Origin of the sequence: Pectobacterium wasabiae CFBP 3304, from assembly GCF_001742185.1 — a bacterium.
GTDB classification, from domain to species: domain Bacteria; phylum Pseudomonadota; class Gammaproteobacteria; order Enterobacterales; family Enterobacteriaceae; genus Pectobacterium; species Pectobacterium wasabiae.
Genome location: NZ_CP015750.1, coordinates 1,208,380 through 1,266,050 on the forward strand (window position 1 = coordinate 1,208,380; position 57,671 = coordinate 1,266,050).

Consider the following 57,671-nt stretch of genomic DNA (forward strand, 5'->3'; position numbering starts at 1 on the left):
TTATTGCTTTCCACCCATACTTATGGGTATCCGAAAGAGAATCAGCGCTTGTGGCAGGCCGTACAACAGCAAACCGGTTTCGACCCCGCCAGAACCCTGTTTGTGGATGACAGCGAACCGATTCTGGATGCCGCGAAAACCTTCGGCATCCATTACTGTCTGGGCGTGCGTAATCCAGATTCTGACCAGCAGGAGAAGGCGTTCCAGCAACATCCGTCAATGAACGACTATCTTGCGCTGCTACCGGCTCTGCGTCACTCCGTTAACGCAGGATAAATCAGGTGGCCTGAGGGGGAAACATGGTGATGAGGTTCCCGCAGGGATGCCTCGCGCCGTGGTCGCCACCAGTAACGCGATCCTTAAACGATCGGCATTAGGGTAATCAGGGGAATTTATGGCAAAAGCTACCGAGCAGGCTGACGACGCCGTTCGTCTGGACAAATGGCTCTGGGCTGCACGTTTCTATAAAACCCGAGCAATAGCCCGCGAAATGATCGACGGCGGCAAAGTGCACTATAACGGGCAACGCGGCAAACCGAGCAAACAGGTCGAGCTGAATGCCGAGATTAAACTGCGTCAGGGGAATGATGAACGCACCGTAATTATCTTAGCCGTCAGCGGCCAGCGCAGAAGCGCGACAGAAGCGCAGGCGCTGTATCAGGAAACGGCAGCAAGCGTTGAGAAACGAGAAAAGGTGGCACAGGCGCGGAAAATGAATGCGCTGACGATGCCACACCCCGATCGCCGCCCTGACAAAAAAGAGCGACGCGATCTGATTAAATTTAAATACAGCGATCAGGACTAACGCGCTGCGCTTCTGAGAAGACTCGGCAATCGCCGCACTCCTAGCCGCCGCACAATTCATCGCCGTACCAAGACGAGAAAAATATCATGGCTCACGACCAACTACACCGTTATCTGTTTGAAAATTACGCCGTTCGTGGCGAGTTGGTGACAGTTAACAAGACGTATCAACGTGTTTTAACCAACCACGACTACCCATCTGCGGTGCAAACATTGCTGGGTGAAATGCTGGTTGCCACCAGCCTGCTGACAGCAACGCTAAAATTCAGCGGTGATATTACCGTTCAGCTTCAGGGTGATGGCCCGCTGAAGCTGGCAGTGATTAACGGTAACCACCAGCAGCAGATGCGCGGCGTTGCCCGTCTGCAAGGCGATATCGCACCAGAGAGCACGCTGAAAGAGATGGTCGGCAATGGCTATCTGGTCATTACGATTACGCCGACCGACGGCGAACGTTATCAAGGTGTTGTTGGGTTAGAAGGTGAAACCGTTGCTGAATGTCTGGAAAGCTATTTCCAGCAGTCCGAACAGTTGCCGACACGGCTGTTTATCCGTACCGGACAGCACGAAGGCAATCCGGTCGCCGCTGGCATGCTGCTACAGGTACTGCCCGCGCAGGATACCGACCGCAATGATTTTGATCATCTGGCCCAGCTCACCACGACAGTCAAAGCCGAGGAGCTGTTTACCCTACCTGCCCACGAGGTGCTGTATCGCCTTTACCATCAGGAAGAGGTTACCGTGTATGAACCACAGGATGTCGAATTCCAGTGTCACTGTTCGCGCGATCGTTGCGCAGATGCATTAATGACGCTGTCCGATCAGGAAATTAATGAGATGATCGAGCAGGACGGTGAAATCGATATGCACTGTGATTATTGTGGCACGCACTACCTGTTTAATTCACTGGACATCCGCGCGATTCGGCACGATACATCAGGAAATCTGTTGCATTAGTCTTTTTAACGGGTACGACAGTACCCGTTTTATTTTGCTTATTCTCCCGCCTGCAAACCACCGTGGTTATTTTTCAAACACCATGAATAAGCAAAGTTATTAATGAATTTATTTAATTTTATGATTGCTATCGCGGTTAAAATAAGCTCACTCCCTACAATGTTTAGTAGTACGACTATAACTTGAGGAGTAGCAACATGCAGATCAACGGTATTACCCCGCAAGCCCTGGCTGCTTATGGAATCCATGATGTCCGCGATATTGTCTACAATCCCAGCTACGAACTGCTTTTTAAAGAAGAACGCTCCCCTACCCTACAAGGTTATGAACGCGGCATCGAAACCCAACTGGGTGCAGTAGCCGTTGATACCGGCATCTTTACCGGCCGTTCCCCGAAAGACAAATACATCGTGCGCGATGACATTACCCGCGACACCGTGTGGTGGTCCGATCAAGGCAAAGGTAAGAACGATAACCACCCTCTGAGCCAGGAAACCTGGACGCACCTAAAAGAACTCGTCACCACGCAGTTATCCGGCAAGCGGTTGTTCATCGTCGATGCTTTCTGCGGTGCTAATCCAGACAGCCGCCTCAGCGTGCGCTTTGTGACCGAAGTGGCCTGGCAGGCGCATTTCGTCAAAAACATGTTTATCCGCCCGAGCGATGAAGAGCTGGAAGGTTTTGAACCGGATTTCATCGTGATGAACGGTGCAAAATGCACCAACCCAAACTGGCAGGAACAGGGGCTGAACTCTGAAAACTTCGTCGCGTTCAACCTGACGGAGCGCATCCAACTGATTGGCGGCACCTGGTACGGTGGCGAAATGAAGAAAGGGATGTTCTCCATCATGAACTACCTGCTGCCGCTGAAAGGCATCGCCTCGATGCACTGCTCGGCAAACGTCGGTGAAAAAGGCGATGTGGCGGTCTTCTTCGGCCTGTCCGGTACGGGTAAAACCACGCTGTCCACCGATCCGAAACGCCAACTGATTGGTGATGACGAGCACGGCTGGGACGACGACGGCGTCTTCAACTTTGAAGGCGGCTGCTATGCCAAAACCATTAAGCTATCCAAAGAAGCGGAGCCAGATATCTACGGTGCCATCAAACGCGATGCACTGCTGGAAAACGTTACGGTGCTGGCAGACGGCACCGTGGACTTCAACGACGGTTCCAAAACCGAGAACACTCGCGTCTCTTACCCGATCTACCACATTCATAATATCGTTAAACCCGTTTCTAAAGCGGGCCACGCGACCAAAGTGATCTTCCTGACGGCGGATGCCTTCGGCGTGCTGCCACCGGTTTCTCGCCTAACGTCCGATCAAACGCAGTATCATTTCCTGTCTGGCTTTACGGCTAAACTGGCGGGAACCGAGCGCGGCGTGACGGAGCCGACACCGACCTTCTCCGCCTGCTTCGGTGCAGCCTTCCTGATGCTGCACCCAACGCAGTACGCCGAAGTGCTGGTGAAACGTATGAAGGCAGCAGGCGCGCAGGCCTATCTGGTGAATACCGGTTGGAACGGCAGCGGCAAGCGTATTTCAATCAAGGATACGAGAGGGATTATTGACGCCATTCTAAACGGCAGCATTGATGATGCAGAAATGCAGACGCTGCCGGTCTTCGATTTGGCCATCCCGACCTCACTGCCCGGCGTCAATCCTGACATTCTCGATCCGCGTGATACCTACGCGAGCGTCGAAGCGTGGCAGGAAAAAGCGGACGATCTGGCACAGCGCTTTATCACCAACTTCGATAAATACACCGATGCACCAGCAGGTGCCGCGCTGGTCAAAGCAGGACCGAAGCGGTAACTACAGATAAGAAAACCATTACGAAAAAGGCGCGGAATCCGCGCCTTCAGATCGTTGACAACCTATTTGCCAAATGGAAACGGGAGTAACGGAATAGAAGAGTAAAGCGTTTGCGCCAGGGATGGCGCAAGCCGAGCGTACATGGACGTATTCACAGCGTCTTTACGATCTATCCGTTACTACCGCTCGACGGTCTTTGTCGTAATCTAAGAAAGGCGCGGAATCCGCGCCTTTCTTATTCATGCCAGTGCTGCCCAAAATGCTTATGACTCTTTCGTGACACTTGCATCTGCTACCGCGACGTCTGATAGCAGCGGCAGATACGCGCGGACACAGAGCCCACCGCGTTCACTTGTACCAACATCCAGCACGCCATTATGTGCATCGATAATACGCTGCACAATCGCCAAGCCCAGCCCTGTTCCGCTGGTGGTTCGCGCGCTGTCACCGCGCACAAACGGCTGGAACAAATGCTGTAATTGATCGGTCGCGATACCTTCCCCGTCATCTTCTACCTGAAACCAGACGCGCTGTAGCTCACGCCCGGTACTGACTTTGATCCAGCCGTTACCATAACGCGCCGCATTCACCACCAGATTCATCGCCGCACGCTTTATCGAGAGCGAACTGATGCGCACCAGCAGCTCACCGGTAGCAAATTCACTGTCAATCTGACGTTCATAACCGCTTTCCGACGCCACCACTTCACCCATAATCGCGTTCAGGTCAGCCACTTCCGTCTGCATTTCCTGACCGGTGCGCAGGTAGTCGAGGAACTGCTCAATAATCGCATTACACTCTTCAATGTCCTTATTGATCGACTCCGCCAGATAGTCATCTTCCTTGCCCATCATTTCGGTCGCCAGACGAATACGCGTCAACGGTGTACGCAGATCGTGGCTGACACCCGCCATCAGCAACGTGCGATCGTCGGCCAGCAGCTTCACGCCAGAGGCCATTTGGTTAAAGGCACGCGTCACAGAACGGACTTCAGACGCGCCGTACTCACGCAGCGGCGGCGGAATAATGCCTTTACCGACCTGCAAAGCGGCATGTTCCAGCTCAACCAACGGTCGGTTTTGCACCCGAATAAATAGCCATGCACCGCCAATCACCAGCAGCATAATCGCCAGCGTATAGCGGAAGAGCGGCGAGAAATCGCCCTGATGAATTTCAGTGAGGGGAACGCGCACCCAGATGTCTGGTGACAGCCAAGTTTTCAGCCACACCACCGGCGTGTTCTTGCTGACTTCAACCCGCACATCCGTCGGGCCGCCCAGTTGCTGCGCCATCTGGTCACTCAGAAACTTATAGTGCTGAGCCCAACGCAGGCCGCTTTCCTCCGCCGCGGCATTGGTGTATAGCGATATACCCAATTCACGGTAAATCTCACGCCGGAACGCAGGTGGCACCTCAAGCGTGGAGCCATCTTCGAGTTGCAGACTGTCCGTCATCAGCATTCTCACTTCGTATGCCAGCACTTTATTGAACTGCTGCAAACTCGGCAAAATGGCAAAGTTGAGCACCACCAGATAGGTGGTGACCAAACTGACAAACAATAACGTGACAATCAGTAGCAACGTCCGTGCAAATGAGCTGCGCGGAGAAAAGCGCCATTGCATCATGCCTTACTGCCGTCCGGGACAAACACGTAGCCCAGACCCCACACGGTTTGGATATAGCGTGGGTGCGCCGGATCCTCTTCCACCATACGGCGCAGACGAGAAATTTGTACGTCGATGGAGCGCTCCATTGCACTGTATTCACGACCACGCGCCAAGTTCATCAGCTTATCGCGAGACAGCGGTTCACGCGGGTGGCTCACCAACGCTTTAAGCACGGCAAATTCACCGCTGGTTAACGGCATCGGTTCATCATCGCGGAACATTTCACGCGTACCCAGATTCAGCTTGAACTTGCCAAACGCGATAATCGCTTCTTCCTGCGACGGCGCGCCCGGTAGTTCATTTGCCTGACGGCGCAGCACCGCACGGATGCGAGCCAGTAGTTCACGCGGGTTGAAAGGTTTAGGAATATAGTCGTCCGCGCCAATTTCCAGCCCGACGATACGGTCCACTTCTTCCCCCTTCGCCGTCACCATAATGATCGGCATAGGGTTGCTCTGGCTGCGTAAACGACGGCAGATGGACAGCCCATCTTCGCCCGGCAGCATGAGATCCAGCACCATAAGGTGAAAGGATTCTCGGGTCAGTAAACGGTCCATCTGTTCAGCATTGGCTACGCTACGTACCTGAAAACCCTGTTCGGTCAAATAACGTTCTAACAGCGCTCGCAAACGCATGTCGTCATCTACAACCAGAATTTTATAGTTTTCTTGCATTCTCTTTCTCCAAAGGCGTAATAGCGCCGACGCTGCTATTGTTCAGAAACACACGAATTACTGACAGTCGTTTCTGGTATACATTCTAGGCAAAATTGTTACAAAGCATATTAAAATTCGTGTAATCAATCATTTCCTGTGCTGTCAGTCATAAAATCATCGGTGATTTACGCAGGTCGTGGTTAGCAAAGATTGTGGTTTACCAAGATTATAGTAACGCCGCCGCCAATAAAAAGGCACCGTGGCGGCAAATGTCCTCCATCAGACATTCCACGTTTGATATATCGACATTTTCAGAGGGACGCAGGAACGGCACGGGCATAAGGACAATGCGGTGGGTCATACGGTCAAACATTCGCCCGACATAACGGACACGCGCAGCTCCGGCGTAACGCCGAAGCTGCCTCTCATTTACGGCGTAAGGCTGACGAAATAGCCCGGCTGGTAGCCCACCGGTAAAAACTGCTGATGAAGCTGACGGAAGGTGTCATCCGCATTGAGATCGCGGAATAAGTCTGGGTGAAACCACTCAGCCAGTTGCTGAATCGCGATGAAATCATACGGGCCGTTGTAAAACTGATGCCAGATGGCATGGAACGCACGCTTCTGTTTGGCAATGCTGTTGGTATACGCCGGACGCCCCAAAAACCATTCAAGCCGCTTGCGCCCTTCGGTTATATCCTGTCCCGGCCCTAAGCCAATCCAGCGCCCGCCGGGTACGAAGGCTTCAAAGTTGCCGCTGGTGATCACCACGACTTCCGGGTTTTCCACAATCACCTGCTCAGGATGCATCTGCATGAAGGTATTCGGCGCGTTTTTCGCTGCCACGTTGTCGCCACCCGCCAACTGCACGAACTTACCGAAGTTATCCCGGCCAAACGTCAGGCAGCACTCATCGGTATAGCCCCCCAGTCGCTCAATGAACACGCGCGGAGAACGCGGGTGCTTAGCCGTCAGCACGTCGGAAACGCGTTTTAGCTGCGCCTCACGGAACGTGAGAAACGCTTCGGCACGCGCTTCCTGATGAAACAGCTTGCCGAACAGGCGCAGGGTCGGCGCGGTGTTTTCCAGCGGGTGATAGCGGAAATCGACATACACAATCGGAATGCCAACACTATCCAATATCCGGTCATAGCCCGCATCGACAATCGCCCGCTGCGCCTCAATGTTCATAATGATGACGTCCGGCTTCAACGACACGGCCTGCTCCACGTCAAACGTGCCTTTCTCCGTGCCATCAAACGTCGGGATCGTCGCCAGTTGAGGAAAACGATCGCGATACTGGTGCCACGTTGCAGGATCGGATTGAATCAGATCGCGCCGCCAGGCAACTATTCTTTTCGCCGGATCTTCTCTGTCGAGCATGGCAACCAGATAAAGCTGACGCCCTTCCCCCAGCATCACGCGCTGCACCGGCGTGTTGACTCTCACCTCACGCCCTAACACATCCTTAATGATGGTCGACGTTTGCGCTGCCAGCCCTGCCAGCGGTGACAGGAGTACCATCAACAGCGCACCCAAAAATAACGGACGGCAACGCTGCCGCTTCCAGCTAGTAAACATTTTCGATATTTCCCTTCGTCGAGAGAGAGTCATGTTTTTCCGCTTGTCTCCGCAAGCGTCGTAGCAGCACCAGAGCAACCAGAAAGGTCACCAGATACGCAGCACCAACGCAGAAGAATAGCGAACGTAATCCGGGGGAGTAGAGAACTAATCCGCCCAAAGAAATGCCAAGAATCGAGGCAAACTGGCTGACGCTTTGCGCCACGCCGAGTATGAACCCCTGTTGCCCAGCCCCTGCCGCACGGGAAATCAGCGCCATTAGAACCGGCGTGGTTGCCCCCAGCAGTACGCCCCATAGGAAGTAAAGCGGGATGAAAATCGCAATATTCAGCATCGTCGCAGCCGTCAATGTCACGATGGCGCAGGCCAGCATGACCACGCACAGGCGGCTCAGCGTCTGTTGCAGCGAGAGGTTTTCAAAATAGCGCGCCCACAATGACGCAGAGACAATCACGCCGGTCGCTTGTAAGCCATAGCATAGACCGATAACCCACTTATCCACCTGAAAGAAGCCGTCCATGTAGAGGGAAAACGGCGTTTGCGGGATCATACGGCTGGTCAGCAACAGGCCGGAAATCAGCAGTAGAGCGGGAATCGGTGACCGTACCCAGAGCCGTTTGCGGGGAACGTCTTTTACCTGCGCGTCCTTGGTCGGAACAGTAGAAGTCACGGGGACAACATGCGGCAGAAATAGTGCTACGGTGATGCCACATAGCGCACACAGGATCGCGGCGCTCAGGTTGATCCAGAAGAAGTTCAGGTAATCGAGGATCAGCCCGCCGACAATCGCCCCCAGCAGCGATCCCACGTTGGTAGAGACCTGAAGCCAGGCAAACAGCCGCGTGCGCTGTAACGGGCTGACCACGGCGACACCATACGCCTGCGCGGGTGCAATATAACCCGCACAGGCCCCCTGAATAAAACGCAGTGCGACTATCATCCAGATATCATTGGCCCACGCCAGCCCAAGCTGAGTCAACGCCAGCCCGAACAACGCGCGGATCATCATGGCTTTGTTGCCCAGCCGATCGCCCATCCGTCCCCAGAAAGCACTGGTCAGCATAATGCCCAGCATCGGCCCGATGTACACGGCAATCCCCGCGATACTCAGTTCCGCGCCGGACGACATACTTTCCAGATGTAGCGGCCAAAACGGCCCGCTCATCTCCATCGCCCCCATCGCCACCAGTTGTACGACAAACATAAAGTGGATGATGAACGCGGCCTGCCCGCTTAAGCGCATGCGTCAATTCCTTCTGGTTCCACAGCATCACCCAACCTCATTACAATAGCGGCCATTACGTCAACCCATCCCATCATCCCAACCAACGCGGCGAAGAATAGTCGGGACAATCCTGTGTAACAGCCGGGAAAACACTGCGACAAAGCCAGACAGGTTGCTCATGGCCATCTCCTTAACGAGGGGCTTCTTATAACCCGCTTCCTTAGAAATCAACCGCTACGGAGAGCATCAGCGTCCGCGGCGTTCCTTGCGATACTGTGCTGAACGACGTCACGCCAGACCAGTAATTGCGGTCAAAGGCGTTAAGGACATCGGCACGGAACGTCGTCGGTGCGTTATAGATGCGCGTCTTGTAACGTGCGCCGAAATCAACGGTGGTCCAGGAAGGAATAGACTGGGTATTGATGGTGTTGACGTTCTGCTTTCCGTTATGCGTAACGTTGGCGTTCAATGTCAGATCGCGCAGGAACGGCAGATCATATTCCACCCCGGCGTTAGCCTGAAAACGCGACGTGCCCGGTGCACGTTTGCCTTGCGCACCCGGCGTCACGCTTTTGGTCAGCTCAGCATCCAGCAGCATCACGCCGCCCGTCAGACGCAGATCCTCCAGCGGTGAACCAACCACATCCAGCTCGATACCCCGATTGCGCTGCTCGTTAGCTTCAACAAACGTACCGTTAACCAGCGCACCGCTCGGCTTGGTGATCTGGAAGACGCTCAGCGTGGAGATTGTCCCCAGCGCATCCACTTTTACCCCGGCCTCGTACTGTTTGCTCTTATACGGCGTGAGTACCTGCCCTGCATTACTCGCCGTCGTGGGTGCCACATCCCCTTTACTCAGCCCTTCAATGTAGTTGGCGTAGAGCGAGACGTGCTGCCAGGGTTTAACAATCACCCCGAGCATCGGGGTGATTGCGCTCTTGTCATAAGAAGAGCGCGCCCCGCCATCCGGTGCCGAGAAATTATCCGAGTTGATCTGCTGATAACGTAAACCGCCCGTGACTTGCAGTACGTCGTTCCAGAAGCCGAGCGTATCCGCCAGCGCGATGCCCGACAACGCGGTAGAGGAGCGTTTGTATATGCTCGACGGCGCGGCGATATCCTGTGCTGGCACATAAACGGGATTATAAATATTTGAATCAATCGCAGTTCCCGCCCTGCTGGCGCTGGCCTGACGATCGCGATAGTAGCTGGTCTGTGCCGACAGTTTGTGCGTCACCGAGCCTGTTTCCACATCCGCACGAACGCCGGTCGCGAAATTGTAACGACTGGTGGTAAAGCGATAATTTCCCACGCCAGAACGGATATCGCCATTATTATTCGTGACCTGCGGCACCTGCTCCGACAACCGGCTCACGTGCGCGCTGGAACCGCCCAAATCGGTAAACCAGGTGACGTTATCCGCCAAATCGTATTCGGTATGCAGCAGCACCGACTGATCTTTGGAATGCCAGAATCCCCACGGCTGGGAGATATTGTTATTACCGTCCGGCGCGTCAGGTACGGTCACACCCTGCGCGAACGAATAAGGACGAGACGGCGCACGAGTTTTCAGGTGCTGGGTAATAAGATCCAGCGTGGCGCGGAAGCGTTCTGACGAGAAATCCAGCCCGAGTGCGCCAACCTGTGTGCGCTTGTCGCTGCCGTCCCACACCGTGTCGCCGTAGCCATAGTTACCGTTAAAGCGCACGCCGAGCAGATTGTTATTGTCCAACGCATAAACGCGGGAAATATCCGCATGCTGCGTCAACTGAGAATCAGACTGCCAACTGGTGGTAAGGCGGGTTAGATTGCCTACGGTGGTCGGGCGTTTGGTGACGGCATTAATCACGCCACCCACGCTACTGTTCGGGGACAGCCCATACAGCAGCGCCGACGGCCCTTTCAGCACCTCAACCCGTTCAATGTAGTCGGTCATCAACTGATAGTTGGGCGCGACACCATACACGCCGTTCATGGCGATATCACTCAAATTGCCTTCGTTGAGTGGGAAACCACGAATGTAGTAGGAATCCAGCAGACCGCCCTGCGAACTACTCACCCGCACCGAGGCATCATGCGACACCACCTGCCCTAGCGTCTGCGCCTGTTTGTTTTCAATAAACGACGACGTCATGTTGCTGACGTTAAACGGCGTATCCATGACGTCCTTTTTGCCCAGTAGCCCGGTGCTGGACGCACGCGCCGACATGCCGCCCGCCACTAGCCCCTGCGCAGCCTCAGCATCTTTGGCTTCCACCACGATAGTGGAATTATCCCGTTCTGCTGTTGCAGCCTGCACGGGTATCGAGACTCCGCCTAGCACGACCGCTGCGACAGCGACGGCCAACGTAGAGGGAATAGGAAAACGGGTTTTCCCGGTAGACGACGTGAAGTTCTTCCTGGCGTTCATCAACAAAGTTATCCATCTCAAAATGAGGAATGAAAAAGATGCTCCGGTTTTTCAGCCGATGAGGCAGGAGCATCGCCATACATCACGATCCGATGCGGGTTTATTCCCCTCCCGTGAGGAAGGGATTGCTCAGACCGTGTTGAATCCGGTAGTCGCGGTATTTCTGGATGTGCATGCGTAGCAGCGAACCAATCGCCTTAACGCATTTTTATTTGAATAATCAGAGAGAAAATTATCTGAAAACTGATGTATGCCCCTGCGTTTAACAACGCCTACCTTGATATTCGCAACCATTCCTCATACCGATAAAACAAGTAATCATTGATTGCAGTAATGTATAAAAAGGTGTTATTTGGGCTCGAGTTAACACACCCCGAAACGTAATAAAAATGTCGTGATAGATAGATTGAAAAATAATGAACGGAAAGTTATCATATCATTAACATAAATGTAAATAGGTATCATTGCTATTCGTATTTAATTGATTGCATTTCAATAAAACTATTTTTAATCAAAAAGTTAATAGAATGAGAGCGGCGTAAAACACGCTAAAACCTATCTCCTCGTACCCGGTAATACCCCCATCGCTTTCAGCATGCCGTTAACTACGGCGCCGATACCGTGATATTTGATGCAGAAGAGACTGTTAATCCAGATGAGAAAAATCAGGCCAGAGAAAACATTATTCAGCGGTATGAAAATGACACTGCCGTCTCTGAAATAAATTGTAAAAAACCTATACATTTAAATAAATTTGGTGCGATAGCGTTTAATACAGATATCGATCGTCTGAATAGGCTTAATAAAAGAGTGGGATTAAAAAGCGCCGAAACATCCAAGAATAAAGCAGTCAAATGAGAAACGTGAATATTATTGCGATGATTAAAACAGCGCGGGGTCGATGCCGTGCAGCAGGCCAGACAGCGGCTACAGGCGCAAAATATAGATGATTAGACCTGCCCATTTTTCACATCAGCGCTGCATCTGCCCGGTGTGAACCGGGCGACGCTCATTACTTAACATAATCAATCGAATTGACGAACCACTCACGCGGGCCGTCCGGCGTATTGACGATGAACTCCTCATCAACCGCTTTTTTCAGCATCGCGCGCGCCATCGGGGAGTCGATCGAAATATAGTCTTTACTGTCGCCATAGATCTCATCCGGGCCGACAATCCGCAAGCGCTTCACATCCCCTTGCTCATTTTCGATCTCTACCCAAGCGCCAAAAAATACGCAGCCATCCTGCTGCGGTGAGTAATCGACGATTTTCAATTCCGTCAGACATTTTCTCAGATAGCGCACACGGCGATCGATCTGGCGTAACAAACGCTTATTGTAGGTATAGTCCGCATTTTCTGAGCGATCTCCCAGGCTTGCTGCCCAGGAAACTATTTTGGTAATTTCCGGGCGCTTTACATTCCAGAGATGCTCATGTTCTGCCCGCAGTTTGTCATACCCCTCGCGGGTAATCAGATTGGTTTTCAAGTCAGTAACCCCGTTAGACTCATAGCGCGTATGCTGTCCGGCGTATTTTCAAAAATAAAAGGGTTGAGAAACATCCGGCCCCAAAACAGCCTGCGATCCACTTCGCTTAATGCAACTTCATCGCAGATGCCTTCCCAACCTACGCGTACTGTTTCTATCTGATGCGTAATAATCTCGATAGCGTCGGTTTCACTCAGCAGAAATTTAGGCGCAGCGGCCAGACAAACAGCGAGATTACTCATCCGATTTTCACTGATGATCAACATGGCCTGCGTTGCCTCATTACCCGCCCGATTCTGCGGACAGATATCATAAGCCGGCGTCAGCGTTAACGCGTGACCATCCCAGAATGCGGCGTGGTTTCGGGCATGATCGTCAGTGTTTCCGCAAATGATGTTGAAAACCAAACGACCAAACAGTTCGCGCAGCGTCGCTTTCGGTGCATCAAAGCGTTGCCGGATGATGTCAGAGAATTCTTCGTAACTCGCATATCTCGCCATCATTTCATCAAGGCCGAAAAGGGTCAGTGCCGAGACCATCAACCTGCGTTTCCAGCCGCCTTCGGCTTTCACACGGTCAAAACGTTCTATCAGAATTACGTCCTTGCCAGCCGTCTGGCAAAAGTGCACCGGAGCCACGTTCAAACCGACACGCATAGCCAGTCTCATAGCAATATATTCTGCCTTAACAACGTTGTAGGTATCTGTTGAAGACGAAAATTTCGCGATAAATTTGTGGTTCTCATCTTCGATCATCGCTTTCGGCCGAGCCCCCCCCAACGAACTCCCATGGAAAAGCGCTTGGTCAAGTTCGGGCGTTAGCAAGACACCGCTTTCCACCATGGTTGCCGCGAGCATTAACTCTTCAAGAGAAGCATTCTGGGCTGATCGCGGGACGTACTCTGTTGGTGATGTCTGAAAATCGAGCCCACCAATTCTGTCTGAACCGGACTCAAGCAAGTATGTTAGTTCATCCAGCGTGCTGCTATCTGCTCCCCTGCCTCTAGCGCCCATAAGTCGATTAAGAATGACCCTGCGCCCCCATGCGTCAGGCGCGGCATCACGTAATGCACTCGCTTGCCATAGACCAGCGGCTGGCGGGATCGCACCACGCATCAACGGTAGTTCAGGTTCATAGATCGAGATTACGTCTTTTCGTTCCAGATAGTTACGGCCGTAATTGAAAATAAGTCGGTCACCATCCCGGTTCAGCAAACCGGCCACCACGGGCTTCGTCGCGTCAGGCAGCCAGATCCACACATAGGCTTTGTCGACAGCGTTATCAGAAGTCATCATCCACAACCTTTCTGGAATGATTTACAGCACGCGGTAGCAGGGAAAGTGTTTTCTCCGTGCCTGCAATTTGGAGTGCCAATGTAGATTGATCTGCGGTAAACAGCGGAACGCCGACAAGGGTCGCCAGCTCGAAAACCGCGCCGATTGAGCACCCCATATCCCCTTCCTCTGCACGGTAGACCAAGCCGCGTGAGACGCCCGCACGCTCGGCTAATTCTTCCACCGTTATATTACGTCCTAACCTCGCGCTACGGAGCATCAACCCGAGCAACCGAGCAGCATCACGACTGTAGCGAGAGTATGTACGAGCCGAAGGCTTGGCCATTGCTATGCTCCTGTTCCATTAATGGGGTGTAAGCCATACTTACGACCTATTTATAGAACATAATGCGTATACACATAAGGGAAAACAAGCATTTTGTTCCATTAATAGAGCATAGTAGCCAGTTATGCCTTATTAATGAAACAAGACGTGCAAACCACAGCGACAGAGTTGCCCTATCGGGCTTTTGCACCGCGCAACAGCCTACCGAACGGGCATCTATGTGCAAAAAATCACGCGTTCATTACACAGATTTACAGTTTTGGCTAATAATCTATCAACAGACATAAATATGTCATTTCTATCCCGTACTTTTAGCCACGGAGAGCTACGGAGAACGATTTATGTTTAGCTTAGACGCCATTCTGCAAGATCTTGCCCCGCATCGCCATACGCCACCCTGGCAGAAAACGGTTTTGCGTTCTCTGCTGTTTGAAAATGAAATGCAGCAATTTGCCCGGCGTTATCCGCATTTGAAAGGATTGGATCTGGTCGAACAGATCCTTGATTACTTCAACCTCAATTGTGAAATGGTCGAGGGGGATTTAGAAAATATCCCCAGTCAGGGGCCGGTGGTGCTGGTTGCCAACCACCCGATTGGCTCACTGGACGGTCTGGCGCTACTGCGCACCGTCGCCAGCGTCAGGCCCGATGTCCGCATCGTCGCCAGCCAGCTCCTCTCTTATGTCGCCCCGCTCAAAAATCTGTTTTTTTCCGTCGATAACTTCAATAACCGTACCAAACGCCAGCAAATCAGCGCCATACAGCAGCATCTGGAAGGCGACGGCGCGATCATCGTGTTCCCGGCTGGTGAGGTTTCACGCGCCAGCCTGCAAGGGATCCGTGACGGTCACTGGCACAACGGGTTTATCCGCATGGCAAGTAAAGCCCGTGCGCCCGTGGTGCCCATCCATATCGGCGGACGCAACAGTACGCTGTTCTATCTCTCTTCCATGGTTTATCGCCCGCTGTCCACCCTCCTGCTGGTCAGAGAAATGTTCGGCCAGCGTGGGCAAACTCTCAAGCTGCGTATCGGTGCCAGAATTCCTTATGCATCCTGGAACCAGGGAGAATGGAACGCCAACGATCTGGCCGCCCGCTTCCGGCGACACGTTTATCGGTTAGGGCAAGGAAAGCCTGGCTGCTTTACCGGTGAGAAACCCATCGCGCTGGCCGAAGACCGCGTGCTGTTGAAGCGTGCGCTTTCAGCGTGTGAAACGTTGGGCACCACCCCGGATGGCAAGATAGTCTATCTGTATCGGCGCGGTGAAGAGGATTACGTGCCGCTATTGCGTGAACTCGGACGCCTGCGGGAAATTGCCTTTCGCGCTGTGGGCGAAGGCTCCGGCCAGCGTCGCGACCTGGACAGCTATGATGATGACTATCTGCACCTGATCCTGTGGGATGACCGTGAGTTGGAGATTGTCGGTGCCTATCGTTTTGTCTCGACGGCAAACCTGATCGCAGAAAAAGGGAAAAGCGGTCTCTATAGCCACAGTCTATTCCAGTACGGCGACGAAATGGACCCGATACTGGCATCAGGTATTGAGCTAGGACGCAGTTTTATTCAACCCAAATACTGGGGTAAACGCGGGCTGGATTATCTCTGGCTGGGTATTGGTGCCTATCTGGCGCGCTATCCAGAACACCGCTATCTGTTCGGTCCGGTATCGCTTTCTGGCACCTTGCCACCTCATGCACGCGATTTGCTGGTTGCTTTTTATCGTCTGCACTTCGCGCCCTGTCAGTCGCTGGCAACATCACGCCGCCCCTATCCAGCATCGCTGCCTGACGTGCTGAAGCAATTTGAAGGAACGGACTACCAGCAGGATCTCACGCGATTGAAAAGCATGCTCAGTAACATGGGGTGCGCCATTCCAACGCTCTACAAGCAGTATTCAGAGCTGTGTGAACCGGGAGGCGTGCGGTTTATCGACTTTGGTATCGATCCCGATTTCAATAACTGCATCGACGGCTTAGTGCTTGTCGATCTGCAACAGTTGAAAACATCACGCTATCAGCGCTATATCGCCCCTTTTGTCGGCGATAACGTCTCTTAAGTAACCGGTGCGTTAGCTTCTTAAGGGCTAACGCGCTACTCCTCTTCACCTCTCTCATCCCTCGTTAGCCAATGTCGTCACAACCCGTATTTTGTCTCTCAGATCACACATTTCATATGAAATCCCTCTCGCCGTAATTTACGTGATCAACCGAACGCTTTTTTTGCCGATATTAAAGATATTCTTATCTATGGATTTTTAAATCCGGGAGTCGACGATGTATCCCGAAAATAAGAAACATAGCAATCAAGCCCTGTCATTACTTGTATCAATTACGATAACAAGCCCCCTCCGTTATGCCTTCGTAGCATGTCAAAAAATTAAGGATGTTTATGAATATGCTGAACAGAATCAAACTCGGTAACATGTTGGGTATGGGATTTACTCTGGTTATCATCATCAGTTTGCTGGTCGCATTCTTCGGACGGTTCCAACTGGTTGGGCTGGGTAACGACATCAACCGGCTTTCCGGCACCACATTAGCCAACATGCTGCTCATTCAGGAGGTTAAAGCCGGTTTTGATGCCAACGCCCGCCTTATCCGCAACATTGCACTGAGCACCGATCCTGAGAAAATTCGACAGGAAAAACAGTTCGTTGACGAACAAATCGCCCGCAATACCGCCAATCTGAAAAAGCTCGGGCAGCAGTTAGATACCGAAGGCACGAGTGCGCTTCTGAAACAGTTTCAGGACACGCGACCACCGTACCTTGCGGCCTTTTTGAAAGCCATGGAGCTGGTGCAATCCACCGATCTACAACAGCGCCAGCAAGGTAACACCATTATTCTTAACGAGATGCAAACCGCGCAAAACGCGCTGTTCAAAGTGCTGGATGCGATGACAGCCTCACAGCAGCAGGATACCAATGAGATTGTCAGCCGTGCGCAGCATAATGCGCAAGCCGGCAGCGTCATCATGTTGATTCTCGCCCTTGCGGCCACCGCGATGGCCGCAGTCGTGGCATGGCTGATCACCCGTACATTGAAAAAGCAGTTGGGCGGCGAACCACTGTATGCGACCCACGTTGCCCGGCATGTCGCTGAGGGCAATCTGGCCGTCGACATCGACATAAAACCGGGCGATCACAGCAGCCTGTTAGCTACCATGCATCACATGAGTAATAGCCTGGGAGATATCGTCGAACAGGTGCGACAAAGCAGCGAAGCGATCGCTTCAGGTTCTAGCCAGATCGCCGCTGGCAGTGAAAACCTTAGCCAACGCACGGAAGAGCAGGCTGCCAGTTTGCAGCAAACCGCCGCATCGATGGAGCAGATGAGTCAGGCCATTCGTCAGAATGCGGATACCGTGCGCAACGCCACTCGTCTCGCCAGCCAAACCAGCGAAACGGCAACGAAGGGCGGCGAGGCCCTCGGCGACATGGTCATTACGATGAAAGAGATCTCCGTCAGCTCGCACAAAATTCGAGATATCATCAGCGTGATTGACGGTATCGCCTTCCAGACCAATATTCTGGCGTTGAATGCGGCAGTCGAAGCCGCACGCGCAGGCGAACAGGGTCGCGGTTTCGCCGTCGTCGCCGGAGAGGTTCGTTCGCTGGCACAGCACTCTGCTTCCGCAGCCAAGGAGATCTCGGGGCTCATCAACACCAGCGTCGAAAAAGTGGAAGCGGGGAATCGTCTGGTCGAAGAAACGGGTAGCACCATCGAGGAGCTGGTACGTCAGGCGCGCAGCGTGGCGGATTTAATTGGCGAGATCGGGACAACGACGCAGGAGCAGGAATCCGGCATTGCGCAAATTCATGATGCCGTCAACCAGCTCGATCAGGTCACACAGCAGAACGCAACGCTGGTTGAAGAATCTGCCAGCGCGGCAACCAGCCTGCGCGAACAGTCATCCCATCTAGTGACACTCATGAACCATTTCCACCTGCGGAACATGCCAGTAGCCCGCCCAACGCCGATGACAAAGACCGCACAACCGACTCGCTTAGTGCTAGCACCCGTCGGTAACACACAGGATAACTGGGAAAAATTCTAGCGTCTCTGCCCTGTCCCCCTGATGCCACGACATCGGCATCAGGGGGACAATGACGTCAGTCTTTCCGCTAATAAGTGCCATTTATGGAAACTTAACGCCTTATTGGAAACCTAAAGTCAACAAAAACAGCATTTATGGAAACTTACCTCTTTTTAGAAACATAGTCCCGGCGCGGCTGTCCGGTATAAATTTGGCGTGGGCGATAAATGCTGATTTCCTGCTGTTTGTGCATTTCATCCCAATGTGCGATCCAACCGATCGTCCTACCCACGGTGGAAATAACCGTAAACATTGACGGCGGCAGCCCCATCGCTTTCAGGATGACCGAGGTATAGAAATCGACGCTCGGATAAAGTTTATTCTCCAGAAAATAAGCATCGGTCATGGCGATATGTTCCAGTTCCATCGCCACCTGCAACAGGCTGTCTTCCGTACCCAATTCACCAAGCACCTCGTAACAGGTTTTACGCAGGATCGCCGCACGCGGATCGAAATGCTGGTAGACCGAGTTACCGAATCCCATCAGGCGGAATGAATCACAGCGGTCTTTCGCACGCCGTACAAATTCAGGAACGCGATCGACCGTTTTAATCTCTTCCAGCATGCGCATGCAGGCTTCGTTCGCCCCACCGTGCAGCGGCCCCCACATCGACGCCAGCCCGGCCGCAATACAGGCAAACGGGTTCGCACCGGAAGAGCCAGACGCTCTGACCGCCATCGTAGACGGGCATTGACCATGATCGGCATGCAGGATCAGGATGCGGTTCATCGCCCGTTCCAGCACCGGATTGACTTCATATTTCTCTGCCGGAACTGAAAACAACATGTGCAGGAAGTTACCAGTATAGGAGAGGGAATTACGCGGATAGACAGAAGGCTGTTCGATGGAATATTTGTAGCACATTGCCGCCAGCGTCGGCATTTTTGACAACAGCCGCACGGCCGCTAGCTCACGGTGCTCTGCGTTATCGATATCCAAGACATCGTGATAGAACGCGGCCAGCGCCCCGACCACCGCGCACATCAGCGCCATCGGATGGGAATCACGGCGAAAGCCGCTGAACATCCGGGTAATTTGCTCATGAACCAGCGTATGCCGGGTAATGTTATTGGCAAATTCGGCATACGCCTCCGGTGAAGGCGCGTCGCCGTGCAGCAGAATGTAACAGACTTCAGTAAAGTCGCACTGCTCGGCAAGTTGTTCGACAGGGAATCCCCGATGCAGTAACACGCTATTCACTGCATCAATATAGGTAATCGCCGACTCGCATCCTGCCGTATTGGCAAAGCCGGGATCATAACTGCATAGCCCGTGTTCACCGAGTGGGCGAATATCCACCGCCTCTTTCCCCAATACGCCGGAACGCATTTCCAGCGCAATACTCGCCTGCCCTTCTGCCGTCAACGTGGATGTTCTGACTGTCATGAACCTTTCTCCTGCCCGAATAATAATGGTGTTCCCGTTCGCTCTCACGGCCTTCTGGATAGATCACTCCGTGCTGCACACCCTGATTAAAGCGACGCTCAATTTACAGCGAAATAAGCCATCCTATGTCATACGCTAAAATCGCGGGTGGGTTGCAAGAATCTGACGGAATATTGATTTAGGTAAAGATTGTTGCGCTGAACAGCACAAGATCCTCCGCGTTTTCCAGATAGCAGCGGCTGGCATTTTGCACGTTCAATCCGTATAACGGCCCTTACTTGTTCAATTCACTGACTTATGACGATCGATATCAAACCCATAAATGATTCATTAAGCCATACCATCAAGGAGCCACGCAGCCTGAGAGCGCTGTTATAGGCAGGCCAGTTGGTGGAATAAATTACCTGAACGCGGCGAAATGATGTTGCACAGAAAAAATTTAACGTTATATCCCAGAATTAAATAACACGAGCATCTACATGATGATTTTATATTTTCAATGACAAATGCTCCCTTGTTTTTATCTACTGATATCATCGACATGTTATTACAAACAAAATAAAAACATTACATTCACGCCATTAACATCTCTAACACAATTTATTTTCTGTTTGTTTGTGAGCCGTTTCATTATTTTTAAAAGTTAAATAATGTATGGTTTAACGGAAATTAAATTGAACAGATGGATATCATGAAAGATAAATATAGATTACATGAATTTCTTGATGTCGACCGTTTACAGACCCTTCAGGATAATTTCAGTAAATCAATGATGATTGCGCTTGTGATAGTGGATCAGGAAGGCGTTCCTGTGACACGTCCCAGCGGGTTTTCGGATTTTTGTGCGCGTTCCCGCATGAACGAAACGCTGGCGCGTCATTGTTACGATAGCGATAGCGCGGGGGGCGAAGCAGCAATGCGTGCCGGAGAGCCGGTAGTGTATCGCTGTTACTGCGGTTTCGTGGAGTTTGCTGTGCCGATAATGATTAATAATCATTACCTTGGGGCATTTATTTCAGGCCAGGTTAAGGTTGAAGAAGAGAAAGAGAAAAGTATTCCCTACATTCTGGACGATAACCATCTATGGCAAGAAAACCCCTGGCTGCTCAATTTGCATGAAAACACGCAGCACATGCCCTACGAGCGATTTGAATCCACCGCTTATACCCTTCTCCATGTTGCTTCATATCTGGTTGAACAGGCTCATGCCAATAATATTCAGCGTGAGCTTCGCCATAAGGAACAGGAGCTAACCAGTGCATTACGCAAACGTGTTGAGATTGAGCGATCTTTACATGAAGCGGAATTTAAGGCGCTTTCATACCAAATCAACCCACACTTTTTATTTAATGTACTAAATACTATTGGTCGCCTGGCGTTTCTAGAAGATTCCAAGCGTACCGAAACCATGGTTCATGATTTTTCCGATATGATGCGCTATTTATTGCGCAAGAATAATAATGGCCTCATCACGCTTGGTCAGGAGATTAATTATGTAAATTGTTATATGTCAATTCAAAAAGTAAGGATGAACGATCGTTTTGATTATACTTTTGATATTTCCGATAAATATAATGATATTGTTTGCCCGTTTTTAATACTTCAACCTTTGGTCGAAAACTTCTTCAACTATGTTGTAGAACCGCGTGATACAAAAAGTCATATTATTCTTCGCGCGACCGATGATGGAAAAGATGTCATTATTGAAGTTACGGATAATGGTGATGGTATTTCCCAGGAAGACATTGAACACATTTTGTCAGGAAACCAGAACAGACAAAAAGGCGGCATAGGCATTAATAATATTAAAAATCGCCTTCAGTTATTATTTGGTGAAAGTTATGGGTTGAAAATAATCAGTCCTCATAAACCTATGCTAGGCACCACAATAAAAATACGATTCCCTTTAGTTACAGCTTAAGCCAGGGGTGAAAATATGTATAACATTGTTATTGTCGAAGATGAGTATATTGAGTCGGAGTCGCTAAAACGCATTATTTCCCACTGTGTTGAGAACTCCGTCATTCATGAAGCGCCCACGGGAAGACAAGCTATCCAACTTATCGATCAACTGAGCCAAATCGATATGATGTTTGTCGATATCAACATCCCACTGCCTAATGGCAATCAGGTTATTGAATATCTTAAGAAGAAAAACACCACGACTAAAGTGATTGTGACGACGGCAAATGACGACTTCGATATCGTGCGCCATATGCTGAGCCTGAAAGTTGATGACTACCTGTTAAAACCGGTGAAGCAAAGTATTTTGAACGACACCATTCGTAAAACGTTATTGGTAGATGAAGAAGCCGCCGCAGCCACGCGTGAACAACGCCAAAATATTAGCGATCTCATTAGTCGTTGTGATTATCCTGCCTGGCATACTTTTTTATTCAGTATTCTTGACGCGGCTTGCACTGGACAAATATTCGGTGACGATCGTTCGAAAACGATGACTGATGTATTGGAATTGGTGCAACAACATCTCGCTGGAATGGGGGATAAATATGCAGCATGTCGCAGTAATGTTTCTACAGTTATTCAGGATATTCACCAGCAAGGGTTGCCAGCAAGCCATTACTGGCGCGTAATGAATGGATTATTAAGCATGAGTGAGGATATTTTTGAACAGGTATTTAAAAACACCTGTGGGAATATGGATTTTGTCGATCGGGCAAAATTTCATATCGAAAAAAATATCCTTAGCAACCTGACGCTGGATGACATCGCGGCAAAATCCTTCGTCAGCCCATGTTATTTGAGCCGGGCATTCAAAAAGAGTATGGGAACGGGGTTCTCAAGTTATATTACCAGCCGTAAGATTAGCATGGCGAAATCACTTCTACAGTTCAGTGATTTAAAAGTGAACACGATTGCACTGGAACTGTCCTGGCAGGATGCGAACTATTTTTGCCGAATCTTCAAGAAAGAGGCAGGTATTTCCCCTTCAGATTACCGCCGCATTGTTTCGCCAGAGGCATGCTGATTGATCCGATATTTTTGCGCTTGCTCTTACCGTGAGCGCAAAAAAGTCCGCTATTCAGGCAAGATAGTTTACTCTCGCCAACGGCGCGGGCCGCTAAAATGAGACATTCTTTTTCTAAAGCGGCACCGCGATGGACGAATACCTCTTTACCTCCGAATCGGTTGCCGAAGGGCATCCAGATAAAATGGCGGACCAGATTTCTGACGCAATCCTTGATGCTTACCTGCTAAAAGATCCCTGGGCTAAAGTCGCCTGTGAATGTCTGGTGAAAACAGGTGCGGTTATTCTTGCCGGTGAGATTGCTTCCTGCGCGCAGGTCGATATCGAACAGGTTGTACGCTCCACGGTGAAATCGATGGGTTATGACCACTCATCAAAAGGGTTTGATGCCACAACCTGTGCAGTTTTTTGCATGTTGGGTAAGCAATCTCATGATATCGCCAAAGGGATCCGCGCAAGCGACCCGACATCGCTCGGCGCAGGAGATCAGGGGATCACGTTTGGTTATGCCTGCAACGAAACCCCGCAACTGATGCCAGCCCCCATACTGTATGCGCATCGGCTGATGGAACGACAGGCGCTGTTGCGTAAAACCGGCCTACTCAGTGGATTATTGCCGGATGCCAAAAGTCAGGTCACGTTGCGGTATCGCAATGGCTTGGTTCAGCACGTCGATACCCTTGTTATCTCAACACAGCACCGTGAGGATATTCCGCTCACAACGCTACGTGAAGCCGTTATTGAAGAGATTGTTAAACCCGTTATCCCGGCTCGTTGGCTGACATCAAACACGCGTTTATTGATTAACCCCGCAGGCGCGTTTATTCATGGTGGACCACTCGCTGATTGTGGCCTAACCGGACGGAAAATCATTGTCGATACTTACGGCGGCGCCGCTTGCCATGGTGGAGGGGCGTTTTCTGGTAAAGATCCCTCTAAAGTCGATCGCTCGGCGGCTTATGCCGCGCGCTATGTAGCAAAGAATATTGTCGCGGCAGGTCTGGCAGCACGTTGCGAAGTTCAACTTGCCTGGGCTATTGGGTTTTCCCGACCCGTTTCTATCCGCATTAATACCTTTGGCACCTCTCGGTTGGGACAGGACCATCTGGAAAAATTGGTCACACACCATTTCGACCTGAGCGTTTACGGCATGATCAAGCAGCTTGATTTACTTGCGCCACGCTATCGTCAGACGGCTTGCTATGGCCATTTTGGCCGGGAAATATTCCCATGGGAATTAACCGATAAAGCCACTCAACTTCGCGACGATGCGACGGGTCTGGCACCCATTCCCTCTTTACCCCATTGATTTGAAAACAACAGGAGAAGGTTATGTCCGGGCAGAGTTTAGGCTTAATTGAAACCGTGGGCTTAGCGGTGGCTATCGAAGCCGCCGATGCCGCAATGAAATCGGCTAATGTCGAACTGGTCGGATACGAGCTGACGAAAGGCGGCGGATTGGTGACAGTGAAACTGGCAGGTGAGGTCGGCGCAATGAATGCTGCCGTCGCCGCAGGTGTCGCCGCCGCTCACCGGATTGGTAGCGTCTATGCATGGAAAGTCATTGCGCGTACCGCAACAGGCATCCATCGTCTGATTGCATCCGAGGAAACCAATGGCGTCGCTCCGCAAGACTCCGCAATACCGTCTCCTGAAAAGGAAGCGCCAGTTGCTGAACATAAAGAGGACGTGATTCCGACTGTCAATATCGAACCGGTGGTATTAAGCGCTGATTGTACAGATCGGGACAACCACGTTGCTACAGATACACCGGCCCACACTCAGCCTTCAATAGAGAGCGAATCGACGCAGAACGAGAACAGTACAGCGCCCAAGATATCGCCTGAAAGTGTCGCGCAAGACAATAAGAAATCGGCACGAGCTCGCACTAAAAATCCGCGTGGATAACGATATCGTATAGTGACTAAGCCACCTACGGGTTAATACCGACCGCTTAAGAGCCGAGATACACGGAGCGACCACGAGGCGAGGTGTCCCTACGGGAACCTCATCCCCGTGTTTCTCCTAAAATGAGGCTTAAGTGACCAGCATTAACCTACGGGTGGTTTTTTTACGTCGGTATGACTGAATTGGATGCCGGTGGGCAGTTCAGTTGCAAGCGAGTGTTTGATTACAAAAGAAAGTGTGTTGGGAGCGGTCGGAGAGAGATGGGATAAAAACCCCGCCGCAAACATGTCGATGCGACGGAGTTTTACCGATGACAATCAGGTTGCAGTATTATTTACCGCTTGCTTGTGCATAAGGCAGATAGCGCCCGATACCATAGCGATAAATGGCTGCACCAAGGAGCCCACCGATCACTGGTGCAATCAGAGGGACAAGGAAGTAGGGAATGTCTCTGCCGCCAGTCATTGCCACCGATCCCCAGCCGTTTAACCAGGTGAAAAGTTTCGGACCGAAATCGCGGGCGGGATTCATGGCAAACCCAGTCAGCGGTGCGGTCGCGGCACCGATTACCGCAATAAGTAGACCAATCAGCAGTGGAGCAAGAGGCCCTCTGGGAACGCCGTTACCGTCATCGGTCAGGGCCATAATGAGCCCAACGAGCATGGAGGTGATGACAATTTCCACAAGCGCGGCCAGCCAAACGCTGATACTCGATGCCGGATAAGTAGAAAAGATGCTGGCCAGAAACAGACTATCCTGGCTACCGCGTACCATCTGGTGAGCTTGTTCATACTCGGCAAACATATTGTGGTAGAGCAGATAGGTGAGCGCGGCACCACAAAATGCCCCTGCTAGCTGCGCCAGAATATAAGGCACGACTTTTTTGGCATCAAAGTGGGCAAATATCCACAGCGAGATCGTCACGGCGGGGTTAAGGTGCGCGCCGGATATGCCAGCCGTCAGATAGACCGCGAGAGCAATGCCTAAACCCCATACTATACATATTTCCCAAAGGCCAAAGCTGGCACCAGCGAGTTTTGCCGCGCAGATTACGCTAGTGCCGAAGAACATAAATAATCCGGTACCAAGAAACTCTGCAATACATGGCCCTTTTAATGATTTACTCATGATGTTTTCCTATATTAAGCGATGTTGTAACTTTCATCGTTTAATTGATTGTGAGTACAAAGGAAGAATAAAAATCGATAAAATATATATTGTTATTTTGATGCTAATTAACCACCAATGTGGCAATGAAACCCCATTGATTCGACGATTTTTTTCAGACTTTCCATTTTATCTTCTGGATGTGATTTTGCATCGCCCATTGGGTAAATTCTGCCTAGCAAATCATATTTGTTTTCCCCGAAGGTATGATATGGCAGAAGGTGAATCGTATCGACGCCAGACATTAATCGAGCAAATTCAGCAATACTACGAATTTCATCCGGATTATCATTTACTCCCGGAATGACGGGAATACGCACGATAACGTTAGTGATAAAAGAAATACGGATCAGGTTTTCAAGAATTCGACTATTATTGACCCCAGTATTTTCTTCATGAACCATTGGGTTAATGGCTTTAATATCCGTAAGCGCCAGATCGACCCACGGAAAGACATCTTCAACCACCTCTTTAGTGGTAAAGCCGGTGGTTTCAATAGCGGTGTGCCACCCTTTCTCTTTACAGGCTTTTAATAGCTCGCGAGCAAACTCCGGTTGCGCCAACGGCTCGCCACCCGATAAGGTAATTCCCCACCTGAGCGACGAAATAAGTTTTCCTCCTTCTGTAGCTCACGCACCACCTCGCCGACGGACATACGCTTGCCTTTCATCTCCAGCGCCTGGGTCGGGCAAACGTGAGTGCAATCACCACACTGAATGCACCGTTCACGATCGATGAAAAAAGGATTATTGGGGGAGAGCGCGTGCTGTTTGCAGACATCCACGCATTTTCCACAGCGTATACAATCATTTTTTTTATAAATCAGTTCAGGCTGCGGGCGCTGTGACTCCGGATTACTACACCACTTGCAGGCCAACGGACAACCTTTAAAAAAAGGGATTGTCCTGATGCCGGGGCCATCATGTAAGGAATAGCGTTGAATATTGAATAAAACGCCTTCGGTATCGTATTCGACTCTCTTCATAACATCACTCGTCAAAAAAGCGACCATCAGGCAATAGCACATCAGCCGCTAAAATCGGGCCTGAGAAAGGGCCATGCATACCGACATGGCCCTACAAGCAAGGCAAAATCAGAAGTGCTGCTCGGTACGACTAATGATGTCGTCCTGAACTTCTTTGGCTAACACCACGAACTGGGCGCTATACCCCGCCACACGGACCACCAGATCCTGGTGCTGCTGCGGGTTTTTCTGTGCTTCCAATAAGGTGTTACGATCGATCACGTTGAATTGCACGTGCATGCCTTTCTTATCGAAATAGCTACGAACCAGACCGCCAAAGTTACGTAACCCTTTTTCCCCGGCCAAAGAGGAAGGCAGGAATTTCTGGTTGTATAGCGTACCGTTGGAAGCGATGAAGTGATCCAGCTTCGCAACAGAGTTCGCGGCGGCGGTTGGGCCAAGGGTATCTTTACCCTGACGTGGCGATACGCCGTCAGCCAGCGGCTCTTTCGCCAAGCGACCATCCGGCAGTGCGCTCACGTCTTTCCCAAACAGCACGTTTGCCGATACCGGGTAGATGCCAGCCTGGAAGCGGCCGCCGCGTGGGTTAGTGTACTTTTCCACTTCCTGGCAGTAGATCAGTGCACAATTGCGGGCCACCAGATCCACGTCATCGATGTCATTACCGAAACACGGTGTGTTTTCCAAAATATGACGAATCTCTTCATAGCGGGAGTTGCCCGTAGACGGAGCAGCACTGCCGCTAGAGAGCTGACGGTAAACTTCATTTTTAATCGCAGCCGGGTTGAGCGTCCCGTGTTGATCGATAATGCGTTTGACCACGTCATAAATATCCTGCTCACCGAGAGAGGATTTCGCTGTTGCATTATGTGAAGTGCCGCCAACGGGATAGCCGAAGTTAGCATCAAGCGCGTTTTTCAGTTCCTGAAGCGTCAGCCGACGGTCTTCAAATACCTGTTTCTGAATGGCATAAACAGAGTCACCGGTATCCGCCACACCGAATGCCTGCGGGCCAGTAAAGTTGTAAATGGCACCACCTTCCTGAAGCGATTTGCCACGACCAATACAATCGTCCACGAGCGCGGAAAGGAATGGCAGAGGGCAGCGTTCACTATGGGCGATATCAACGCTGTTACACGCTTCAACCAGTTGGTGAACAAAGTGGGCCATCTGTTTTTTGAAGGCGGTATAGAAATCATCCATGCCGGTGTACTGCGTCATCTCACCCGTTACCGGGCCTAGCTGTTTGTCCCCGACACGACCATTATTGAGAGTGATTTCCAGTACCTTCGCCACGTTGAAGAAAGCGGCATCATGCCAGCCTTCAGTGCGATGTGGTGACTGGGGTTCCACACAGCCGATGATGCAATAATCACGCGCATCACGCAGTGATACACCACGGTTTTGCAGTGCCGGAATGATCACCTCATCGTTATACATGGCGGGTACGCCGAGACCCAGACGTGTCAACTCACAAGCGCGATAGAGGAACTCATCTGGCGTGCCCTGCCAAACACGAATAGAGAAGGACGGCTGCGGCAGGCGCACATGCGCGGTCGCTTCCATACACATATAAGTCAATGGGTTGGTGGCGTCGCGACCATCTTCAGTTTGCCCACCCACACACAGGTTCTGGAACACGGCATAACCAGCAAAAGCCTGAGCAGACACTTCATCGCGTGTTTTGTTGATATCGTTAAGTTTGATCCAGCAGCAGTCGACCAACTCCTGAGCAAATTCCGTGCTGATCGATTTATCCGCCTCCAGATAGGGATACATATACTGGTCGAAACGCCCTGGGGAGATGGAATGGCCGCTGGATTCAATCTGTAGCATGCTCTGGATAAACCAGAATGTCTGGCACGCTTCCCAGAACGAGGTTGCGCCATATTCCGGTACGCGGGTACAGTTTTGGGCAATGTGTTCCAGTTCACGCTGACGGGTTGGATCGCGTTCTTCGCTGGCAAGCCGGGAGGCTTCCTGAGCATAACGATGCGCAAAATTGATTGCAGCCTGATAGCTCAGAATAACGGCGTGATAGAACTGCTCTTTTTTGATGTAATCCGGTTCGCTGCGATCAAGGTTTTCCAATGCGCGAGTGACTTCATTGATGATGCCGCGAAAACCGATTTTCAGCACTTTGCCATAGTCAACGCTGACATGGCCTACACCGCCAAAGAAATAGTTACCTACGGTGAAAACACCGCTGCCCATACTCTCTTTTGTCCCTTCAGACATATAGGAAGAGGCCAACGAGCTGGTGGTTTTACCCGGCCAATATTTAAACGCCTGATGCAATTCATCTGCCGTTTTCTTCGGAATAATAAACGGGTCGGCGACACGATGCTCCATGGTGTCGAACTCATTCTCCACCCAATCATAAGAAAATTCAGGGCAGATTTCCGTGGAGCGCGGATTAACAGTCACTGCACCAACAATTAATTCATCTGGGCGGATCGTGACAGGCAATTCATTGAATATTTTCTCAACGACTTTTGCCCGACGCATAATAGCGGGAAGATGTTCATTCTCTTTATAAGCCTCAGTCGCCAACACGGCACGTTCAGACTCTACATAAGGTTTGGCATGCAGAATCATATTTTTGAGTCTTACAACACGATCGGTCGGATTAACAAAGCCTTTCTCTAACATACAATAACTCCCGAAATGATATTAGCGTGATTGTTCAACCACACCTGAATTGTTTAACCTGACGGCAGTGCCGGGTACACTAGTGAATAATGCTGGTGCCTAGTAAACTAATAAATTGACGTAATATTGCCGGATGTCCCATCCAGGTTGCGGCGGTGACCAGATTGCCATCTTGTATGGCCTCATCATCGGCGGCGGTAACCCACTTTCCCCCTGCCATTTCAATCTCAGGTTTTAAAGTGAAATATCCCGTCAGTTTCTTTCCTTTTAATATGCCTGCCGCGACCAAAATCTGTGGGCCATGACAAATTGCCGCAATAGGTAATGTAAAATTATTCGCATAGTGAATAATGTTCAGTACTGATTTATTCAGGCGTAAATATTCTGGTGCTCGGCCGCCAGCAATATATACACCACCGTACTCTTGCATCCTGACTTCATCGAAAGATGCGGTTAATCGAAATAAATGACCGGGTTTCTCGGTATAGGTTTGGTCACCTTCAAAATCATGAATAGCGGTCTTAATATATTCCCCAGTACGTTTTCCTGGGCAAACTACATCAACTCTGAAACCTAACATGCTTAATGCCTGCCATGGCACCATGACTTCATAGTCTTCAGAGAAATCGCCTGCAAGTATCAGAATTCTTTTCATAAGCGAACTCTCAGAATGTACCAGCATCATCCTCAATAATGCGCATGGCTTCATTCACTGCGGCAACCTCGCCGAATATGGCCAGCGTCGTGATATGTTGCGGGCAACTGCCAAAGATTTCCGATACCGCAACATGTGCACTTTTACTCGCCTGATCGGCGTAAAAATACAGATCCGGTACCGGCAACATAATCAACCCGATAGCGTCGATACGTACCATTTCCAGACGGTTGCGCGACTCGGAAGGCATACGCCGTTTCAGCATGGCCAGCGTTTCCTGCGTCGGCGCGTTGATGATACGTTTTTTCATCTCAGGGTTACCCGTCCTGCTAATATCAGCGAATATTGAGCGCTTCGACCATCACGCACCGACGGTTTCTGGCAAACGTGCGCGCGGAGGTCAGCCCTTCCCCGGTTGGCCCGGCGATAGTAAACGTGGCATGACCTTCACCACCCACACCAATTCCGGCGTATGAGGGACCATTTTTCACAAAAATAGTCGTCTGAATAAGACGCGCCATCTTGGTGAGTTTTTCAACATTGGTGGAGTGCATCATGGCGGTATGACGATTGCCATGCTCTACCTTCACCGCGAGATCGATCGCTTCATCGACATTTTCTACCCGTACCACTGGCAGAATCGGCATCATTAATTCATGCACGACGAAAGGATGGTCACGCCCGGCTTCAATCAAAATCACTTTAATCTCTTCCGGCACGCTGATACCAATCTGCTGCAGAATGAAGCGGGCATTTTTACCCACGAACGCGGTGTTCGGGCCGGTACCTTTTTCATTAAGCACGAGCGATTGCAATTGCTGGATATGCTGTTTATCGCATAGCAGCCAGGCCCCGCTTTTTTTCATACAATGAATAAGGTAATCAGCCACTTCGTTAACGACAATGACCTCTTTTTCCGCCACGCAAGGTAGGTTGTTGTCGAAACTACAGCCGTTGATGATATCCCGGGCAGCTTTCTCGACATTGGCAGTTTCATCCACCACGGCGGGGGGATTGCCTGCACCGGCACCAATGGCTTTCTTACCGGACGACATCACCGTTTTCACAATGGCTGGGCCACCTGTCGCGACCAGCATATTGACGCGAGGATCGTTGATTAACGCGTTAGTGTTATCAATCGACGGTTTAGTCACGGTCACGACCAGATTGGCTGGCGCACCCAACCGAGCCAGTTGCTGATTGATCAACGCAACACAGTGCAGTGATACATTACGTGAGCGTGGATGAGGGCTGAACACCACGGTGTTGCCTGCCGCTAGCATGCCGATGGAGTTGTTGATAATGGTTTCCGTCGGGTTAGTGGTCGGCGTGATCGAACCAATTACGCCATAGGCGGAGTATTCCATCAGCGTCAGGCCGCCATCACCACTCAATGCGCTCGTAGCTAAATCTTCAACGCCTGGTGTTTTTTGTGCAGCAACGCGGTTTTTTACCAATTTATCGGCATAGTTACCCATGCCAGTCTCTTCCACCGCCATTTTGGAAATGGCCTGCAATACCTCTTCCTGCAGGAAAACTTTGCGAATGCCATCAACAAACCGGGTACGATCCTGCATTGAGCAGTGGCGATACTGAATTTGCGCATGTTGTGCTGCGGCAATCGCTTCATCCATCGTCGCAAAAGCGCCATTTCCAGACGTTTGGTCGGCAGCAGGCTCGGCACCCGCTCGTCTTGCCAGCGCACTGGCGACAATCGCTTCAATGTTGTCGCGGTCAGGCGCTGGAGTTGCAGAAGGGCCGCTGTGCTCTTGTGCTTCTGGCGTTGTTTTGGTGTATTTACTCAAGGCACGGGAAACGGCCTGAGTAATTTCAAGATCGTTCATGCTTTACATTCCTTACTTCACATCGCTTCACACACGTTGCCGCTCGCCATCAAATGTACGGTGTCGTTGTCGATTTGATTGGTGCCGGATCCAGAGTAGCCAGCAGTTTCTTCCCGACCTCTCTTGCCGAAATAACCGCTTGACGAACTGCGCCAGAATCACCAGAAAAAGTGAAAATCACTTCGTTACTAAAACTGGTGCCGTGTGCAGGACTGGCATAGCCCACTGGCTCGATAACAGCCGCTTTTGCAGCGGCATCGGCGACAACCACACCAATCGCGGCAGGAGAAGCACAAGTCATTCCGAAGGATTTACCCACTGGTGCGCCTAGCGCTTTGTTGAGGGCATAGCTGGCACGAGCGGTGTACTGGAATTCCAGATGGCCTGCCGGTGAACCGTAAACATCCCCCATCGTTCGCTCAATTTCACCCAGAGCGACCTCAACCGCACGGCGAACATCAGACACATCGGATGCACCAAAAATGATTAAACACCCATGTCCACCACCGCCTTCAGTATCACGAGCCAGCTCAATAGAAAGAATTTCGCTGTTCGTGGCCTTAATTGCTTCATCTGCCGCGAAAATATGTGGGCCAGCGCCGGTACGCGCGCCAAGAATACCGATTGAGCGATATTTCTTGTCGATATTCATGATTTCATGCAACTGATGATCGACATTGGCAATAACCAGCCCAATAGTATGTCCCAGAGCGGTACCAACAAATTCCGTTAAACCGCAACCAATAACGCTATTTATGGTTTTGTTATTTTCGCTCACATCAGCCTGTTTATTCATTACTTCAGATATAATCTGTTCAACAAGATTATCTCTCATGGTCAGTATCCTCTGGCTTTATTAACTGACAGCTTTCGGCAGAATTTTTTCCACTTCAATATGCGGACGTGGAATAACATGTACGGATACCAGTTCGCCGACTTTACCCGCAGCGGCAGAGCCAGCATCGGTTGCGGCTTTTACTGCACCAACATCACCACGTACCATAACCGTCACTAATCCAGAACCAATTTTTTCATAACCCACCAACATGACGTTTGCGGATTTAACCATGGTGTCTGCGGCTTCAATTGCAGAAACCAGACCTTTTGTTTCAACCATTCCTAATGCTTCTTGTTGCATAATGACCTCTATATTTCCAGGTAAGAGTAAAAGTCAGTAATGAATTAATCCCATCGAAGGTGAATTCATGTACCTAATAAATTCATGCACTATGATGTTATTGCGCTAAGGACAAAATGTTTTGCCCGTCAGAGAGACTTTCTTGTTTTTCGGTATGACCCTAGACAATAAAATCCTCCCTACATGCTCCTTCGTTGCACCTGACTCAGGAGACCGCCGCAAAGGTGGCAGAGAGCATGGCAGCATCTTGCGCAATCATCTTTTCTTCATTGGTTGGGATAACCGCCACAATCGGTGAACCAGGGAGCGAGATCACACCGTCTCGACCCGCAAAAATCTGCGCGTTCTTCTGCGCATCGATATGCACGCCAAACACCGCCAGTTTTTCGGCGGTGAGTTCACGCACCAGCGCAGAATTTTCACCGATACCACCGGTAAAAATGAGTGCATCAAATCGATGCAATGAGGCGAGGTGAGCCCCAAGGTGACGAGCAAGACGATGAACCATCACGTCGATGGCAAGCGTGGCGCGAGGATCGCCATTGCTACGAGCGTCCTGCAAGGTACGACAATCGCTGGATAGGCCGGACAAACCGAACAAACCAGACTCGTTATTCACCATTTTGTACAGTGATTCGAGCGTCTGTCCGGTGCAACGGGCGATATAGGCCGCGGCGCCGAAATCCAGATCGCCACAGCGTGTTCCCATCACCAACCCCTCCAGTGGAGTCATCCCCATCGAGGTATCCACGCTTTCGCCGTTTTTTACCGCACACACCGAAGAACCGTTGCCAAGATGGGCAATAAGAATGCCATGATCGGTTGGGTTGAGTTTCAGTCTGGTAACGGCTTCTGCGGCAATAAACCGGTGGGATGTACCGTGAAAACCGTATCGTCTGACCTGATGCTGCTGCTGATACTCAAGTGGAATGGCGTAAGTGTAGGCTTCTGGTGGCAACGTCTGGTGAAACGCGGTATCAAATACCGCAACCTGCGGCAGCGCGGGTAGCAGCGACATCGCCGCTTCAATGCCGATCACATTAGCAGGATTGTGTAAAGGAGCCAGAGTGGAGAGCTCCCGAATACGCGCAATCACCTCAGTGGTGAGCAACACGGACTGTTTGAAATCACTGCCGCCATGCGCAACACGATGGCCGATGGCACACAGGCGCGGCAGTAGCATCCGTTCATCAAGTGTTGCGAAGAGCGTATTCAATGCGCTGTTGTGGCTGGATTCGGTAAGTAATGTGGTCGTTTTATTACCCACCGCGTCTTTAAACGTAATGCAAGCCTCTTCCAACCCTAACTTTTCTGCCAGTCCAGACAGCAACGGGACATCCTCATTGAGTGGGATGACTGAAAACTTGAGTGAAGACGAACCACAATTAATAACCAGAACCAGTGAAGCTAACGACATGATGACCCCTGCCTATCTCTTTTTAAAAAAACGGTTCATTAAATGGTGTGAGTGGGAATTGCTCACGACTGAAACGTGCGAGGGCGGCGCTGGCGATCGCAATATCCTCTTCAACGCTACCGCCGCTAATGCCGATAGCCCCTAACAGCACCCCGTCTGACCAGCAGGGCAATCCACCGCCAAAACAACAAATGCCAGGTTCATTTTGCAAACCGTAAAGGCTGGATCCGGGCTGTACTTTTTCCGCGAGTGTGTGGGTCGGCATTTTCAACGCCACGGCACTCCAAGCCTTTTGCCCCGCGAGCGTGTGGCTAATCAGTAATGCGTTATCCATGCTAAAGAAGTAGCGCTGCTGGCCGCTGGCATCCACCAGACTGAAAACGATCGGAACATTGGCATCTTCCGCCGCTTCGCTGGCATATTTTGCCAACAGCGCGGCATGCGCCAGACTTAAGGAGAGACGGCGTGGCGATAACTGACGCGAAATCGCCTCATTGATACGGCGATCCAGTTCGGTATTCAGTTCATGGTGCATCGCTTTTCCTCACGTAGGAATTACCGATCATTGAGATCGAGCGAATCAACAATACCGACGACGGCGGCATCAATGACGGAGTGTTCTTTGCTGGTACTCATACGCGCGGAGCTACCCGTGGTCACAATCACCGTTTCGCCATTGCCCGCACCAACAAAATCTACAGCCACCTGTGCCGTGCCTGTGGGCTGATAGTATTCATCCAGACGAGCGACAATCAGCAATTTTGCACCATTGAGCGAAGCGTGTTTGGTGGTCGACACCAACGCGCCGGTTACCTTTGCCAGATACATGTTTCCTCCAGGTGGCTCTGAACGATGACGATTCCGCGATCCCGAATTTCATCGCGGGCGGAAGGGGTAATTAGCGTGCGGTTCCCGATATGCAATACCTGTCCACTCGGGTATTCGCGTACATCGCTGAGTGTTACCAATTGCTTGTGGGGACTCGCTGATAGCGTTTGTTTCGTGCCTGTACGATGTTGGCCGATCACGGTGAAACCATACTCCACAAGCGTATTGGCATAATCCGCAAGGCGCGCCCGTAATGCTTGCGGTAACGGGTTATCAACGTCAGGACGACATTCGGTATTGAGCGTGACAATAACGGCCTTATTCACGCTCAGCGCCTGAAAAGCCCAGCGGCACACCAGATTATCGCGGATACCCAATGCGATTTTGCTCAGGCTGTTGCTGGAGAGCGCAGGTAAATAGAGGCTACTGTAGGCGTCCTCCGTTTGATGCGGCTCTCGGCTGTCGCACAACACGTCAATACCACGTCGTACCAGTCCTTCCAGGCAGGCAGTGTGTAATGACGATTGCATGGCGCTATGAGAAAACATCATCACGAGCAAATAGCCGCTACGATCCAGTGCCGCAAGGCAATCCAGCGTGGTTGATAGCGTCGTGAGATCTTCACCGCTCAACACCACTCGCATCACCTTATTGCGTGTTTGTAAGCGCTGTTTCCGTTGCGCCAAGACATCATCAATGATGGTATCAAGCAGGTGCGAGAGTCGTTGCGAGTCCATAGTTTCCCTTCTCAGCGGCGGCGCATGACAACGCTAAGCGCACCCTGGCAGACAGCCAAATCATGTAACCGACAGATTGCAGGGCTTTTAGCCATAATGGCATTCCGTCAATACGCGTTTTATGCAATCACCGTTACGCAAGCCAAAGCCGTTTGCTTCTTCCACATCAATATGCATTTCCAAAACAGCATCAGCACTTACGCGAACCACAACGTGGCTCAGAACTCCACCACGATGCCCTTCAATGCCAACGTCGATTTCCATACCATCGCGCAGGCCATATTGCTCCGCTTCTGCCGGTGAAATATGAATGTGCCGCCAGGCAACAATGACGCCATCCGTTTTAGTCACCCGCCCATAGGGACCGATGATGTCAATGCCTGGGGAGTCCTGTAGGTCACCAGACATTCTGATCGGTGCTTTTACGCCAAGAACAAAACCGTCGGAAACGGAGATTTCAATTTGAGTCGCGCTACGTAGTGGCCCAAGTACCCGCACTTTAGTTAACTCACCCTTTGGCCCACGCAGGGTTACCGTTTCTTCGGCAGCATATTGACCGGGTTGCTTTACCGCTTTCATTCGGGTGAGCGTGGAGCCGTAGCCAAACAATACGTCCATGTCTTCCCGACTCAGATGTACATGACGGTTAGAGATACCAATGGGAATTTCCAGCGCCGATGGCGATGGCGGGACGTCAACAAACGTGGTGTTACGGGCTGCAAGCTCCTGAAGAATCTGCTGGGTAATCAATTCGGCTTGCTGTTGGTTGTAATTCATAACGTCAACGACCTGAAAGTGATGGATAGAGCAATAGGTAGAATATTCGGTCCTGGATTAGGCTTTTTGCCGTCACGCAGGACTTTTTTGACCGTCCTTTTATCAAAGGACAAACTTGTCCAGATTTATCCGACAATCTCTGTCAGCAACTGGTCTATATCTACGGCGTTTGGTTTACAGGGATTCGATGCGGTGCAGCCGTCCGCTAACGCAGCGGCGATTAGCGGTTGACGTAAGGATTCGAAATCAGTGAGATCTTTGCCCAACTCCCGCAGCGTGGCAGGAATGCCAAAATAGCGATTCATATCGCGAATACTGTTTATTAACGCGTTCAGAGCGTGTTCCGCAGTGGCGGATGGCAAGCCCATGATGGCGGCACACTTCTGGTAACGCGCCATCACGTGAGGAGCGTGACGGGCGTTGTAGGCAATAATCAGAGGCAGCAGCATGGCATTAATTTTGCCATGCGGTATGTGTAACATGCCGCCAATCGCATGCGCCATGCCGTGTACCAACCCCAGACCTGCGGAGTTAAACGCCATTCCAGCCATACAGGACGCGTTGTGCATATGGGTTCGCGCCTGGATATTTGTCTCATCCTGGAAAACATGCGGGAGGTATTGCCAGGTGAGTGCAATCGCTTTTTCTGCCAATGCGTCGCTAAAATCATTTGCGCCAGATGAGACCAACGCTTCGATAGCGTGTGTCAGTACATCCATACCCGTATCAACCGCGACCTGACGGGGAACAGACAGCACTAAATGCGGGTCGAGGATGGCATAATCTGGAACGAGTTCGTCTGCAATCAGGGGATATTTTCGGCCATTTTTCGGATCGGAGATAATGGCGTAGGAAGTGACTTCGGAGCCAGAACCGCTCGTGGTAGGGATGGCAATAAGCTCAATCGCGTGACCAGGAAAATACTCTTCCAGAGCAACCTTAATCCCTTTCGCGGCATCAAGCGAAGAACCGCCACCCAGCGCAATAATGACGTCTGGTTTGAAGGTTTTAAATTGTGTCGCCCCTGCCAGCAGGATCTCAACGCTCGGATCGGGTTTTACGTCACTGAAAATAGACACGCAAGCCTGTGGCATTTCCTTAATGAGATAGCGAGTTTTACCCGATTTAGCCATAAAATCGTCAGTAACAATCCCAACCTTTTTATGGTTCAACCGACGCAACGCGCCTATGGCTTCCTCGCCAAAATAGACTTTCGGAATAGAAAAAAAATAGCTCGCCATCTCTCGACTACCTTATCTCTTAATACAAATTACCGGCATACAAGCTCCGGCCATGAAAAGAGATCTCATGGTGTCATGGCGTAACGAAGAAGAGGCTGGCTATGATTGTGCAGCGTCAGGATTATGTTGCTGTCGTATGCCGATATTGACAAGAAAGTACAGCCGCCAGTAAACGGCGCAATAAAAGAGGGTTGTGCGGAACAACACGAGATCATCAGCGTTTCCAGACGGCAGCGGCTGGCATTTTGCCCGCTCAATCCGTATAACTGTCCTCACTTGTTTAATTCACCACTTAATTTACTCCACCACTTATTTATTCCACTAACTTGATGACGATTGATATCAGACCTATGAATGATTCATTAAGCCAACTTATCGCCAGCGAATTGCAGGCGCGCACGGAGCAGGTAGACGCGGCTGTCCGCCTGCTGGACGAAGGAAATACCGTCCCTTTTATCGCCCGTTACCGTAAAGAAGTGACCGGCGGGCTGGATGACACCCAACTGCGCCAGCTCGAAACACGCCTCGGCTACCTGCGTGAGCTGGAAGACCGACGCCAGACTATTCTGAAATCCATCGACGAGCAGGGAAAGTTAACCGCCCAGCTCGCCACTGCCATCAACGGCACGTTGAGCAAAACCGAGCTGGAAGATCTCTACCTGCCGTATAAACCTAAACGCCGCACGCGTGGACAAATCGCGATTGAAGCCGGTCTGGAACCGTTGGCCGACGGCCTGTGGCAAAACCCAAGCCAGGAGCCAGAGCTGACGGCACAGGCTTATGTCGATGCCGAGAAAGGCGTGGCGGACGTAAAAGCGGCGCTGGATGGCGCACGGTATATCCTGATGGAGCGCTTTGCCGAAGACGCGACGCTGCTGGCAAAAGTGCGTAACTATCTATGGAAAAACGCCCATCTGGTTTCCCGCGTGGTTGAAGGTAAAGAGGAGGAAGGCGCGAAGTTCCGCGACTATTTCGATCATCACGAACCGATTGCTCAGGTGCCTTCACACCGTGCGCTGGCGATGTTCCGTGGGCGTAATGAAGGCGTGCTGCAACTGGCGTTGAACGCCGATCCGCAACACGAAGAAACACCGCGCGAGAGCTACTGCGAACAGATTATTATTGACCATCTGAATCTGCGGCTAGGCAATGCGGCAGCGGATAGCTGGCGGCGCGCTGTCATTAGCTGGACGTGGCGCATCAAAGTGCTGCTGCACCTTGAAACCGAACTGATGGGCAGCGTGCGTGAAAAAGCCGAAGACGAAGCGATCAACGTCTTCGCTCGTAACATGCACGACCTGCTGATGGCCGCTCCGGCGGGCATGCGCGCGACTATGGGTCTCGATCCGGGCCTGCGTACTGGCGTAAAAGTCGCGGTAGTGGATGCCACCGGCAAGCTGGTCGCGACCGACACCATTTATCCGCATACCGGCCAGGCCGCTAAATCGGCTCCGATCATCGCCGCACTGTGCCTCAAACATCAGGTTGAACTGGTGGCGATTGGCAACGGCACCGCCTCGCGTGAAACTGAGCGTTTCTTCCTCGACACGCAGAAACAATTCCCAGATATCAAGGCGCAGAAAGTGATCGTCAGCGAAGCGGGCGCGTCGGTGTACTCCGCCTCCGAACTGGCCGCGCTGGAATTCCCCGATCTGGATGTGTCACTGCGCGGCGCAGTATCTATCGCCCGCCGTTTGCAGGACCCGCTGGCGGAACTGGTGAAAATCGACCCGAAATCCATCGGCGTCGGTCAGTACCAGCATGACGTAAGCCAAAGCCAACTGGCGAAGAAGCTGGATGCGGTGGTCGAAGACTGCGTAAACGCCGTCGGCGTTGACCTGAATACGGCATCCGTTGCGTTGTTAACACGTGTTGCAGGGCTGACGCGTATGATGGCGCAAAATATTGTGACCTGGCGTGATGAGAATGGCCGCTTCCACAACCGTGAACAGTTGCTGAAAGTCAGCCGTCTGGGGCCAAAAGCCTTTGAACAGTGCGCAGGTTTCCTGCGTATCAACCACGGCAATAACCCACTGGATGCCTCCACCGTTCACCCAGAAGCCTATCCGATCGTGGAACGGATTCTGGCCGCAACCGAACAGGCGTTGCAGGAGCTAATGGGGAATCCAACCGCGCTGCGTAATCTGAAACCGTCGGATTTCACCGATGAGCGTTTCGGCGTGCCGACAGTGACGGACATCATCAAAGAACTGGAAAAGCCGGGTCGCGATCCGCGCCCTGAATTCAAAACCGCCAGCTTCGCCGATGGTGTAGAAACCTTAAACGATCTGCTACCGGGTATGATTCTGGAAGGTTCGGTCACCAACGTCACCAACTTTGGCGCGTTTGTGGATATCGGCGTCCATCAGGACGGTTTGGTACACATTTCATCGCTGGCCGACCGTTTCGTCGACGATCCGCACAAAGTAGTGAAAGCAGGCGATATCGTGAAAGTGAAAGTGATGGAAGTGGATATGCAGCGTAAGCGCATCGCGCTGACCATGCGGCTTGATGAGCAGCCGGGTGACACGGCATCGCGCCGTGGCGGTGGTAATGCACGCGCGGATAACACCACCCCAGCGCGCCAGCCAACAGGTAAATCACGCCCCCGTCCTGCTAGCGCCCCTGTAGCAGGCAACAGCGCGATGGGCGATGCGCTGGCCGCCGCATTTAAAAAACGTTAATCACCGTTCTTCTACTATTTAAAAATGCCTGACCTTGTGAAAATGAGGTCAGGCATTTTTCTCTTTCCCGCCAGAATATCGCTATCTTGTTTCCCTAATAAAACTACGTTTCATTTATATTGAAATATTCAACCTGTTTGAGATTAATTTGTGATCTGTATCTAGGTAAATAAATTACCGTTGCGTTATTATTGTTCTATATAGGAAACCATAGTTTTATATATAGAACACCATGAATATATTCCAACAACTCGAACACAGTAAAGCGCCTGCGGCGGTCCGTTTAGTGATGATTATTGACTACATTGCCAAACGTGACGAAGCCAGTTTCACTGAGATATGTACTGACTTGTCTATTCCAAAAAGCAGCGTACATCATCTATTGGAAGTGCTGGTGATCACACAGCTATTACGCCAGCGTGCTGACGGGCGTTATGTGTTGGGGTTGAGACTGTTTGAACTAGGTGGTCTGGTAATAAAGAATATTGATCTGCGTAAAGATACGATTAACTTTATGCATGAACTGGTCAAAGAAACGGAATTGACCTGCCATCTTGGTATTCTGGACGGCGACAATGGTTTCTTCCTGAGTAAAGTGGAATCTCCCAAGGCCATTGTAAAAACATCCTGGGAAGGTAAGAAAATCATTTTTAACCGTATGTCTCTGGGAAAAGTGCTCATAGCCTGGCTACCACAGGACAGAATTGAATCGCTGATTGCCAGTTGCACCTTTGAGTATTTAACGCCCCGAACCATTACCAATAAAGAAGATTTCTTACAACACCTGAAAACCGTTAAAGAACAAGGCTGGGCAATAGATGACGGTGAAGATATAGAAGAAATCTGCTGTATGGCGGCTCCAATCTTTAATCAGGATGGTGAAGTGATTGCTGCTATCGGCGTTAATGGTATGCAATCGCAATATGCTAATGGAAAAAAAGAGAAGCATCTGGCGAGCCTGATTAAAACCAGCAAGGCTATCACCGCCCATATTAATAGCCGGAGCATTGATAGCAGATAAGATATTTTTATTAAACAGCTACAGATAATTTCAATTTATCATTGATTGAAATTCATATAGCAACAGTCACGCAAAAACTAGCGTGACGAATATGTCACGACATCATTACCGGTAAAAGCTAACCAGGCATTACGGGAAGGATTTCTATCACCTAAAAAACATTAAAGAACACAGAGTCATTAAGGTGAAGAAAAAACGCATTATCAACTTTATAATAAGGACGACCATCTTCAATAACTAATGAAATGGGGTAGTAACACACTCGTTATTATTTCCTTCTATTTATTTTTATAAAAAACCTCTCTGTCTTCATTGACGGCGGGACAAGTATATTTTATTTTTTACAATCAGGACTATTATGAAAATCAAACAAGCTATTGATAAAATCCCTGGGGGATTAATGCTGGTTCCGCTCTTTTTGGGCGCGTTCTGTAATACCTTTACGCCGGGGGCTGGAAAATATTTAGGTTCGTTCAGTAACGGCCTGATTACCGGCACGATCCCGATTCTGGCCGTCTGGTTTTTCTGCATGGGCGCATCCATTGAGCTTAAAGCAACGGGCTCGATGCTGAGAAAATCAGGTGTTCTGGTGGTGACAAAACTCGCCACCGCCTGGGTTGTCGCGCTGATCGCGGGCGCATTCTTGCCGGGAGATGGCATCCAAAACGGCATGCTGGCAGGGATCTCCGTTCTTGCGCTGGTCGCGGCAATGGACATGACGAACGGCGGGCTGTATGCCGCATTGATGAACCAATACGGTTCGAAAGAAGAAGCCGGTGCCTTCGTGCTGATGTCTCTGGAATCCGGCCCGCTGATGACGATGGCTATTCTGGGTGCCAGCGGTATCGCGACCTTTGAACCTCAGCTATTTGTCGGCGCCGTACTGCCTTTCCTGATTGGCTTTACGTTGGGCAACCTGGATCCGGATTTGAGAAAGCTGTTCGGTAATTCAGTACAAACCCTGATCCCTTTCTTCGCCTTTGCGTTGGGCAACACCATTAATTTATCGGTGATCCTCCAAACGGGCTTCGCAGGGATCTTCCTCGGCGTACTGGTGATTATTGTTACCGGCATTCCATTGATTTTAGCGGATAAATTTATTGGCGGCGGTAATGGAACCGCGGGTGTGGCCGCATCCAGCAGCGCGGGAGCCGCCGTCGCGACGCCTCTGCTGATCGCGAATATGGCACCAGAATTCGCTCCCGTCGCTCAACAGGCGACAGCGTTAGTCGCCACCAGCGTCATTGTGACGTCAATATTGGTGCCCATCATTACGGCATTATGGGCAAAACGCTTTTCACCTAAACACGCATAAAAAGGTAGCAAAATGGACGTAAGACAAAGTGTACACAGTGAGCATGCGAAAACGCTTGATACCACCGAACTGAGAAAGAAATTTCTCATTGAGAAGATATTTACGCCAAACCACTACACCATGACTTACAGCCACATCGACCGTATTGTTGTGGGCGGGATCATGCCAGTAGATGGCGAGATAACGTTTGATGACGGCATCGGTAAACAATTTGGCGTGAACTATTTTCTTGAGCGACGCGAACTGGGGCTGATCAACATCGGTGGTCCGGCAAAAATCGTTATCGACGGCACAAGCTATCAGGTTGGCAACGAGGAAGCGCTCTATGTCGGCAAGGGAGCTAAGGCCTTAGCCTTTAGTAGCCTCGACAAGGCTAAACCAGCCAAACTGTATTATAACAGCGCACCAGCGCATGCCGTTTACCCAACACGCATCATCACACAGGATGACGCGATAAAAGCGCCGTTGGGAGATGTCACGACCTGCAACAAACGGACTATTTGCAAGTATCTGGTGCCAGAAGTGGTGGATACTTGCCAACTGAGCATGGGATTAACGCGTTTGGCAGAAGGCAGCAACTGGAATTCAATGCCAACTCATACCCATGAGCGCAGAATGGAGGTTTACTTCTATTTTGACATGGCGGAAGACACCATTGTTTTCCATATGATGGGTGAACCCCATGAAACGCGCCATCTGGTGATGCATAACGAGCAGGCGGTGATCTCTCCAAGCTGGTCGATTCACACCGGCGTTGGCACCAAAAACTATGCCTTTATTTGGGGCATGATCGGCGAAAACCTGACGTTTGACGATATGGATCATATCGCGATGCTGGATTTACGCTAATCCCTTTCGGCGTGATGCCAAAAGAGTAAAATGCAGCAGGGTGAACCATGTTCACCCTGTTTTTATTTAGCGTCAGTAATCCAGTTCTACTGGCACAGGGTAATCCTGCAATTTCGCCGCCCCGCCCAACGCTTCACGAATGGTGGCCGAATAGCGTGTAGTTCCCACGCCACCAACCAGATTATCCAGCTCGCTAAAGGCAAAGCGTAGCGCCCGGTTATGCGCCCAGTTCTCCAGTGGCGTTAAACGATACGTAAAATACACTACCGTCAGTTCCTGATTCACGCGATCGACTTTCTCAATACTCTCCACCTGCATCCTGCCGTAACACAGGTCACCGAACTGACGCCAGTTCTTATCCCCTATAGGCGATAAACGATATACCGTGCTGGTTCCTTCCGGCGTGGCATAGGCCAGACCAGCGTCTACCAGTGCGTGCAAACGCCCACGGTTCCAAGGCGCATCACCTTTAGGGCTATGCACCGGCCACTGCTTCTCGCCCAGGCACAAAGGTGACCCGGCATCAAAGAAATCCTGTACCCGCTGCTGATAATCCTGCTCGCTAAGCTGTGCCAGTGCCCCGAAAGGCGACAGTAGCCCTACTGCGATTAGTATCGACGTTTTCATTTTGCTAGCATCGCCTCATTAACTTCCTTGTAGGCCTCATCAACGGATTGATAGGCATTTTGCGTTACCACGCGCTTGCGTTCTGACCATTCATACAACGGCACACCCGGATCGTCCTGCGACGAACTGAAACCGTAAATCGTCAAAATCACCTTTGCAGGATCAAATGCGTTTTCCCCTTCCTTCCTTGCCGATACCAGAAAGTAGCGACCTCCAGACAAGAACAGTTGATTATCCTGTACCAGAAAATCCGCCGCGGCAGACAGTCGATAGTCAAACCAGGTAAATGTATTACTGTTGGCAACCGGCATAATGCTGTGTCCGCCATCCGGTCGTTGTATAAAGAACGTCAGCCCGAGATGAGGATGCGAGGTATTGTTGTCAAATTGAGCCACGACAACATAGTCTTGCCCACCGTCCTGATTCAGATCCAGTTGGTTGATGCCGTCTTTCAGCACCACGGGAGACAGCGCCGCGGCAGTGCTGCTGATGGCGCAAAACACCACCCCACCAACGAATTTATTTATCACCACGCGTCCTTACCAATCGAAAACCGATATCCGGCATGAAAAAGCCGGGCGTATGCAGATCGCAGCTTGCCAGGCTATGCGCTTGTTCCAGATAACTTCCGCCGCAAAAGTAGAACATCGTTTTGCCGCCCTCTACCGCATAGGGCTCATTCAACCACTCAGAGACATTGCCGCTCATGTCGTAAAGACCCAGTGAATTGGGGCGCTTCGATGCCACTGGCACCGTACCAAACGATTGCTTATCCGAGGGAAAATGCGCCACGCGCTCCGGTTGTTCGCTGCCCGCATAGCGAGAACCATAAGTCGCATCCGCAAGCCCCTTCTTGCCCCCTCGGGCCGCTATTTGCCATTCCGCCAGCGTCGGCAAGCGGTAACCCGATGCCTGCGGATCTTCACGTATGAGCTTGTCATTATCGTCTTCTGGTACACGCTTCAGCGTCTTACCGTCAATGGTGAGGTAACGAGGTTGCCGTTGCTGCCGTTCGCTGAGTGCGTTGGCAAAAATTACCGCATCCCACCATGAAACATTGGTGACAGGGTGCTGCCCACCATCCTGTTCAGGCGACAGGCAATCTTCAAACGTCGCGCCATTACAGCCACCGCTAAGCTGATAGCCGTGCGCTTCCGCCCAGTCTTGCAACGCATGGTACTGCTGATAGGTGATTTCTGTTTGCGTCATGGAAAAGGAGGGAATCGACGTGTTGGCATGGGCCGCATAGTCTTCTGGGCCAAAGACGGAACCCACGTAAAAATTGCCACCGTCGACATTAATTTCCGTCATCCCGTTAATCTTAACTTCCGTAACGGGTAGCGCTGCGACAGGCTGTAGCACTAAACACAGCCCCAAAAAGGTAAAACCGTTCTTTAACATAACAATCCGTGTTGACCGTACCGAGGAGAGAACATCATTTGCTTACTCGTAGCCGGAGTATATGACGCTGCCTACGGTTTGAGCTAGCCATAGAACAAGCTTTTCATGGTATTAGCGGTTCGAACGGGGTCTACAGGTGGGGAAAAACAGCATCGGACGCCAAAACAACGCGCCCGATGTCAATACGGCTTAGCGTAGCGAATGAGTCAACACATTGAGTCGACTCACTTGTTCGCCACACTTATTCACCACGCAGCGCCGTGGCGGGAGACTGCCGGTAAGACAGCATCGCCGGGATCGTGAGGACGACAGCGGCAACCAGCAATAGAAGCAGAATGAAGTGAATATCTTCCCATTCCAGCGTCACTGGCAGGACAAAGCCGCTTTTCTCGCTCATGACCACCGCAATCGCCCGTGCCGCAAGGTAGCCCAAACCGACACCCAGCAGCACGCCGACACTCACCAGCGACATCAGCCCGCTCCAGATCAGCGTAAAAATGCCGTAGCGCGGTGCGCCAAACGCACGGAGTGCACCAATCTGTTTCTGCCGCTGCCGCAGGTGGATAACTGCCACCATCGCCACCGCCACGCCCACCAATCCCTGTGTCCCTAGTGAGATATAGGTCAGCAGTTCGCGGATATCACCCAGCATTGAGTACAGCTTCACCAGCACTTCGCCGGGGAACACCGCCAGCGTCGTGTTGCTGCGATACAGCGAACGCAGTTGATAAGCACCCGCGATTGTTTTTGGTTTCACAACAATTGCAGGCAGCCCCGCTTGATGTTTGTGCTCGTGCGCTTCCACATCGTGATGATCGTCATCATGTGCAGCCGTAGCCGGATGCGTAGCTTCATCATGATGATCTTCACCTTCAGAATGAGGTTCCTCATCAGGTGAATGTGCCACGCCAGCATCGTCGTGATGTTCATCTTCGTGATCGTGGCCGTGCTCATCGTGATGCGCATCATCTGCATCATGCGGTGGATGGATCCCATGCACCCGCCACACGGCATTTACCGGCACCAGAATCGCTTTATCCCATGCGCTGCCGTCCGCGGGTAACACGCCGACAACGGTATAGATGACATTATCGTGCGCGTGCGCCCCTTCCGTTCCTACCTGACCATGAATGGGGCTAAATGTGCTCCCCACCGTCAGACCCGTTTGTGCGCCGACCACAGCCTCAAAACCGTCGTTGAACAAGCGTCCGGCGGTGAGCTGTCGCTTGCCGTTATCCGTGACCAGCGGCGGCGTGGTGCCGATAATCGGCATCCCCTGATAGAAATCACCGAACGCAACCGGAGCCGCCCAGGCCACCAGCGGATTCTTCTCCAGATCGGTTAACACCTGCGCGGGAATCAACGTCAGCGCAGAAGGTTGCAAAAACACGGATGACAACACCAGTTGTGTTTCGCTTCCCGGCGCACCGATCACCAAATCAAAACGATCGGCGGCCTTAGCGCTGCCCATGCGTAATGCTCTTTCCTGCAAACTCACCGAAATACTTAATGCTGTCGCCACCGCGATCAGCAACACCACGACCAGCACACCCGGCCATAGCCGACGCCAGTCGACCCAGATAAGACGCCATGGGATCATGCACGATCCTCCAGATAGGGCTTGTCCGCCACGAGGCGTCCTTTTTCCAGTTGAATGCAGCGTGACATCTGTGAAGCCAGACGCGCATCGTGCGTAATGGCGATCAGCGTTGCACGACTCTCGCGCGCCAGCGTCACCAGCAGGTCAGCAATCTGCTCACCGCTCTGTGCATCCAAACTGGCAGTTGGCTCATCGGCGACGATGATGTCCGGTTTGCTGAGCAAGGCTCTTGCTACCGCAACCCGCTGCTTTTCACCGCGTGATAACACCTCGACCGGGCGTTTCCCCGTATCCAGTCCTACCTGTGCCAGCAAGTCTACCGCCCGCTGCCTGAGCAACGCCGGTATCCGCCAGTGGTGAAACTGTGCAGGCAGCAAGACGTTCTCGATGGCATTCAGGCCGGGGAAAAGATGGAAGTCCTGCATCACCAGCCCGATGTGCTGCGCACGCCAGCGGTCACGTTCCGCTTCGTTCAACTGCCAGATGTCCTGGTTTTCCCACTGCACCTGACCTGTTCCACTGTGATCCATACCGGTGATAGCATTGACCAGCGTGGTCTTACCGGAGCCAGAAGGCCCCATCACCGCTACCCGTTCACCGGCACCAATAGACAGTGCGGGAATATCCAGCACGGCCTCTGATGTATCGGGGAAGGTCACACTCAAGTGTTGAATCAATAATTCAGCCATCGGCACTCCTAAAGGGTATCGAACGTGGCTTCACGCAGCCGTAACAGACTGACAAAACCCGTTTCGGGATCGGTCCACGATCCATGCTCCAGCACCCCTTCCACCTCAATCATGGTGTTGTTCTGTACGAAGGTCTGACGCTTGGCGAGATAGACGACAACGATGTCTTCTGGCCAGTCCGCATCGGACGAGCAGAAAGGACACAGCGCCATCGGCATTTTAGTTAAGACAAAGAATTGTGACTCCGCCTTGAGCGGCGGCGCCATAAAGCCGTGCATCTTTACCCGTTTACCGGAGAGTGCTTTGACGTCATTGGAGAATTCAAGACCCAGTACGCCGTAAGAGGCATACAGCTTATCGAAGGAGAGTTCAGACTGCGCAGCGTTCACGGGGGCGATGCCGCCGAGGAGCAGCAACATCAACACCGCACGCAACCAAGAGAATAAAAGCGGGGTCGCCCCCGCTTTGCTGCATTTCGCATTATTCATAGCGTCGTAGGATTACTTCTTGTCTTGCGGTTTTACCGCCAGTGCATCGACAATCACGCGGAACAGATCGGTGTTTTCCATGTAGCCACGGATACGTTCAGCACCTGGGCCGCTCGCCTGAATCACCATATCGTCAACGGCATGAACACCAGTATCGGAAGAGCGTGGCAGGATCCCTTCACGGAAGACCGCGCCCGGCACTTTCTCGTAGGCTTTGTTGGCAATGTACTCATCTTTTTCGTTCTTGATAGCAGGAACGAACTGACCATCCAGCTTCGGACGGAACGTTTCGTAATAGTCTGGGTAGTTGTTGAAGAACACCGCCAGACGTTTGGAGACGTTCAAATCATCCGGGTAACCGTCTTTGTTGGCGTCTTTATAGTTCGGATAGCCTGCATCTTCATACACACCGACTTTTTCACGCATCTCGGTGCCGGGTTTGCTGTCATCTATCGTACCGATGATAGACAGACCGTGCGTATGGTCACCCGTTACGATGATCATGGTGTCGGGATTCTTCTCCACGAACTTCTTGGCGATCGCAACAGACTGATCCAGCATGATGGTGTTCGTAAACGCACGTTCCCAATCCAGCGGGTGAGAGGCTTTGTCGATCAGCGCGGACTCAACCATCAGGAAGAAGCCGTCTTGGTTTTTGGACAGCACATCCAGCGCCGCCTGCGTCATTTCAGTCAGATCAGGCTGATTAGGGAATTTCTTGGCGACGTCATTTTTCAGGAAACGACGATCCATCACCCCATCCATATTACCGGTGTGGAACAGCCCCAGCAGCTTGGTGGCCTGTGACGCATTTTTCTTCAGTGAATCCGCATCGGTAACCAGTGAGTAACCCGCCTGCTGGAATTTCTCAACGTAGTTGGTTTCGTCTTTACGCTTTGATCCCGGCGTGCTTTTCGGCAGGAAGTAGGCAGACCCGCCACCCAACATAACCGTAGGCTGCACGTTGTAGAACATCTCGACGATTTCAGCTTTATCCGCACGGCGGCGAGTGTGAGAAACCACAGCGGCTGGTGTCGCATCCTGAAGTTCAGCATCGCTGACTACGCCGACAGACATTTTGGTAGAGCGGGTCAGCAACTCACCCAGCGTTTCCTGCTTCGGGTGGTCCAGTGAATTTTTGCTACGGCTGACGTACACACCCAGCGCATTCACACCGGATTTGTGACCGGTCATGTAAGCACTCATGGTGTTGGCGCTGTCGGCCGCGATGGAGTCAGTACTGGAAGTACCGCCAAACGCCATATATTGCAGGTCATCAATCGCCAGACGACCGTCTGCTTTCCCTTCCGTCACGCCTTTAGACAGGATGCGCGCGCCGGTACGGTGTGCGACGGACAGGCCATCGCCGATGAATAGAATCACGTTTTTGGCTTTACGCGGACCGGACACTGAATACACGTCCCAGTTCACCAAGGTCTTTTTGCCTTTGGCTTCCGCTTCTACCACATACTTGCCTGCTTCAGGCAGGTTCACGTCGCGCAGCCAGATCGTGGAAGCGTTGCCGCCGTCTTCACGTTCAACAAATGAGGCCGTTTTGCCCAGCACCTGCTGGTAATCTTTGCCGTTGATCAGAATGCGGATATCTTCCGGCTTGAGCACTTCATCAAACTCGACTTTAAAATCGAATTTTCCGCCTGCCAGCATCGTGGCGCGGTCAATGGGATAAATGGCCTGAGCCTGCACCATTCCTGGCAGCGCAGCAGAAATCAGTAAAGGCAGTAACCAGCGAGCTTTCATTGTTATGTCCTTGGTTGCGTAGTTTAGCAGGACATAACGTAGTTACTTTTTTTTACAGTTTGATGACTAAAATACAAAATTTGTAATAAAACGACTACAGAGGTCTGGTGACGCATGAACATGCGTTAGCTCGTGGGTAGATGAGCACAGTGAATAATTTTCACATACGTGTACGTTTCGGTTTCCACTGGTCGTATCCACACGAACTGCACCAATCACACCGACCAAGGTGGTAATCGGGAAAACCACCGCACATGCAGCGTTAATTATTACAGATATATATTCAATGTCCCTAATCAAGACTGATCGCCGCCATAATAATTTCTTCTTTATCAGGATAAACGCTCAGGTAAACATCATATTCACTATAATCTGGCGAATGCCAACGAACCGTATTAGCATCGATAATTTCAGGCACAAACCGCTTAACTATTAAGTATTTTTCAAGCTCAGACCGATCGCTCGTTCCCGTAAAAAACAGGATATTCGTCTCCGGCTTGTTACCATCATGGGCTGAATAAGTTATAACGTAGTTCTGGGAGATAAGGGGGGCTTCCCTTATCGCTTCCATTGAAAAGAAACGATCATAAAACCAATTTTCTCTTTTGTAAGAAAGACTATCAATCGTCAATAATTTAAAAAAAACACATAGCGTTATTACTATGAAAGTAAAAAAAAAACGATTTTATTATTAACTCTCATATATTCCCTTATCGTTTAAACATATTCCAGAATCACCGTCATTGATAATGATAACATTCCTGGGATTGAACAGCAGGAGTAATGCAAACGCATTACTCCATTCTCTCGTGATAACAAGAGTCGTGGCGTTATCATCCCTTTTCCTTCAGCGGGAAGCGACGACGCACGACGACAAAGAACAGCGGTACGAAGAAGATAGCGAGGAAGGTAGCGGCTAGCATGCCGCCGATCACGCCCGTTCCCACCGCATGCTGGCTGGCTGAGCCCGCACCGCTGCTGGTCGCCATCGGTAATACACCGAAGATAAACGCCAGTGAAGTCATCAAAATTGGCCGCAGCCGCTGACGGGAAGCCTCCAGCGTGGCCTCAACCAGATCCTTCCCTTTCTGGTTCATCTCGTTGGCAAATTCCACAATCAGAATGGCGTTCTTCGCCGATAGCCCGACCACCGTCAGTAGCCCAACCTGAAAATAGACATCGTTTTCCAAACCGCGCGCCCAGGTCGCCACCAGCGCCCCTAACACGCCCATCGGCACCACCAGCATGACGGAGAACGGCACTGTCCAGCTTTCATACAGCGCGGCCAGACACAGGAACACCACCAGCAGCGAAACGGCATACAGCGCCGGAGCCTGCGCCCCGCTCAGCCGTTCCTGTAAAGACATCCCCGTCCACTCTAGCCCAAAGCCTTCCGGCAGCTTCGCCACCAGCGACTCCATGATAGTCATTGCCGTACCAGTGCTGACACCCGGTGTCGCTTCACCGACAATTTCCAGCGACGAATAGCCGTTGTAACGCTCAAGGCGCGGCGAACCGGTTTCCCAGACGGTTTGTGCAAATGCGCTGAACGGCACCATGCCGCCGCGGTTGCTGCGTACATACCATTTGCTGATATCGTCCGGCAGCATGCGGAACTTCGCTGCCGCCTGCACGTAGACTTTCTTCACCCGACCACGATCAAGGAAATCATTCACATAGGTCGAGCCCCAGCCCGTTTTCAGCGTGCTGTTAATATCATCCACCGAGACCCCCAGCGCCTGTGCTTTGCGCTGATCGATATGAATCCGCAACTGTGCGCTATCATCCAGCCCGTTATGGCGCACGCGCGTCAGTTCGCGGTTGCTGTCAGCCATGTTCAGCAGTTGATCCCGCGCTTCCATCAGCGCATCGTGCCCCAATCCACCGCGATCCTGTAACCGCATGGCGAAACCCGCAGCGCTACCCAATCCGTTAATCGATGGCGGGCTACTGGCGAATACTCGCGCTTCCTTGATCTTGCGAAATTCTTTGGTCGCGCGTTCGATGACAGCAAACGAACTGCTCTCCGGCGTGGTGCGCGCATCCCAGTCTTTTAGACGCACAAACAGTCGCGCCACGTTCTGCCCGTTACCGCCCGGCCCTGAGCCAATGGTGGAAAATACGGACGTCACGGTGCTCTTTTCCTGCGTGAGATAATACTGCTCGATCTTGTTAACCACCTGTAAGGTCTGCTGTTGCGTCGATCCCGGTGGAAGCTGTACCTGAGTCGTAAATACGCCCCGATCTTCCTGTGGCAAAAACGAGGTGGGCAGCCGGAAAAACAGGAAGGCCATAATTCCGATGATGCCCATATAAAGCAGTAGCCAGCGCCCGCTGTTGACCAATATCTTGCCGACGCCACGTTCATAGCCTAGCGACGTGCGGGTAAAGCTACGGTTAAACCAGCCGAAGAAGCCTTTACGACCGTGGTGTTGGCCTTTGGCGAGCGGCTTGAGTAGCGTCGCACACAGTGCGGGCGTCAGAATCATCGCCACCAGCACCGACAAAATCATTGACGTCACAATCGTGACAGAGAACTGGCGGTAAATCGCCCCCGTGGTGCCGCCAAAGAAGGCCATCGGCACAAATACGGCGGACAGCACCAGCGCAATCCCGACCAACGCCCCCTGCACCTGTCCCATCGATTTTCGCGTCGCGTCGCGTGGCGAGAGCCCCTCTTCGCTCATCACCCGCTCCACGTTTTCCACCACCACGATGGCATCGTCCACCAGCAGGCCAATCGCCAGCACCATCGCGAACATCGTTAACGTGTTCAGGCTAAAGCCAAAGGCATACAGCACGGCAAACGTGCCGAGCAACACCACCGGCACGGCAATTGTGGGAATCAGCGTGGCGCGGAAGTTCTGCAAGAACAGGTACATCACCAGAAAGACCAGCAACACCGCTTCAAACAGGGTTTTCACCACATCGGTGATAGAGGCTTTAACGAAAGGGGAGGTCTCGAAGGCGATTTTGGCTTCCAGCCCGTGCGGGAAGTACTGCGATAGCTCCTCGATACGTTCTCTGACGCGTTTATCGGTTTCCAGCTCGTTTGCGCCAGACGCCAGTTTTACGCCCAGACCGGAGGCCGCCTGACCGTTAAAACGACTGAGAAAATCGTAGCGTTCAGAACCCAGCTCCACTTCCGCAACATTAGCCAGCGTGACGGCAGAACCATCTTGATTGACCCGCAGCGTAATATCGCGAAACTGCTGCGGCGTCTGTAATAAAGATTGCGCGTTGATCGTCGCGTTGAGCGCCTGATTATCCACCGACGGTACGCCGCCGACTTGCCCTACCGAAACCTGACTGTTCTGCGATTCGATCGCCCGCACCACGTCGCTGGTCGTCAGCGCGTAGTCCATCAGTTTGGCCGGATCCAGCCAGATGCGCATCGCATACTGCGAGCCATAGGAATCGACCTCGCCCACGCCACTGATACGGCTGATCGGCTCCTGAATATTTGTCGCGACATAATCGGAGATATCCTGTTTGTCCATGCTGCCATCGGTAGAGACAAACGCGACCATCAGGATATTGGTATCACCCGTTTTACTTACGGTAACCCCCTGCTGCTGTACATCCTGCGGCAGCTTGCGGGTCGCGGATTGCAGTTGGTTTTGCACCTGCTGGCGGGCTTCATCGGGGTCAGTCCCGGCTTCAAAGGTCAGCATAATTCGGGACTGCCCGGTATTGCTGCTGTCCGAGGACATATACATCAGGTTATCCAGCCCGGTCATGCTTTGCTCGATAACCTGTGTGACGGTATTTTCCAACGTCTGTGCTGATGCACCAGGGTAGTTAGCTGTGATCCTTACGCTGGGTGGTGCCAGATCGGGATACTGTTCTAGCGGTAATGACTTGATCGCCAACATACCGCACAGGCTGAGAAGGATAGCCAGCACCCACGCAAAAATAGGACGGTCGACAAAAAAATTCGCCATCGCTTCTATACTCCTCAGCCATATTTTGACGTGGCTGCTTCATGAGCAGCCTATTTATAATCGAACAGAATCGGATTCATTCAACCCAGAGAAAACCCTGCATACAAGGTAATGCCGATCGCTTCAGTATGGATTCAGGGGGAAACACGGTGATGGGGTTCCCGTAGGGATACCTCACACCGTGGTAGCCCCCGGTATCTCGATCTTGAAACGACCGACATTACGCATACAGCGAGCCAAATTACCTTAACTGCCAGCATCGGTTAAATCGTGGAGAAATTGAGGAGAAAATGTAAATTATCGTCGGTTACGCCTGAGCGAACGCGATTATCTGCTCGGAAAAGGCATCCGGGTGCGAGATAAACGGCGCATGTGCGGCCTTTGGTATCACCACCGACGTCGAGTTCGGCCATTGTTCCTCCAGCAGTCCGGCAACTTTGCGCGGCACCAGCCCGTCTAACGCACCATAGAGCCGCAGAAACGGCACAGCCACATCGGCTAACGGCTGGCGCAAATCGGCTTCACGCAAAATTTCCAGCCCACCGTTCAACACGTCGACTGACGGCATCGGCTGTTCCAGTACCACGCTTTTTAGCAATCTTGCATCCTGCCGTGCGCTCTCCGTTCCCAGCGTTTGCAGCGCTAGAAACCGCTCGACCGTGCGCTGGAAATCTTCGCTGAGCTGCTGTTGAAAGCCCTGCAATACATCTGGCTTGATGCCCGGCCAGTCCCCCTGGGCGCTGAAACAGGGCGATGACGCCACGGTAATCAACTTGTCCACCCGTGCAGGGGCGCTTAGCGCAATTTGGCTGGCAACCAGTCCACCAAGCGACCACCCCAGCCAGATGGCGCGATCCGGTGCCTGCGTCAGCACGCTGTCCGCCATGTCATTCAAGGACATCGGCCCAAATCCCTGGCTTCTGCCATAGCCCGGCAGATCGACCAGATGCAGGCGAAAATGCGGCGCGAGTCGCACAACCATGTTCTGCCATACCTGCGCATTCAATCCCCACCCGTGCAGCAGCACAAGATCCGTGTTTCCTGCGCCTTCAGTCTGCCAATACAACGCTGCCATCAGTTATCTTCCTTTATCAGGGAAAAACCGTATTTAGGGAAAGAATATGTTAACCATCACAGCACGTTGCTGGCTATGTTTATTGCCGCTTCATCGCAGCCAGCAGGGGATTTGTTCGTACTGTCAGCGCCATCTGCCCCGCTTGCCTACCTGCTGTCCGCGCTGTGGCTTACCCGCAGACGACACAGCGCATCAGTGCGGACGCTGCCAGCAAAATCCACCACCTTGGCAATCGATGACCTTTATCAGCGACTACACACCGCCACTCAATACGCTGCTTAAGCATTTCAAGTTTAACGGTAAAACCGAGCTGGCAGCGGTACTGGCACGGCAGTTGTTACTACGTTGGCAGAGGGCCTATCGCGAACGAAAGCTCACCGGGCAGGTGCCGCTGTTCCGCCCCGATCGTCTGTTCACCGTTCCCCTGCACCGGAACCGCCAGTGGCATCGTGGTTTCAATCAGACCGAACTGCTCGCTCGTCCTCTCGCTCACTGGCTGGACTGCGCTTACGATCCACGTGAGTTACAGCGCACTCGACGCACGCCGTTGCAGCAAACGCTCAGCGCCAGCGCACGGCGAAGAAACCTGAGGGGCGCATTTTCCTGTGATGTCCCGCTGTCCGGGCAGCAGGTGGTTTTACTCGACGATGTGGTCACGACAGGCAGTACCGCCGCGGAAATTAGCAGGCTATTGCTCGCTCAGGGCGCGGCAGGCGTTCAGGTCTGGTGTTTGTGCCGAACCTTGTAGTCAGGGGGAGGATGGGCGTATTATAACCGATAGGTGCAGTCAACTATCGAGCTTACTATTATGATCCGTATTACCGATGCTGCTCAGGAGCATTTCCTGAAACTGTTGGCAAAACAGGAAGAAGGCACACAGATTCGCGTATTTGTTATCAATCCAGGTACGCCAAACGCCGAATGCGGCGTCTCTTATTGCCCGCCGGATGCCGTAGAAGCCAGCGATACCGTGCTGAAATTTGAAAAGATTTCTGCTTACGTGGACGAACTTAGCGCCCCTTATCTGGAAGACGCTGACATTGACTTCGTAACTGACCAATTAGGTTCTCAGCTCACGCTGAAGGCGCCAAACGCGAAAATGCGTAAAGTGGACGACAGCGCCCCGCTGATGGAACGCGTTGAGTATGTGCTGCAATCGCAGATCAACCCACAGCTAGCGGGCCACGGCGGTCGCGTGACGCTGATGGAAATTACCGATGACGGTCTGGCAATCCTGCAATTTGGCGGCGGCTGTAACGGCTGTTCTATGGTTGACGTCACGCTGAAAGAAGGGATTGAGAAAGAGCTGCTGCAAACCTTCCCTGAGCTGAAAGGTGTGAGAGATCTCACCGAACACCAGCGCGGCGAGCACTCCTACTATTAATTTCTCCCGCTGATTACTGCTTCTTAATCCTCCCCAACTCTGGGGAGGATTAACATTCCGCTGGAGCGATGCGTTTACCGCATTAGCTTTTTACCGGTACGCCACGACGTAAATCCACATCCCGAACCAGTCGTTCAAGGCAGCGGTCAGCGAAGATCGATTCCAGCGGACGTGTCAGCTTACGTCGCCAGTTAGGGTATTCGCGGTTGGTGCCCGGTACATTCACCGGCGTGGCCATATCCAACCAGTCTTCCAGTTGAAACCCGACCAGTGCGCTGGCGCTATCGGCGACATAGCGGTGAACGCCACGGCTCAGCGGTGCGCCCATTGTCGTCAGCGCCGCGTTACGGCCAACACGCTGTGGCAACAGCCCGTAATGGTGTAATGCGTTGAGCAGCCCCTGTTTCGCTTTTTCACGCTGCTGCATCTGCTCTTGCAACAATGCCTCTACAGGGTACAGCCCTAACTCGCGCCCAAGCGATAAATCCACGGTTTGCCAGTAGCCGCGCAGCGTCGGAAGGTCGTGAGTGGTAATGGTTGCCATCGACTGGCGCGGGTAATCCTCGGGGGGGCGAAAGTGGTCCTCTGCATCCTTTTCAAAGAACAGCACCTTGTAAGAATAGATGCCGTAATCATGCAGTTTGCTGACAATTTCCGGCGGCACCGTGCCTAAATCCTCACCGATAATCAGGCAGCGATGACGCTGACTTTCCAGCGCCAGTACCGCCAGCAGATCGTCAACTGGATAATGTACGTAGGCCCCGTTGCCCGCCGGCTCCGCCTTCGGTA

At 51.7% G+C, this 57,671-nt stretch carries 51 protein-coding genes and 1 pseudogene (2 of these 52 only partly in view); 17 read left to right on the top strand and 35 right to left on the bottom strand.

What is annotated here, in order from left to right:
• From yrfG to pckA, 4 genes are all read left to right on the top strand, one after another.
• Positions 1 to 276, top strand: partial view of a GMP/IMP nucleotidase gene (yrfG, locus tag A7983_RS05480; RefSeq protein WP_005969431.1) — the 3' end only. 411 nt of this gene lie to the left of the window's left edge; 276 of the gene's 687 nt are visible here — the last part of the coding sequence; its start codon lies beyond the left edge, outside the window; the stop codon is at positions 274 to 276.
• Positions 277 to 394: 118 nt separating this feature from the next.
• On the top strand, positions 395 to 805 hold the full coding sequence (gene hslR / locus A7983_RS05485; protein ID WP_005969430.1) for a ribosome-associated heat shock protein Hsp15: 411 nt from the start codon (positions 395 to 397) through the stop codon (positions 803 to 805).
• Between the two features lie 86 nt (positions 806 to 891).
• Positions 892 to 1,761 carry an Hsp33 family molecular chaperone HslO gene (gene hslO / locus A7983_RS05490; RefSeq protein ID WP_005969428.1) on the top strand — a complete coding sequence of 290 codons (870 nt, stop codon included), beginning with the start codon at positions 892 to 894 and terminating at the stop codon, positions 1,759 to 1,761.
• A gap of 197 nt (positions 1,762 to 1,958) precedes the next feature.
• A complete protein-coding gene (pckA, locus tag A7983_RS05495; RefSeq protein WP_005969427.1) occupies positions 1,959 to 3,578 on the top strand; it encodes a phosphoenolpyruvate carboxykinase (ATP) in 1,620 nt (539 codons plus the stop codon).
• Between the two features lie 263 nt (positions 3,579 to 3,841).
• Here the strand turns inward: pckA and envZ are convergent, their stop codons facing one another.
• The 5 genes from envZ to A7983_RS05520 form a co-directional block, all read right to left on the bottom strand.
• Positions 3,842 to 5,203, bottom strand: a complete 1,362-nt coding sequence (envZ, locus tag A7983_RS05500; RefSeq protein ID WP_005969425.1) for a two-component system sensor histidine kinase EnvZ — start codon at positions 5,201 to 5,203, stop codon at positions 3,842 to 3,844.
• Entirely contained in the window at positions 5,200 to 5,919 is a 720-nt protein-coding gene (gene ompR / locus A7983_RS05505) for an osmolarity response regulator transcription factor OmpR (protein ID WP_005969424.1), read from the bottom strand. Before ompR ends, envZ begins: the two co-directional genes overlap by 4 nt.
• A 411-nt stretch (positions 5,920 to 6,330) precedes the next feature.
• On the bottom strand, positions 6,331 to 7,482 hold the full coding sequence (locus A7983_RS05510; RefSeq protein ID WP_005969423.1) for an ABC transporter substrate-binding protein: 1,152 nt from the start codon (positions 7,480 to 7,482) through the stop codon (positions 6,331 to 6,333).
• Positions 7,472 to 8,725, bottom strand: coding sequence for an MFS transporter (locus A7983_RS05515; RefSeq protein ID WP_005969421.1), 1,254 nt, complete (start codon positions 8,723 to 8,725; stop codon positions 7,472 to 7,474). Before A7983_RS05515 ends, A7983_RS05510 begins: the two co-directional genes overlap by 11 nt.
• Before the next feature lie 202 nt (positions 8,726 to 8,927).
• The gene (locus A7983_RS05520; RefSeq protein ID WP_005969420.1) at positions 8,928 to 11,117 is read right to left on the bottom strand and encodes a TonB-dependent receptor; all 2,190 of its coding nucleotides are present in this window, start codon (positions 11,115 to 11,117) and stop codon (positions 8,928 to 8,930) included.
• Between the two features lie 621 nt (positions 11,118 to 11,738).
• On the opposite strand from A7983_RS05520, the gene A7983_RS05530 reads away from it, so the two are divergent.
• Positions 11,739 to 11,975, top strand: coding sequence for a hypothetical protein (locus A7983_RS05530; RefSeq protein ID WP_051983889.1), 237 nt, complete (start codon positions 11,739 to 11,741; stop codon positions 11,973 to 11,975).
• 154 nt (positions 11,976 to 12,129) lie between these two features.
• Here A7983_RS05530 and greB read toward each other — a convergent pair whose 3' ends face one another.
• From greB to A7983_RS05545, 3 genes are read right to left on the bottom strand one after another with little or no spacing between them, the layout of a single operon-like run.
• Entirely contained in the window at positions 12,130 to 12,606 is a 477-nt protein-coding gene (gene greB / locus A7983_RS05535) for a transcription elongation factor GreB (protein WP_005969419.1), read from the bottom strand.
• Positions 12,603 to 13,898, bottom strand: a complete 1,296-nt coding sequence (locus A7983_RS05540) for a type II toxin-antitoxin system HipA family toxin (RefSeq protein ID WP_005969418.1) — start codon at positions 13,896 to 13,898, stop codon at positions 12,603 to 12,605. Before A7983_RS05540 ends, greB begins: the two co-directional genes overlap by 4 nt.
• Positions 13,888 to 14,226 (bottom strand): helix-turn-helix transcriptional regulator, encoded by a 339-nt coding sequence (locus A7983_RS05545; protein WP_005969417.1) that lies wholly within the window; start codon positions 14,224 to 14,226, stop codon positions 13,888 to 13,890. Before A7983_RS05545 ends, A7983_RS05540 begins: the two co-directional genes overlap by 11 nt.
• Before the next feature lie 341 nt (positions 14,227 to 14,567).
• Between A7983_RS05545 and A7983_RS05550 the strand changes: the two genes are divergently transcribed.
• Positions 14,568 to 16,283, top strand: coding sequence for a lysophospholipid acyltransferase family protein (locus tag A7983_RS05550; RefSeq protein WP_005969415.1), 1,716 nt, complete (start codon positions 14,568 to 14,570; stop codon positions 16,281 to 16,283).
• A gap of 332 nt (positions 16,284 to 16,615) precedes the next feature.
• Positions 16,616 to 18,283: a methyl-accepting chemotaxis protein gene (locus A7983_RS05555; protein ID WP_005969411.1), complete on the top strand. Its 1,668-nt coding sequence runs from the start codon at positions 16,616 to 16,618 to the stop codon at positions 18,281 to 18,283.
• A gap of 142 nt (positions 18,284 to 18,425) precedes the next feature.
• On the opposite strand, the gene A7983_RS05560 is transcribed toward A7983_RS05555, so the two are convergent.
• Positions 18,426 to 19,709 (bottom strand): citrate synthase, encoded by a 1,284-nt coding sequence (locus tag A7983_RS05560; protein ID WP_005969409.1) that lies wholly within the window; start codon positions 19,707 to 19,709, stop codon positions 18,426 to 18,428.
• A 691-nt stretch (positions 19,710 to 20,400) separates the two neighbouring features.
• Between A7983_RS05560 and A7983_RS05565 the strand changes: the two genes are divergently transcribed.
• From A7983_RS05565 to A7983_RS24700, 4 genes are all read left to right on the top strand, one after another.
• A complete protein-coding gene (locus A7983_RS05565; RefSeq protein WP_172645141.1) occupies positions 20,401 to 21,630 on the top strand; it encodes a sensor histidine kinase in 1,230 nt (409 codons plus the stop codon).
• Between the two features lie 15 nt (positions 21,631 to 21,645).
• Positions 21,646 to 22,698: an AraC family transcriptional regulator gene (locus A7983_RS05570; RefSeq protein WP_005969405.1), complete on the top strand. Its 1,053-nt coding sequence runs from the start codon at positions 21,646 to 21,648 to the stop codon at positions 22,696 to 22,698.
• 130 nt (positions 22,699 to 22,828) lie between these two features.
• On the top strand, positions 22,829 to 24,007 hold the full coding sequence (gene metK, locus A7983_RS05575) for a methionine adenosyltransferase (RefSeq protein ID WP_005969401.1): 1,179 nt from the start codon (positions 22,829 to 22,831) through the stop codon (positions 24,005 to 24,007).
• Positions 24,008 to 24,030: 23 nt separating this feature from the next.
• Positions 24,031 to 24,606, top strand: coding sequence for a BMC domain-containing protein (locus A7983_RS24700; protein ID WP_005969397.1), 576 nt, complete (start codon positions 24,031 to 24,033; stop codon positions 24,604 to 24,606).
• A gap of 330 nt (positions 24,607 to 24,936) precedes the next feature.
• On the opposite strand, the gene A7983_RS05585 is transcribed toward A7983_RS24700, so the two are convergent.
• The 15 genes and pseudogenes from A7983_RS05585 to A7983_RS24120 form a co-directional block, all read right to left on the bottom strand.
• Positions 24,937 to 25,734 (bottom strand): MIP/aquaporin family protein, encoded by a 798-nt coding sequence (locus tag A7983_RS05585; RefSeq protein WP_005969395.1) that lies wholly within the window; start codon positions 25,732 to 25,734, stop codon positions 24,937 to 24,939.
• A gap of 107 nt (positions 25,735 to 25,841) precedes the next feature.
• Positions 25,842 to 26,758, bottom strand: a pseudogene (locus tag A7983_RS05590) (glycyl-radical enzyme activating protein).
• A gap of 108 nt (positions 26,759 to 26,866) precedes the next feature.
• The gene (gene grpM, locus A7983_RS05595; RefSeq protein WP_005969391.1) at positions 26,867 to 29,410 is read right to left on the bottom strand and encodes a glycyl radical diol dehydratase GrpM; all 2,544 of its coding nucleotides are present in this window, start codon (positions 29,408 to 29,410) and stop codon (positions 26,867 to 26,869) included.
• Between the two features lie 79 nt (positions 29,411 to 29,489).
• A complete protein-coding gene (locus A7983_RS05600; protein WP_005969389.1) occupies positions 29,490 to 30,065 on the bottom strand; it encodes a DJ-1/PfpI family protein in 576 nt (191 codons plus the stop codon).
• Between the two features lie 10 nt (positions 30,066 to 30,075).
• The gene (locus tag A7983_RS05605) at positions 30,076 to 30,375 is read right to left on the bottom strand and encodes a BMC domain-containing protein (protein WP_005969387.1); all 300 of its coding nucleotides are present in this window, start codon (positions 30,373 to 30,375) and stop codon (positions 30,076 to 30,078) included.
• Between the two features lie 25 nt (positions 30,376 to 30,400).
• The gene (locus A7983_RS05610) at positions 30,401 to 31,909 is read right to left on the bottom strand and encodes an aldehyde dehydrogenase family protein (protein WP_005969386.1); all 1,509 of its coding nucleotides are present in this window, start codon (positions 31,907 to 31,909) and stop codon (positions 30,401 to 30,403) included.
• Between the two features lie 49 nt (positions 31,910 to 31,958).
• Positions 31,959 to 32,744: a propanediol utilization microcompartment protein PduB gene (pduB, locus tag A7983_RS05615; protein ID WP_005969384.1), complete on the bottom strand. Its 786-nt coding sequence runs from the start codon at positions 32,742 to 32,744 to the stop codon at positions 31,959 to 31,961.
• A 21-nt stretch (positions 32,745 to 32,765) separates the two neighbouring features.
• Positions 32,766 to 33,047 (bottom strand): propanediol utilization system shell hexameric protein GrpH, encoded by a 282-nt coding sequence (grpH, locus tag A7983_RS05620; protein ID WP_005969382.1) that lies wholly within the window; start codon positions 33,045 to 33,047, stop codon positions 32,766 to 32,768.
• Positions 33,048 to 33,252: 205 nt separating this feature from the next.
• The gene (gene tdcD / locus A7983_RS05625) at positions 33,253 to 34,464 is read right to left on the bottom strand and encodes a propionate kinase (protein WP_005969381.1); all 1,212 of its coding nucleotides are present in this window, start codon (positions 34,462 to 34,464) and stop codon (positions 33,253 to 33,255) included.
• Positions 34,465 to 34,486: 22 nt separating this feature from the next.
• Complete coding sequence (locus A7983_RS05630; protein ID WP_005969379.1) at positions 34,487 to 34,999, bottom strand: GlcG/HbpS family heme-binding protein; 513 nt, start codon at positions 34,997 to 34,999, stop codon at positions 34,487 to 34,489.
• A 20-nt stretch (positions 35,000 to 35,019) separates the two neighbouring features.
• On the bottom strand, positions 35,020 to 35,292 hold the full coding sequence (locus tag A7983_RS05635; protein ID WP_005969376.1) for a EutN/CcmL family microcompartment protein: 273 nt from the start codon (positions 35,290 to 35,292) through the stop codon (positions 35,020 to 35,022).
• A complete protein-coding gene (locus tag A7983_RS05640) occupies positions 35,274 to 36,029 on the bottom strand; it encodes a flavoprotein (RefSeq protein ID WP_005969373.1) in 756 nt (251 codons plus the stop codon). The genes A7983_RS05635 and A7983_RS05640 overlap by 19 nt, the downstream gene beginning before the upstream one ends.
• An 87-nt stretch (positions 36,030 to 36,116) precedes the next feature.
• The gene (gene pduL / locus A7983_RS05645) at positions 36,117 to 36,806 is read right to left on the bottom strand and encodes a phosphate propanoyltransferase (RefSeq protein ID WP_005969369.1); all 690 of its coding nucleotides are present in this window, start codon (positions 36,804 to 36,806) and stop codon (positions 36,117 to 36,119) included.
• A gap of 125 nt (positions 36,807 to 36,931) precedes the next feature.
• Positions 36,932 to 38,047 carry a 1-propanol dehydrogenase PduQ gene (locus A7983_RS05650; protein ID WP_005969366.1) on the bottom strand — a complete coding sequence of 372 codons (1,116 nt, stop codon included), beginning with the start codon at positions 38,045 to 38,047 and terminating at the stop codon, positions 36,932 to 36,934.
• Positions 38,048 to 38,112: 65 nt separating this feature from the next.
• Positions 38,113 to 38,304, bottom strand: coding sequence for a hypothetical protein (locus tag A7983_RS24120; protein WP_152413531.1), 192 nt, complete (start codon positions 38,302 to 38,304; stop codon positions 38,113 to 38,115).
• 93 nt (positions 38,305 to 38,397) lie between these two features.
• On the opposite strand from A7983_RS24120, the gene A7983_RS05655 reads away from it, so the two are divergent.
• The 4 genes from A7983_RS05655 (at position 38,398) to kduI (ending at position 43,916) form a co-directional block, all read left to right on the top strand.
• A complete protein-coding gene (locus tag A7983_RS05655) occupies positions 38,398 to 40,731 on the top strand; it encodes a Tex family protein (RefSeq protein ID WP_039478768.1) in 2,334 nt (777 codons plus the stop codon).
• A gap of 232 nt (positions 40,732 to 40,963) precedes the next feature.
• Positions 40,964 to 41,752: an IclR family transcriptional regulator gene (locus A7983_RS05660; RefSeq protein WP_005969361.1), complete on the top strand. Its 789-nt coding sequence runs from the start codon at positions 40,964 to 40,966 to the stop codon at positions 41,750 to 41,752.
• Between the two features lie 358 nt (positions 41,753 to 42,110).
• A complete protein-coding gene (gene kdgT, locus A7983_RS05665) occupies positions 42,111 to 43,067 on the top strand; it encodes a 2-keto-3-deoxygluconate transporter (RefSeq protein WP_005969359.1) in 957 nt (318 codons plus the stop codon).
• 12 nt (positions 43,068 to 43,079) lie between these two features.
• Complete coding sequence (gene kduI / locus A7983_RS05670; protein WP_005969357.1) at positions 43,080 to 43,916, top strand: 5-dehydro-4-deoxy-D-glucuronate isomerase; 837 nt, start codon at positions 43,080 to 43,082, stop codon at positions 43,914 to 43,916.
• 72 nt (positions 43,917 to 43,988) lie between these two features.
• Here the strand turns inward: kduI and A7983_RS05675 are convergent, their stop codons facing one another.
• The 10 genes from A7983_RS05675 to bioH all read right to left on the bottom strand — a co-directional run bounded on the left by A7983_RS05675 (position 43,989) and on the right by bioH (position 55,498).
• Positions 43,989 to 44,543 (bottom strand): hypothetical protein, encoded by a 555-nt coding sequence (locus A7983_RS05675; protein WP_005969352.1) that lies wholly within the window; start codon positions 44,541 to 44,543, stop codon positions 43,989 to 43,991.
• A complete protein-coding gene (locus A7983_RS05680; protein WP_005969351.1) occupies positions 44,540 to 45,073 on the bottom strand; it encodes a carbapenem self-resistance protein CarG family protein in 534 nt (177 codons plus the stop codon). Before A7983_RS05680 ends, A7983_RS05675 begins: the two co-directional genes overlap by 4 nt.
• Positions 45,063 to 45,944, bottom strand: a complete 882-nt coding sequence (locus A7983_RS05685) for an SUMF1/EgtB/PvdO family nonheme iron enzyme (RefSeq protein WP_005969350.1) — start codon at positions 45,942 to 45,944, stop codon at positions 45,063 to 45,065. Before A7983_RS05685 ends, A7983_RS05680 begins: the two co-directional genes overlap by 11 nt.
• 241 nt (positions 45,945 to 46,185) lie before the next feature.
• Entirely contained in the window at positions 46,186 to 47,544 is a 1,359-nt protein-coding gene (locus A7983_RS05690; protein ID WP_005969349.1) for an FtsX-like permease family protein, read from the bottom strand.
• On the bottom strand, positions 47,541 to 48,233 hold the full coding sequence (locus A7983_RS05695; protein WP_005969348.1) for an ABC transporter ATP-binding protein: 693 nt from the start codon (positions 48,231 to 48,233) through the stop codon (positions 47,541 to 47,543). Before A7983_RS05695 ends, A7983_RS05690 begins: the two co-directional genes overlap by 4 nt.
• 8 nt (positions 48,234 to 48,241) lie before the next feature.
• Entirely contained in the window at positions 48,242 to 48,721 is a 480-nt protein-coding gene (locus A7983_RS05700) for a hypothetical protein (RefSeq protein WP_005969346.1), read from the bottom strand.
• Positions 48,722 to 48,733: 12 nt separating this feature from the next.
• Positions 48,734 to 50,479, bottom strand: a complete 1,746-nt coding sequence (locus A7983_RS05705) for an alkaline phosphatase (protein ID WP_005969344.1) — start codon at positions 50,477 to 50,479, stop codon at positions 48,734 to 48,736.
• Between the two features lie 292 nt (positions 50,480 to 50,771).
• On the bottom strand, positions 50,772 to 51,110 hold the full coding sequence (locus tag A7983_RS05710; protein WP_235778049.1) for a hypothetical protein: 339 nt from the start codon (positions 51,108 to 51,110) through the stop codon (positions 50,772 to 50,774).
• 202 nt (positions 51,111 to 51,312) lie between these two features.
• Entirely contained in the window at positions 51,313 to 54,423 is a 3,111-nt protein-coding gene (gene acrD, locus A7983_RS05715; protein WP_005969339.1) for a multidrug efflux RND transporter permease AcrD, read from the bottom strand.
• A 307-nt stretch (positions 54,424 to 54,730) separates the two neighbouring features.
• The gene (bioH, locus tag A7983_RS05720) at positions 54,731 to 55,498 is read right to left on the bottom strand and encodes a pimeloyl-ACP methyl ester esterase BioH (RefSeq protein WP_005969338.1); all 768 of its coding nucleotides are present in this window, start codon (positions 55,496 to 55,498) and stop codon (positions 54,731 to 54,733) included.
• 46 nt (positions 55,499 to 55,544) lie between these two features.
• On the opposite strand from bioH, the gene gntX reads away from it, so the two are divergent.
• Both gntX and nfuA read left to right on the top strand, forming a co-directional pair.
• Positions 55,545 to 56,246, top strand: coding sequence for a DNA utilization protein GntX (gene gntX, locus A7983_RS05725; RefSeq protein WP_005969336.1), 702 nt, complete (start codon positions 55,545 to 55,547; stop codon positions 56,244 to 56,246).
• A 60-nt stretch (positions 56,247 to 56,306) separates the two neighbouring features.
• Positions 56,307 to 56,882, top strand: coding sequence for a Fe-S biogenesis protein NfuA (gene nfuA, locus A7983_RS05730; protein ID WP_005969334.1), 576 nt, complete (start codon positions 56,307 to 56,309; stop codon positions 56,880 to 56,882).
• An 82-nt stretch (positions 56,883 to 56,964) separates the two neighbouring features.
• On the opposite strand, the gene malQ is transcribed toward nfuA, so the two are convergent.
• Positions 56,965 to 57,671: the final stretch of a 4-alpha-glucanotransferase gene (gene malQ, locus A7983_RS05735; protein WP_005969333.1), read on the bottom strand. 1,369 nt of this gene lie beyond the right edge of the window; the window shows 707 of its 2,076 coding nt (coding positions 1,370–2,076); its start codon lies beyond the right edge, outside the window; it ends in the stop codon at positions 56,965 to 56,967.

Excerpts from the sequence above, each read along its gene's own strand:
- hslR (WP_005969430.1), top strand. The coding sequence starts at position 395 with ATGGCAAAAGCTACCGAGCAGGCTGACGACGCCGTTCGTCTGGACAAA.
- hslO (WP_005969428.1), top strand. The coding sequence starts at position 892 with ATGGCTCACGACCAACTACACCGTTATCTGTTTGAAAATTACGCCGTT.
- pckA (WP_005969427.1), top strand. The coding sequence starts at position 1,959 with ATGCAGATCAACGGTATTACCCCGCAAGCCCTGGCTGCTTATGGAATC.
- envZ (WP_005969425.1), bottom strand. The coding sequence starts at position 5,203 with ATGATGCAATGGCGCTTTTCTCCGCGCAGCTCATTTGCACGGACGTTG.
- ompR (WP_005969424.1), bottom strand. The coding sequence starts at position 5,919 with ATGCAAGAAAACTATAAAATTCTGGTTGTAGATGACGACATGCGTTTG.
- A7983_RS05510 (WP_005969423.1), bottom strand. The coding sequence starts at position 7,482 with ATGTTTACTAGCTGGAAGCGGCAGCGTTGCCGTCCGTTATTTTTGGGT.
- A7983_RS05515 (WP_005969421.1), bottom strand. The coding sequence starts at position 8,725 with ATGCGCTTAAGCGGGCAGGCCGCGTTCATCATCCACTTTATGTTTGTC.
- A7983_RS05520 (WP_005969420.1), bottom strand. The coding sequence starts at position 11,117 with ATGAACGCCAGGAAGAACTTCACGTCGTCTACCGGGAAAACCCGTTTT.
- A7983_RS05540 (WP_005969418.1), bottom strand. The coding sequence starts at position 13,898 with ATGACTTCTGATAACGCTGTCGACAAAGCCTATGTGTGGATCTGGCTG.
- A7983_RS05545 (WP_005969417.1), bottom strand. The coding sequence starts at position 14,226 with ATGGCCAAGCCTTCGGCTCGTACATACTCTCGCTACAGTCGTGATGCT.
- A7983_RS05550 (WP_005969415.1), top strand. The coding sequence starts at position 14,568 with ATGTTTAGCTTAGACGCCATTCTGCAAGATCTTGCCCCGCATCGCCAT.
- A7983_RS05555 (WP_005969411.1), top strand. The coding sequence starts at position 16,616 with ATGAATATGCTGAACAGAATCAAACTCGGTAACATGTTGGGTATGGGA.
- A7983_RS05560 (WP_005969409.1), bottom strand. The coding sequence starts at position 19,709 with ATGACAGTCAGAACATCCACGTTGACGGCAGAAGGGCAGGCGAGTATT.
- A7983_RS05565 (WP_172645141.1), top strand. The coding sequence starts at position 20,401 with ATGAAAGATAAATATAGATTACATGAATTTCTTGATGTCGACCGTTTA.
- A7983_RS05570 (WP_005969405.1), top strand. The coding sequence starts at position 21,646 with ATGTATAACATTGTTATTGTCGAAGATGAGTATATTGAGTCGGAGTCG.
- metK (WP_005969401.1), top strand. The coding sequence starts at position 22,829 with ATGGACGAATACCTCTTTACCTCCGAATCGGTTGCCGAAGGGCATCCA.
- A7983_RS24700 (WP_005969397.1), top strand. The coding sequence starts at position 24,031 with ATGTCCGGGCAGAGTTTAGGCTTAATTGAAACCGTGGGCTTAGCGGTG.
- A7983_RS05585 (WP_005969395.1), bottom strand. The coding sequence starts at position 25,734 with ATGAGTAAATCATTAAAAGGGCCATGTATTGCAGAGTTTCTTGGTACC.
- grpM (WP_005969391.1), bottom strand. The coding sequence starts at position 29,410 with ATGTTAGAGAAAGGCTTTGTTAATCCGACCGATCGTGTTGTAAGACTC.
- A7983_RS05600 (WP_005969389.1), bottom strand. The coding sequence starts at position 30,065 with ATGAAAAGAATTCTGATACTTGCAGGCGATTTCTCTGAAGACTATGAA.
- A7983_RS05605 (WP_005969387.1), bottom strand. The coding sequence starts at position 30,375 with ATGAAAAAACGTATCATCAACGCGCCGACGCAGGAAACGCTGGCCATG.
- A7983_RS05610 (WP_005969386.1), bottom strand. The coding sequence starts at position 31,909 with ATGAACGATCTTGAAATTACTCAGGCCGTTTCCCGTGCCTTGAGTAAA.
- pduB (WP_005969384.1), bottom strand. The coding sequence starts at position 32,744 with ATGAGAGATAATCTTGTTGAACAGATTATATCTGAAGTAATGAATAAA.
- grpH (WP_005969382.1), bottom strand. The coding sequence starts at position 33,047 with ATGCAACAAGAAGCATTAGGAATGGTTGAAACAAAAGGTCTGGTTTCT.
- tdcD (WP_005969381.1), bottom strand. The coding sequence starts at position 34,464 with ATGTCGTTAGCTTCACTGGTTCTGGTTATTAATTGTGGTTCGTCTTCA.
- A7983_RS05630 (WP_005969379.1), bottom strand. The coding sequence starts at position 34,999 with ATGCACCATGAACTGAATACCGAACTGGATCGCCGTATCAATGAGGCG.
- A7983_RS05635 (WP_005969376.1), bottom strand. The coding sequence starts at position 35,292 with ATGTATCTGGCAAAGGTAACCGGCGCGTTGGTGTCGACCACCAAACAC.
- A7983_RS05640 (WP_005969373.1), bottom strand. The coding sequence starts at position 36,029 with ATGGACTCGCAACGACTCTCGCACCTGCTTGATACCATCATTGATGAT.
- pduL (WP_005969369.1), bottom strand. The coding sequence starts at position 36,806 with ATGAATTACAACCAACAGCAAGCCGAATTGATTACCCAGCAGATTCTT.
- A7983_RS05650 (WP_005969366.1), bottom strand. The coding sequence starts at position 38,047 with ATGGCGAGCTATTTTTTTTCTATTCCGAAAGTCTATTTTGGCGAGGAA.
- A7983_RS05655 (WP_039478768.1), top strand. The coding sequence starts at position 38,398 with ATGAATGATTCATTAAGCCAACTTATCGCCAGCGAATTGCAGGCGCGC.
- A7983_RS05660 (WP_005969361.1), top strand. The coding sequence starts at position 40,964 with ATGAATATATTCCAACAACTCGAACACAGTAAAGCGCCTGCGGCGGTC.
- kdgT (WP_005969359.1), top strand. The coding sequence starts at position 42,111 with ATGAAAATCAAACAAGCTATTGATAAAATCCCTGGGGGATTAATGCTG.
- kduI (WP_005969357.1), top strand. The coding sequence starts at position 43,080 with ATGGACGTAAGACAAAGTGTACACAGTGAGCATGCGAAAACGCTTGAT.
- A7983_RS05675 (WP_005969352.1), bottom strand. The coding sequence starts at position 44,543 with ATGAAAACGTCGATACTAATCGCAGTAGGGCTACTGTCGCCTTTCGGG.
- A7983_RS05685 (WP_005969350.1), bottom strand. The coding sequence starts at position 45,944 with ATGTTAAAGAACGGTTTTACCTTTTTGGGGCTGTGTTTAGTGCTACAG.
- A7983_RS05690 (WP_005969349.1), bottom strand. The coding sequence starts at position 47,544 with ATGATCCCATGGCGTCTTATCTGGGTCGACTGGCGTCGGCTATGGCCG.
- A7983_RS05695 (WP_005969348.1), bottom strand. The coding sequence starts at position 48,233 with ATGGCTGAATTATTGATTCAACACTTGAGTGTGACCTTCCCCGATACA.
- A7983_RS05700 (WP_005969346.1), bottom strand. The coding sequence starts at position 48,721 with ATGAATAATGCGAAATGCAGCAAAGCGGGGGCGACCCCGCTTTTATTC.
- A7983_RS05705 (WP_005969344.1), bottom strand. The coding sequence starts at position 50,479 with ATGAAAGCTCGCTGGTTACTGCCTTTACTGATTTCTGCTGCGCTGCCA.
- acrD (WP_005969339.1), bottom strand. The coding sequence starts at position 54,423 with ATGGCGAATTTTTTTGTCGACCGTCCTATTTTTGCGTGGGTGCTGGCT.
- bioH (WP_005969338.1), bottom strand. The coding sequence starts at position 55,498 with ATGGCAGCGTTGTATTGGCAGACTGAAGGCGCAGGAAACACGGATCTT.
- gntX (WP_005969336.1), top strand. The coding sequence starts at position 55,545 with ATGTTAACCATCACAGCACGTTGCTGGCTATGTTTATTGCCGCTTCAT.
- nfuA (WP_005969334.1), top strand. The coding sequence starts at position 56,307 with ATGATCCGTATTACCGATGCTGCTCAGGAGCATTTCCTGAAACTGTTG.